The sequence below is a fragment of the Pseudoalteromonas sp. SR44-5 genome, assembly GCF_014163675.1.
Taxonomy (GTDB): Bacteria; Pseudomonadota; Gammaproteobacteria; order Enterobacterales; family Alteromonadaceae; genus Pseudoalteromonas; species Pseudoalteromonas rhizosphaerae.
In genome coordinates this window covers 1-57671 of record NZ_JACJDT010000027.1, presented here as the reverse complement: position 1 = coordinate 57671, position 57671 = coordinate 1, and the positions used below count along the sequence as shown (strand labels likewise).

Genomic DNA, 57671 nt, shown 5'->3' with positions numbered 1-57671 from the left:
AATAAATACAACCGGTAACTTTTGGTTCAAAGTATCTAAGATTATGCTAAATGCGGCGGATGACTTAGATATAAACTTGCACATAAAATACGCGAATCGTAATCATATTTTGATGAAAGAGCTTATCAGGCAGGCAATTAAAGACAAGCCTGACTATTTAGTTGTGGTAGATGAAAAAAGCGTTGTCAGTAAATACTTAGCAAAATTAAATACCAGAAATATCCCTATTTATTTTTTATATAGCCGACCTGCTATCGGAAAATTTATATCATTAAAACGAGCTGGCGTTAATATTATTGGCAGCGTCATACCGGATAATTATGCTGCAGGAAAAGTGCTTGCACAACAGTTACTTATTAAACACTCAACAACATCGACTCAACCTGCTAATATACTCGCCCTTATTGGCGATTATACAACGCCTGCATCGGTAGAACGTGTTGCAGGCCTAACTGAATTTGTTGAGCAACATGAAGATATAAACTTTATAGGAAAAGAGGTTGCCAATTGGTCTGAACAGGAAAGTTACACAAAAACCTTAGCATTTATGGAGTTTGCTCCTGAGATCAATATTATATGGTGCGCCAATGATGCAATTGGGTTTGGTGCAAAAAGAGCATTACAAGTGCACATAAGGTCATTGTTGGTGGGATGAATTGGGACTCTGTACCAAAAGGTATCAAAGCGTTGGATATAACATTGGGTGGCCATGTGTTATTAGGTGCCTATGCACTTATTAATATAGTTGATCATCATAATGAAAATACTCGAGTTCCCCTAAATCATTCATATTTATCCATATTCAGTAACCTTACTACTGAAACCATACCTCTTGTAAAGCACATAAATGAAACTGATTTAGCCGACATTGATTTTGCTCAATTTAGTAAAACAGCCTCAGATCCGAGGCCATTTACAGTAGATAACCTCGTCAAAGCCCTTAATAAATAACACTGTAAAGGGGATTTACAGCCCTTTACAGTAACTCTCCGTTTTCCAGTAAAATAGCTAACTATTGTCGATTCGATAGCCATAGCGGCTGATAAGGCGCAAGTTCAATACTTTGTTGCCCCTGCTCTATTGCCTGAGCAGAAATAAGTTCAAACCACTGCTCAGTATCAATTAAGTTCAGATCAGCTAATAGCAGAGTCTGAGGCTCATCGCTAATGTTATAAACACAAAAAACACTTTGCCTACGGTCTATACTTTGACGCCAAAAACCAAATAAAGCACCGGTTAAATGTAAGGTAAATTGCGTCGCATTAGGGTGAAAAGCATCTTGCTGCTTACGAATAGCCAGTAAATTATTGATTTGAGTAAACACGTGATAATGATGACTTGATTGATCGGCAAGCTTTTCAAGTAGTGCCGACTCTTGCCAACGATGACGGTTAATACAGCGGTTATGCTGGCTATTTTCAAAGCGTTCATAATCATTGGTGGTACCAAGTAAACTATGAATATAAAGCCCAGGAATGCCTTCGAGGGCAAACATAATAGCATGAGCACAGGTAAAACGTTGTAAGCCCCACTTATCCACGCCTTTATGAGTGCCTTGTAAGGCATCAAATAACGCAATATTAAGTTCATAGGGTGAGCTGGTGCCATTATTCGCTGTGCGCATTGACACCTTTGCGCCAAAGCGACTAACCGTATTGACCATTTGCCCTAGTTCATCCTCGTCAAGCAACCCTTCGACAGGACGTAAGCCAATTCCATCGTGAGAAGCTATAAAATTAAAGTAGGCAGTACCATTTTGCGCTGGCGGCATGCTCATCATCCAATGTTTGAGCGCTTTACTGTCACCACTGAGCAAGGTATGTAATAACAAAGGCGGCAATGAAAAGTTATAAATACAATGTGCCTCATTGGCATTACCAAAGTAAGATAAATTTTCACGATTAGGAATGTTTGTTTCAGTGATTATAACTGCACTTGGCTCCACATGCTCTATTAGCGTTCGCAGTAATCTGATCACTTCATGTGTTTGCGGTAAATTAATGCAAGAAGTATTAAGTTCTTTCCATAAAAAAGCCACAGCATCAAGGCGAAATATCTTTATACCATTATCCAAGTAATGGCGAATAATACCTACAAATTCATTAAGCACTAATGGATTAGCAAAATCTAAGTCAACTTGATCTGGGCTAAATGTGCACCAAACATGGCGCTCCCCTAGTGCCGTTTGCACTGTATTAAGTAGCGGTGATGTTCTTGGTCGCACAACGTCAGATAGATCGTCATTTAAGCTAGCTGTTTTAAAGTAGCTTAACCCCGGCTCTTTGCCCTGAATAAAGTTTTCAAACCAACGACTGCGACTAGAGCAGTGGTTGATCACTAAATCAGCCATTAGCTTTACATCTTGAGCTATTCCTTGAATATCATCCCAACTACCAAGAGATTCATTCACTTGTACATAGTTCATTACCGAAAAGCCCTCATCAGAGCTATAAGGATAAAAAGGTAATATATGCAACGCGTTAATCGTTCCCGCACACTGGTTTTTCATAAACCGATGAAGGGTATGTAACGGTGGTTCACTCGGTACCGCAACTGCTTGATCTGCATCGCGATAACGCATAATTGAATCGCCATAAGCAATCAAAATTACATCTTGCTGATCCCAGCGGTTTTTATGCGGCGTAGGGTCTCGAACCGGGTCGTCTCTTAACATGGTAGTGATCAACATGCTTGCAAGCGCATCAATACTCATACATAAGTCAACACCCTCATATATACTCGTCAGGTGCTGTTCAACCCGTTGTTCAAATAACGCTTTACTCATTACCCTACCCCGTTGTTTATACTAATTTTTAATTATTTATCTGTAATTACTTCTCTGCTTAAGTATTATTATGAAAACTCTTTATTATCAAGCTCTACTGCTTCTTCTAAACGCGCAAACACATCTGGCATTGCTGAAGCAACTCGGTTCCAGCTTGGCACAAATGGCGCTTCCATTGGATACTGTAAAAAATGCTCACCTGCGTTCATAATGTTTTGCGCAAACATTTCTACTGCTTTTTCTTCTTGATGAATATCGAGTTTTAAGCCGTTCATCATGGCATCGTTATGATAAGTTTCAATAAAATCCAGTGCGATACGATAATAAGTTGCTTTAAGTGACCGAATGGTTTCCGTGGTAAATGTCACTCCTTGCGTGGCTAACTTACGAAACAGCGCTTTGGTGATATCTATCGACATTTTTGACAAGCCAGCCGCTTGATTATCCAGTGACAGCGCTTGGTGTTTATGATCATAGTTATCTGCAATATCTACTTGGCACAAGCGATTGTGTGAGTAGTTACGGTACATTTCAGACAGTACGCCAATCTCTAAGCCCCAATCGCTAGGAATACGAATATCGTTGAGCACATCACGGCGAAACGAAAATTCCCCCGCCAGCGGATAACGAAATGAATCCATATATTCAAGGTAGTCAGTGCTGCCTAAAATGGTTTTAAATGAACGCAATAAAGGAGTAACGAGTAAACGCGATACACGGCCATTGATCTTGCCATCAGCAGTACGAGGGTAAAAGCCTTTACAAAATTCATAGTTAAAGCGCGGGTGAGCAACTGGATAAATTAATCGCGCTAATAAACTACGGTCATAAGTTAAAATATCACAATCATGCAGTGCTATTGACTCAACTTTTGCCGTTGCCAATTTATAACCCATGCAGTACCACACATTACGGCCTTTGCCGAGTTCACGCGGCGCGACGCCTAACGCTTGCAACTCTTTATCGAGTGCTTGCAAACGTGGCCCTTCGTTCCAAAGCACGCGGTGATGTTGGTCAAGCTCTGCAAAAAATTGTAATGCATGACGATACTGACTCTCATCGGCCCTGTCTAAGCCAATCGTAATTTGCGACAAATAAGGAACATGTTTCAATTCTTGCACAATATTTTGTAATGCAGAGCCCTCAAGTTCACTGTACAAGGAGGGTAAAATCAAGCCCATTGGCCGTTGTTTTGAAAAGCTAACGAGTTCAGCTTCTAGATCAGCCAGCGGACGGTCGGCAATATTATGTAATGTTGTTATGATGCCATTTTGGTAAAAATCAGCCATGTGATTGCTCCTGTTTAGACGCTAATTGCGCTTTGATAACACTTAGATCTGCTACTTCATCGAGCCAACCTTGTGGGGCTGGGTGTTCACTAACACGCCATGGTTTGTGGGATAATTTTGCCTTGGCTTTACTGGCAGGATTATTAATTAAAATCGCGATATCTGCGGCATCCAACATCGCCATATCATTTTGGCTATCACCCAGTGCAATAGTGGTGAAAGCATGACGACAATGTTTTTTAAATTGCTCTACTAACCAGTTTTGCGCTTTACCTTTATTGGTACTGCGATTTAAATGAATAAAACGCCCGCCTATTAACACTTCATAACCAAGCGGTTTTATTGCTTCTAAAAAGTCAAGTAGCTGTTGCTCTGTGCCTTGCCAAAAAAGCGGATCTGAATATTCACGAATACGGGCAAGTTCGCTTTGTGCTAGGCTCAAGTCTGTTATCTGACTGACTTCTTGCGCTGATAATTGACTGAACAAACGGTAATAAGCACTAAACTCGCTACCGTATTCAAGTAATTCACTGTACAACTGTTTATTGGTTGGCGACAGCGCATAACGCCAGTGTTCATCCAGCTCTTCGCAGCCAATTGGTTTTAATGAAAAATAATTTTTTGGAATATATACAGCCCCGCCATTTTCAATAATAAACGGCTGGTTTAACCCAAGTGATTTTTGCAGTGCGATTACCTCTGCAAACGTTTTGCTGGTATTAAAAACTACAGCGATACCTGCGCGACTCAATTGGCTTAAAAACGGAGCAATCTCAGTACATTGGTAATCGTTATGATCAAGTAACGTACCGTCTAAATCAGTGAAAATAAGTGGCATTGCAACATCATCAGCGCGAAGCTTCATGGCACTTATATCACGTACTTTATCTAGGCTCAGTAATGCATCGACTTGCTCTGGTAACTGAGTTAAATTTTCTCGCGTAATACGTTCAAAATGAGAAATAAATCGCACTAATTGTTGCTCATCGAACGTTCCTTGGCCTCGTCCTTTATGCGACAGTAATTTTTGCTCTTGCTCTAATCGCCACCCATATACGTCGGCAAATGACGGTGCTTTTAGCATCACGGTATAATCAATCATTGCAAAAATATCTTGGTATTCATTCGCTAAACAACTGTTTACACAGCGTCGCCAAATACCTTCAGGATCCTCGTATTGTTCTAATTGATTAACTGATTGATGTAATTGATAAGGTTGTTGCGCTATGCTACCAACACACCAACCTTCAAAAAAAATGATATCAACAGGCTGTTTATTAGTAGGCCATAACGCTTGCGTAACTGGATCATCGGTTTGTTTATCAAACTGTGGCAAAGGCACCCCTACTTCACCTGCAAGTAACGCGGTAAAAGTCTGCTGCATAAGTGCTGTATCATGGGTACCTGGCACACCACGCGTTGCAAATAACGGATGTACATCTTTACTTAATTGTTGACGATGCGCGTGGCTGTGATAAAAATCATCAATCGACATCGCAATACTATTAAACGCTGTATTACAGTTGATCCAAGTAACTAAAAAATCTGCTAATGTCGTTTTACCTGAGCCTTGGCAACCATTGATTGCCACCAGCATTGGACCATCAGTTGGTTTGCTGTGGAGAATATCTTCAGCGAGTGGGACGAAATACTGTTCACTCAAATACTGATATTTGAGTGGCAGCTGATGTTTTGCTAAAAATGGGGTGATATCCACAATATTTGTCTCTTGCATTAAACGCTCCTGATCAGTATGACACTGTTAATGAGGTAAATGCAGTTACTAGACCAGTTTTATAACTTTATATTTTTTAGTTAGTTAAAAAAATAGCGCATATTAAATGCGCTATTTTGGTGCAAATCATTAGCTGAATGTGCAAAATATTACGTTGGCTTATCAGCCTTTGGTAACACTAAATTAAGCACTATGCCTAAAATAGCGCATAGGCTCACGCCTTGTAAGCTAAATTCGTTGCCACCGATATGCATACCACCAATGCCACACACTAAAATGAGTGCCACAATACTGAGGTTACGTGGAGCCGTTAAGTCTTCTCCACTTTTCACTAACGAATTTAAACCCACCACAGCAATTGAGCCAAACAGCAAAATCATGATCCCCCCCATCACAGGTACTGGTATGGTTTGCAAACCAGCGCCCATTTTAGCCACAAACGCTAAAATAATGGCGATAATGGCAGTCCACATCATCACTTTAGGATTAAAGTTACGCGTAAGCATCACTGCACCGGTGACCTCTGAATAGGTGGTATTAGGTGGCCCGCCGAATATAGACGCTGCAGTAGTAGCTAATCCATCACCAAACAAGGTGCGATGTAAGCCCGGTTTTTTCAAATAGTCTTTATTGGTGACTTGGCTAATCGCCATCATATCGCCAATATGTTCAATAGCGGGGGCTATTGCCACCGGCACCATAAATAACACCGCTTGCCATTTAAACTCAGGCCAAGTAAAAGCTGGCATTGCAAACCACGGTGCATTAGTAACAGCATCAAATTGCACGATCCCTAAATATAGCGATAAACTGTAACCTGCGATGACTCCAGCTAAGATAGGGATCAGCTTAAATACACCTTTGCCCCATACCGCGAAAATTAGCGTCACTAACAACGAAAATGCCGCCACCCAAATGGCTTGCTCGTACGCAATCAACTGAATTGAACCATCGCCGCTTTTACCCATTGCCATATTAACTGCAACAGGTGCCAGTGCTAAACCAATTACCATGATCACCGGACCGACCACAACTGGTGGTAATATTTTATGCAGGGTAGCTACACCTTTTAATTTCACTAATAGACTTAACAACATATAAGCCCCGCCTGCAGCCATTAAGCCCCCCATTGTGGCAGGCACACCCCATAGCTGCACGCAGGCAATAATAGGGGCGATAAACGCAAATGATGAAGCTAAAAATATCGGCACCTGACCTTTAGTTACCAAATGGAACAGCAAGGTACCAATACCAGCCGTAAAAAGTGCCACATTTGGATCAAGCCCCGTTAATAAAGGAACTAACACCAAGGCACCAAAGGCGACAAATAACATTTGCGCCCCAGTTAAAATTGTTTTGATTGAAAAGGTAGAGTTATCCACTGTTAGACAGTACCAAAAATTTTATCGCCAGCATCACCAAGACCAGGAATTATATAGCCTTTCTCATTTAAGTGGCTGTCTAATGATGCGGTAAAAATCTCTACATCAGGATGAGCTGCAAGGGTTTTTTCAACCCCTTCAGGTGCGGCAACCAATACAATCACTTTAATTTCTTTACAACCCGCTTTTTTCAGCATATCGATAGTCGCAATCATCGAGCCCCCAGTTGCGAGCATTGGATCAATAACGAGGCTCAAGCGCTCATCAATTTTGCCTACTAACTTTTCAAAGTAAGGAATTGGTTCTAATGTTTCTTCATTACGTTGCAGGCCCACAACACTGACTTTTGCAGCAGGCAGTAACTGCATAACACCATCCATCATGCCAAGGCCAGCACGTAAAATTGGCACAACAGTAATTTTTTTACCTTTGATGTGTTCAACATCTAATTGATTACCATCCCAACTGGTAATTGTTACTTTTTCCAGTGGCAGGTTTTTAGTCGCTTCATAGGTTAATAATGTACCCACTTCAGACGAAAGCTCACGGAAACTCTTAGTACTAATGCCATATTCTCGCATAAGGCCAAGTTTATGTTGAACAAGTGGGTGGTTAATTACATGAATAGTCATAATAGCGCCTAAAAGAAAAATAAATTGCGCTTATTTTAGCTTAAAAAATTCCATCAGACTTTAAAAAAGCATGATCAGTGCAATAAAAAAATTATTTTATGTTCCTAATACAGCGCTTTATCTCATTTAATCCGATAATTGTCATTTTCAACGCAACTACACTATAATAATAGCTATGAATAATTTGCTCACATAGGTTTTATGTCAAAGTTTGTTATTGGGCTCTTGATTGGTATTTTAGCAATAATGCCTTCATTAGCGATGGCTAAAAAACCATTAAAGGTGCAAATGATGACCGACTTTGCATCACAGGAAAATGATGATCCATTTAACATAGCCACTCAATTTTTGCTCGATATTGAAAAGCAGCTCAATGGTGCAATCGCGTTAAACTTTATCACAGCGAGTAGATTAAGGGAGTGGCAACAATTGCATGCAATGAAAGATGTGTGTTTGTACAATAAAGTCAAAACACCTGATCGCCTTGAAAATGCATTATTTAGTACCTCCCCAATTATGGCTTTTCCGGCCAACCGCTTAGTGGTGTATAATCATCCAGAACTGCCTGAAAATATTAGTTTAAATGATGCGGTAAATAAATATAATCTCACCATCGGCATTGCTTCAGGGCGTTCATATGGTCACGAAATAGATAATTATATTACCAAGCATCCTAAATCATTTATGAGCTTAGGCGGCACAACAGGTGCTTATCGCCTTAGTCAAATGCTATTTCAAAATAAGTTCGATGCCGTTATTGAATACAGATCGGTGTTTACTTCTCGTCACGGTACAGATCCAAGCACAGAAAATATCCGCTATCTCAGCCTAGACGACACGAATCAAACAGTGTTTGGCTATATTGCATGCTCGCAGTCAGAACAAGGAAAGCAAGTGATTGCATTATTTGATCAAGCATTACAAACGCCTGAAATCCAGAAAATAATCATTAGTAGTCACACACAAATATTTGCACCGCCGGAGCAGGCGCTGATATTACACGCATTACAAGATGCTTTTAACGTAGCAATACCTGCACGCTGATTTAGTTGTTTAAAATTTGCTCCATCACCCAACTAGTATGTGCGGCCGAATGACCTGTTGACGGATGTGTAATATTTTCAAATAATGACGAGGCCATATTTTGCACATGATATTGTTGAACATGAGGCGGGTTTTCAATGCTCAGTTGTTGCTGACCACTTTCGTTAATAACCGTAATTGCTTGCTCATCAAATACGCTAAAGCTGATCTCGCCCTTTTCACCGTATAAAGTAACAACATCAAAACGAGAAAAACCACCAAAGTTCCAACTTCCTGAGCCGGTAATACCGTTTTTATGCTGCCAACACGCAGTGATTGCATCAAAAGCGCCATATAAGTTTTGCTGGTTTGTCGCCAGTCCTTTCACTTGTTCATAATCACCAAATAAGTAACCAAATAAATCGAGACCATGGCTGGCTAAATCATCAAAATAACCTCCTGGTGCGATAGTTTTATCGGTACGCCAATTGTAAACACCTGATCTATCTTGCTCGCTGGAGGCTTTACTTAAGTGCCAATTAATATGTCGCACCTGGCCGATTTCGCCCGTGTCAATCAGGCTTTTTACTTTATTAAAGCGCGGTAAAGAACGTCGATAATACGCGACGAACAAGGGAACATTTTTACTGCTGAAAGCTTCAAGAATAACTTCACTGTGAGCCAATGTAGGCGCCAGTGGTTTTTCAATACAACATGGTTTGCCCGCAGCAGCAACTTTTAGCGCAAGCTCCATATGGCTATCTGGAGGCGTTGCGATATACACGGCATCAATATCAGAACTTACGATCAATTCATCGGCCGTTTTAAATACCATAGGCACGTTATGGCGTTTTGCGTAATCTTCAGCGAGTGCGGTATCTCGTCGAGTAACGCCTTGCAACACAAAACCTTTCGTATTTTTATACGCAGGGCCACTTTTCACCTCGGTTACAGCGCCACAGCCAATCATTCCCCAACGGATCTGTTTCGTCATTCTACGTTACCCCAAAATTTGTTTTTGTAATTTGATATTGCATATAAGCATTAATTTTTACGTGTTCTGGACTCCAGCCCATTAAAAATCGGTAAAAGTCAGCCCATACAACTGGCCATAAGGTTTGCCATTCGTTAATAGCAGCATGGCTATATGCGCTTTTATCAAATATGTGCATGGCGTTGGCAAAATATTTAAAGTAATCGGCTAAGTAATCATCAGCTCTTTGTTGTAATTGCTGTTCATTTAAACAACTACCCAAAAAGTACATAACGTCAATAACACCTACTCCAGCGCCAACATATTGAAAGTCATATCCTAAAACTTCCATAGTCGAACTATTAACAGCGAAGTTCGCAAGTTTTGCATCACCATGAATAAGCGTTTGATACTGACATGCCCGAATAGTTTGATCGATGCTGTGTGCTTGTTGCTTGATAGCACAATCTGCCATTTTTTCATACTCGTCTGGCCGAGTGGCTAAATGCCAATAACTCCCCTGCGGCCATAAGCCATCAGCTTTGACTTGAAAATGAAAAGCATGAAAATACGCCAACCACTTAATAATGGCTGTAACATGTGTATGGATTGGTTTTGCGTTTACAAAGCCACACTCTGTAAAATCAGCAAACACTAAGACTTTGTGCTGCTCATGTTCTATGGCATTAAAACACCTTAAAGCACCTGCTCTAGATGGTAATCGCGTCGCATAATGCTGATACCAATAAAATTCGACTTCATAAGAGTGACGCTTTCGGTTAATTGCAAACTCAGTTTGCGAAATTCGCGGATGATTTATGTGATCGGGCACACTAATCGCTTTAATGACGCAGGCTTTACCGTCTAAACGACAACGCACTATTTCACCACAGCCACTCCATAAAGCAGTGATTGTTTCAGTGATTTTAATATTTTTATAATGAAGACCAATTAATGGCAGATAAAAAGACATACGCACCAATATTCATAAAACACCTAGTATGACATAAACATTTTAAGATTAAAGCGCTTACAGGCAACACAGCTCACTACTTAACTACATGTTAGCAATCATTATCTTTTGCCAGCTTACTATTTCAACATAATGTAAACCAATGCATTGATTGAAACGTATCAATCTGCACCAGTTATTAAACGAGTAATATATGTTTTCATTCTTTAAGAAAGACCCAACTAAAAAGTTACATAAGCAGCTTTCTATAAAACTAGAACAAGCAATGCATGCCCAACGTAATGGCGATATACGCAAATACTCAGAACTTTCCTTTGAAGCAGATCAAATAGACAAACAAATAATAGAAATAGAAAAACAAAACAAGTAAATATAATATTTAGCCCGCAGTCTAAAATTATGAAATGGGGCTTTTTATTGAGCCCCGAGAATCGTGGTTGAGTCAATTCATACAAATCAGCCCTTTACACAAACTCACCCTCACTATTTCAACTACTTATCCTGACACCTAATGGTGCTGGGCTAGATTGAATGACCTGAACACAAAGAGCATCCTAGCGCTTGTTAGGGAAGGAATAATTTTATTAACATAGCGAGAAACGTTGAGGCACTATGAGTAAAAACCGGAGGTATCGTAATACCTCCCATTTTAAAAGGCGTTGTTACTTAATAAAGTTATCTCGGATTAATGAAATCACTTCATCTGAGCGACCATTAAGAACGGCTTTTACTCCAAATAAGGCAGTAGAAGCAACTTGGTTAGCCTCTATTTTAGGAGGCATTACTAATTCCATGCGATTAACTTTAACTTCTAATAATGCAGGTCCTTTATGATCTAACCAAGCTTGCATCGTATCTGGGAGTCGCTCTGGAGTATCGACTTGCCACCCCTGCAGACCAATTTGTTCAGCTAATGAAGCAAAATTTGGGTTATGCAGACTCGTATAGTTATCTAGTAGACCTTCAACCCGTTGTTCCATTTCAACAAATCCAAGGGATTCGTTATTGAAAACCAATAATTTCACTGGGATTTGCTCTTGTACTAGTGTCAGCAAATCCCCCATTAACATTGTTAAACCACCATCACCACACATCGCAATCACTTGACGCTGTGGGTATGCATTTGCAATACCTAGCGCTTGGGGATACGCATTTGCCATTGTTCCATGCAGTAGGCTTGTTAAGAATCGACGCTCGCCTGTAGCCTCTAAATGGCGTAGTAACCAGACCATCGGACTCCCACCATCAGCGGTAAATATGGCATTTCTATCGGCTTTATCACTGAGTAATTGCGTTAGATACTGAGGGTGAATGAGCTCACTCTCATGCCTTGCTTTTCCTGCATACTCTTTTTTGTCCTTGTGCCACTGCTCTAGTGCATTATTTAGATGAGAATCGTCAGAGCGCTGTTCAAGTAAAGGCAGTAATGCCTCAATTGTATTGGCTACATCGCCCACCAACCCCAAATTGATAGGTGTACGTCTTCCTAAATGTTTCGCCTGCGTATCAACTTGAACAATTTGTGCTTTTTTCGAATAAAACTGGGTATAGGCGAAGTCAGAGCCTAAACATAGCAATAGATCACAGTCATCCATTGCTTGCATGCCAGCCAAATTACCTAGTATACCTGTCATACCTACATTAAACGGATTATTAGGTTCAACAAACTCTTTTGAACGAGAGCTGTGTGCAATAGGTGCTTTTATTTTATCAGCAAGCGCAACTAGTTGGTCATGTGATTCACGTGCGCCAATCCCCGCATAAATCGTGATCCGCTTTGCACTATGGACATACCCGCCAAGGTGTTTAAATCTGCGTCATTTGGACGAATTAACGGCTGTGGTTGGTGTACCGACCAAGCGATATCATCTTCAATTTTATTTTTAAATATATCGCCATTCACTACAACCACCACGACACCTTGATGAGTTAACGCAGCTTGGGCCGCTTGGGCAACGATCCGTCTTGCTTGACTAGGATGATTAATACGCTGGCAAAAAACGGAGCACTGATCGTATATCTTAGTTTGGTCTAATTCCTGTGGAAACCCCATGCCTTCTTCAGAGCTATCTACATTTGAAGCAATGAGTACAACTGGCGATCCGTTACGATGGCTTTCAAAAATACCATTAACAAAATGCAAGCTTCCAGGACCACAGGTGCCGGCACACACAGCTAATTGCCTAGTCATATATGCTTCACTGCCAGCAGCGAATGCCCCCACTTCTTCATGTCGAACATTGATCCACTCTAGAGACGTTTTACTGATTGCATTAGTAAAGTGGTTAATTGTATCACCCACAATACCATAACAACGTTTTGCACCCGCTTTTATTAGCGTGTCAGCAATTACTTCGGAAACTGTAATACTCATTAATAATGCCCTCTATTATGTGCTGATAAAGTTTTTCCCATCGCTTGTGTTATGTCTTTAATGGGTTTGAATGTATCCTGACCAATCGCCATAGGCTGTATCTTTAGGTGCGTCAAGCAAGCTATTTGCAGGCAAAAGCGGGTGAATATCAATAATCGACTTAGATTGAGCAGCGTTAACACGGGTAATAATTTGATGCGGGTTAAGCTCGCTTGGGTGAATAACACCACTTGAGCCTACAATTTCAGCCAGTGCTGAGAGAGTTTTGGCATGAAAGCGAGCAGCCCGTTCAGATTGTATATCAATATCTAAGGAGCGTTGACGTTGCGGATCTTGTGTTGCAATGCCTGTAGGACAAGTTCCCTTGTCACAACGCCGCGCCTGAACGCAACCAATCGAAAACATAAATGCACGCGCCGCATTACACTAGTCAGCTCCTAAAGGAATGTGCTTTGCCATTCCCATACCATTATAAATTTTACCGCTGGCACCTAACTTAATATGTTTTCTGAGCCCTGTGCCCACTAACATATTTTGCATCATTACGAGACCATCTTCTAAAGGCATACCAACCCAATCAGACAGTTCACTAGGAGCTGCCCCGGTGCCGCCTTCGGCACCATCTACAACGATAAAATCAGGATAAATCCCTGTACTTAACATTGCTTTGCCTAATGCCATCACTTCATGAGGCATGCCAACACAGAGCTTCAGACCTACGGGTTTATTGCCTGATAACTGACGCATATTTTGCGCAAATTCCAGAAGCTCAATCGGGGTTGAAAATGCAGAATGCCCTGAGGGAGACAAGCAATCTTGATGAATAGGCACTTGTCGCGCGTTGGCTATTTCTTGGGTTACTTTAGAGCCTGGCAACATGCTACCATGACCCGGCTTTGCACCTTGGCTTAGCTTAATTTCAGTCATTTTTACTTGTTCGATTTGCGCTTGGTCAGCAAATTGCTTGGGATCAAAACGACCCTGTTTATCACGACAACCAAAATAGCCAGTGCCGAGTCCCCATACAGTATCGCCACCGTGTTTTTTATGATATTTGCTAAGCCCTCCTTCACCGGTGTCATGATAAAATCCACCAATTGAAGCGCCCTTATTTAAAGCCTCTATCGCTCGCCCAGATAAAGCACCGAAGCTCATGGCCGAAATATTTAATAAAGATGCATTATAGGGTTGGCTAGACTGCTCATTACCAATCGTGACACGTGGTTTTTTATCAGGCTCTGCGCTTGGTGCCATTGAGTGGCACACCCATGTATAACCATCTTCACGGACATTTCGCTCAGTGCCCAGCGGCTGTGTGTCACTTTTACCCTGAGCCCGATTATAAATAAGATTACGCGCAGCAAAACTATATGGCGTCCCTTCTAAATCATCTTCTACAATGTATTGACGCAAAAATGGACGCAAATCATAAAAAATATGGCGCACCCATGCAATTACAGGGTAATTTCTCAAAAGTGTATTACTCTTTTGAAAGCGGTCTCTAACGCCAAGAAAGGATAAAAGTGCAAGTATAATAATTAAACTGAGTGTCCAATAATTATATGAGTCAAAAATGATTAGAAACAAGGCTGTTATCGCCGCGCAAATAGGTAGAAAAGATCGTAGTACTAAATGAAAAAAAGACATGACTTACTTCATGAGACTATAATCCTTTGACTATTTTAATGAAAACAGCAAACACACTATTCCTAGGTGCGAGTACAGCTTACTTAGTAAATAACTTATTTTTACCCTATCATTTACCTTCTGAACACCACCTTAAATAATCAACAAAAAATTTTATCTTACTCGTTTGGCGAGTTTACATATAAAGATTAATCAATAAATCTCATCGCAAAGCGACACGAATAAACTCTGTAGCTAGATGTTGGTGATATTGTAAACGTGTATGCTAGGAGCTGAAGGTACTAAAAAATAGTCGGCTTTGATTTACTTTCATTCGCAAGTTTATGGCTTTTTGCATTACATTGGTGTTTGGCAACAATGACATTGCCCACTCACTTTAAGTACAAAAAGTGATTAGATCTAATCAAGTAAACTACCTAAGAAGGAATAGCTTACCCGCTTTAACTTGCGGGGTAAGCTATGATAAATAGAGAGTGGTTAAAACTGATACCTTACTGAAGCTTCAATATTACGGGGTGCGCCAAAGAAGCCTTGGTTATAAAAATCAATACTGGAGTAGTACTTTTTATCAAATACGTTGTTGATATTCATTTGACCGCTAAACTGATCTGTAAACTTGTAACGCGCCATCATATTAACCAGCCAATAACTTGCCTGCTCTGCACGATAGGCATTATTAGGGCCAACATTTTCATTATAGATTTCATTTTGCCAATGTGCATTTACACCAAATTTGAACGCCTCATTATAATCATACATTCCAGACAGTTTAACTAAGTGCTCTGGGTTATGTGTTGCAAAAGGATCACCATTTTCATCTTCAGATTTGGTATGTGCGTAGCTGAAATTAGCATTAAATGAATCAGTCACTTGTCCTGAAACTTCCACCTCAAAACCTTTACTCTGCGTACCTTTTTTCCCGATATATGGAAAGCTACCATCAGGCAATGGTTCAGTGAATGAAGGGTCTAGTACTGCTACATTATCTTTTTCGACCTTAAATACGGCAGCAGTAACAAGTAATCGTTCATCAAGCCAGGTGCTTTTTACCCCAGCTTCTAAATTACTGCCTTCAACAGGGTCAAGACGTTGATCATTTTTGTCTTTTGCATTTTGTGGCTGGAAAATTTCAGTGTAGCTTGTATAAATTGATACCGTAGGTACAGGTGAGAACACTAGTCCCGCATAAGGAGTGTTAATGCCCGTTTGTTTGTAATTATCAGCACTGTCTATCTCATTTTCATAATCATAGCGACTAAAGCGGTTACCTAGAACAAGGGTTAGTTTATCCGTTATACTCAGTTGTGTAGCAATATACGCCCCAACCTGCTGTTCGTTATTTTTTCCGGTAATAGCGGTATCTGCATAAGTAGGTTCAGATACACTGCCATCCCACTGTAAAAAGTTTCCAACGGGATCACCACTGATAGCATAAAATGAATCAGAAGTGACATGCTGATCACTTAAGTTAGCCCCAACAATCAAGCGGTGCTCTCGAGAAAACAACTCAAAAGGACCATCTGCGTATATGCGCGCACTATCCAAAGTACGATCACTTTGATAAATCATTGACGAACCACTCATACCAAGCCCAGTGTCTCGATCAGGATGCCCGCTTAAGTATAATAGTTTGCCATCCATTTTATCATCTCGGCGCTCATATTCAGCTCTCAACTGCCACCCATTTGTAAAGCTATGCGCTAAATTAACAAAGGCACTGGTATTATCGCGATCCCAATAGGTCCAGTTTGCTGCCGTTGTACTTGATATAGCTAAATCATCAGCAGAGGAGCCATCAGCATAAAATAAAGGCAATGCTCCCCATGTAGAGCCTTTAGGTCTACGTTTCGCATGCTCTATTCCGATATTCATCTCAGTATTCGCGCCTAAATCAAAACCCACCGTTGTATAAAGTTGAAGATTATCTTTTTCAGCTAAATCAACATGGCTTTCACCTTGATCAATACTCGCAGCAACACGGCCACGAATACTGCCATCGCTATTGAGTGGCGTGTTAAAATCACCTTCAAGTCTAACATTTTGCCATGAACCAACTTTCGCAGTAACGTAACCTTGTTGTTCAAAACCTGCTTTTTTACGGATCAAATTGATTGCCGCTGAAGGTTCACCTGCTCCAGAGAGTAAGCCAGTGGCGCCTCTAACTACTTCCACACGCTCAAAAAGAATGGAATCTGATACTGCTTCTGAAAAAAAGCTATTGTAAAAAACCGGTAAGCCATCATACTGAAAATTGGTAACGGGATTACCACGTGCGCTAAAGAAAAAACGGCTGGTTTCTGCTTTTTGAACATTGATCCCCGCAGCCATTCCCACGACATCTGCCACATTATCCAGTGCAAAGTCTTGAATTGCTTGCGCATCAATTACAGAGATAGACTGAGGAGTTTGTTGCACTGAAAGCATTAAGCCTGTAGCGCTGGTATTATATTCTAACCGTTGCCCTAGCACAGAGATTTTTTCGATATTTGCTTCTTCTGTGCCTTGCTCATTTGCAAAAGCTACACTCGACATTGCTAATGTAACTGCCATAGAGATGTAAGAAATAGTTGGATTAAACATGGACCCTCAAGTCAAATAAAAACAATTTGCACTTAGATTAACGTTTTTTAACAACAAATACAATCATAAAGTTTTACAACCTATAGACTTACAATTGAATAACATATTACTGTGCCGGCGGAATAACACTTGTCTTATTAACGAATAAATATGGATTCTAAGTTTTTTTAGCACAAAAAAAGCGCCTATACTGCAGGCGCTTACATTGTTGAATTAAAAAATATTACTGATTAACAACACTTTTCAGTGGGTTTATCGGTTTTGCATTTTCGTCTAATAAGTTCATATCAAAATCAAACTCATCAACACGAATTGCGCGTTCACGTTTTTTGTTGTAATCAATCAGTTTAGCGTATTCTTCTTCAGTGATTACATTTGCTACAAGTGCATTATCAAGAGTAAGTGCAAAACGAATACCTGGTTTGATTGTTTTAGCACGCAAGGCTTTTTTCACTTTTGCGAGTAAATCTAAACAGCCCATTTTCGCTTTATACGCTTGCTCGTTAATGTAATGTCCATCACCTTCAATAGGTTTAACTAAGTGTGTGATTTGCTTTTTAAATGCCGTGTCAAGTTGCGCTTGTGTAGCTAATTCGCGAATTAAGTCATCGCTAATTTTTGGCATTTTAGTCGAATAGTTCATGGTAATAAAACGCATAAACTTACGTGTGCCACTTGCAGGGAAGTTGTCTAAAAACTTATGCAATGCTTGTTCGGCGCTTTGTAATGCAAAACGTGTTGCGTAGTGGAAATATGGCGCTGCTTGCTCGCGTTCACTGCTTGCCACTTTTTGCTCATAATATTTAATTGATGCCATTGCCGCATATAAGAAGCTCATTACATCGCCTAAACGGGCTGATAGCATTTCCGCTTGTTTAAGTTTTCCGCCGAGTACCAGTAACGAAAAATCTGCATATACTGCTAATTTAGCTGATAATTTATGAGCTGCTTTTTCATATTCACGTACTTCTGGAAGTGGTGAATTAGCACCTGCTGTAAATGGTAATACGCCTAAACGAAATGCACGTAAACTGTTTGCTACGCTATAACCGACTGTTTTACGTAGAATGCGGTTAAATTCTTTATCTGCGTTTTTATCTTCGCTGTGGATTGATTCAACCATCGATTGTAAATATGGGTGACAACGCATTACACCTTGACCAAAGATCATCAAGTTACGTGTAAGAATGTTGGCGCCTTCAACCGTGATGGCAATTGGCTGTGCAACATAGCCGCTTGCTAACGTATTTTGCGGGCCGTTCTGAATTGCTTTACCAGCTTGAATATCCATTGCTGAGTCAAGCACGTCGCGACCAATTTCAGTCATATGATATTTTGCAATTGCAGTCACAACCGATGGCTTTAAGCCCATGCCTAAACCTTCGGTTGTAAGTACACGCATTGCTTCTTGCAGGTATGTTTTACCAGCAATATCAGCGAGTTTTTCTTGAATACCTTCAAACTGACCGATTGCTAAGCCAAATTGCTCACGTACCGCAGCGTATTCAGAGGCACCTTTAAATGCTACCTGAGATGAACTAACACCTAATGCAGGTAATGAAATACCTCGGCCAGCACCTAAACAGCTAACCAACATTTGCCAGCCACGGCCGATGTTCTTTTGCCCACCAATAATGAAGTCCATTGGCACAAATACTTTGTTGCCACGCGTAGTACCGTTGTAAAAACGAATCCCCATTGGATCATGGCGATTACCAAGTTCAACACCTGGGTGCTCTTTTGGAATAAGTGCACACGTAATACCGAGGTTTTCTTTACCACCTAGCAAGCCATTTGGATCAACCACTTTAAATGCTAAACCAAGTACGGTGGCAATTGGCGCAAGGGTGATATAACGCTTGTCCCAAGTGATCTCAAGGCCAAGAACTTCTTCGCCGTTATACATGCCTTTAGTCACTGTGCCTAAATCTGGAATGCCACCGGCATCAGAACCAGCCTCTGGGCTAGTGAGTGCAAAACATGGAATGTCACGGCCATTGGCTAGGCGTGGTAAATAATGTGCTTGCTGCTCTTTAGTACCAAAGTGCAGTAGTAACTCACCAGGGCCTAACGAGTTAGGAACCATAACGGTTACTGCAACAGCAGAACTTTTAGTGGCGATTGTGCCAACGATAGTTGAGTTTGCGTAAGGGCTAAACTCTAAACCACCGAATGATTTAGGAATGATCAGTGAAAAGAAACGTTCCTTTTTCAGAAAATCTAAAATGTATTCAGGTAAATGAATGCCATTTTGAATTTCTGTATCGTCGATCATACCCAATAGCTCTTGTAATGGGCCGTCGATAAATGCTTGTTCATCTGCGCTCAATACAGCAGCAGGGACTGCGCGAAGTGCGTTGAAGTCAGGCTTACCTTGGTAAATAGAGCCTTCTAACCACACATCACCCGCATCAAGGGCTTCTTGTTCAGTGATAGAAATACTTGGTAATACTTTTTTTAATTTTGTACGTAAACTCATAATCAACTCATCCGACCAGACAATAATACCTACATTACGTCATAAAAAATGGTTTAGATCAATTACTCTAAGCAATTTTTTAACAGTTTTTTCAATTTATTTATTTTTAGGCTATCTAAGCCATTGAATAAAAAGAGCTAACACTTGTACGCTGAAAAGTATTTAGTTGATTTTTTTTTACTAAAAAACGCTAAAATAATTAAACCTCAATAACAATAGAAAAAAATGAGGGAAAATAAACATATGTTAAAGTTTGTGCAAGGTATTACTGTTAGCTTATCGACTGTTAACTAACACTGTAAATCACCACTAAAAGTCAGCTAATTTGCCATTACACAGTTTTATTAATGTATTGGGATCAAGTGCAATTTCAAGGCCGCGTTTACCAGCGCTTACATAAATAATATCAAACTGCTTTGCGCTACTATGAAGGTAAGTTGCTAAGCGTTTTTTTTGCCCTAATGGACTTACGCCACCAAGAATATATCCGGTGCTATTTTCTACCTTTTGTGCAGCGGCCATATGTACTTTTTTAACACCACATGCTTTTGCTAAGAGCTTTAAGTTAACTTGTTGACTCACAGGCGTAATTGCCACTACTAACTGCAATTCATTGGTTTCAAATACTAAGGTTTTGAAAACCTGCTCAGCGGCTAGATTTAACTTTTCAACAGCTTCTAAACCAAAGCTATGTGTACTTGAGTTATGCTCATAACTGAGCAGCTCAAAAGTGGCCTTGTATTTTTTTAATAATTGTGTGGCTGGCGTCATGACTAACTCCATTGAATTGTTAACTGCTTTAAAATTAACAAAAAAAGAGTACCAAGGTACTCTTTTTTAAACTATATATACTGGCTAAATAATATTAACAACAGGGATTAAACGACTCTTTGCAGCCATTTTATTACCATAAATACGCATAGAGCTTATTGCCAATGCAATAACGACAGCGCACCCGAGTAACCAAAATGCCGAAAACATCGGAGATTGCTTAAAGTTACCCACTTGATACACCACAGAGGCTGTGATGTAAGCAAGCCCTGTTGACCAAATTGCAACAAATAGCATCCATTTCATTCCAGCTTCTCGGTACATAGCGCCCATCACCGCCACACACGGTGTATAAAGCAATACAAAAACTAAGTAACTGAATGCAGCAAGTTGACTGCTAAATAGGTTTTCCATGGTTGCGAAGGTCGATACATTCACTTCTTGATCAATGGCCGCACTACTTTGATCGCTCACATTAGTGACATTTAAACCCAGTGGATCGAGTAAATTACCAAATACGTCTATTAGGTTTGCAGGAATACTCGCGAATGCTTCAGCCACTTTATCGATGACATTAACTGGCTCTTCATTCACAGCCGCTACGCCATCTAAATTTGAATATAAACTATCTAAAGTGCCAACTACTGCCTCTTTAGCAAATACGCCAGTAAAAATACCGACAGTTGCAGGCCAATTATCTTGCTCTACCCCGATAGGAGCAAACACCGGTGTTGCAATTTTTGAAATTTCACTGAGCATCGATTTATCTGTGTTGTCATTGCCAAAAGTAAAATCAGTACCTATGGAGCTTAATATTTTTAAAATAACAAACACCACAATTATAGTTTTACCGGCGCGCATACAAAAGCTTTTTAAGCGCTCCCATGCTTTGTAAAGTACGCCTTTTGCCGTTGGCATATGATACGCAGGTAATTCGAGAATAAACGGGGTAAGCGTTGGACTAAACAAGGTATTTTTAAGTACCAAACCGGTTAATACCGCCATAACAATACCTAAAATATACAGTGCAAATACTAAGTTTTGGCCATTAGTGGTAAAAAAGGCAGCGACAAACAAGGCATACACACTTAAGCGCGCGCCACATGACATAAATGGTGACATGGCAATAGTCAGTAAGCGATCTTTATGGGTTTCTAAAGTACGAGTTGCCATTACTGATGGCACGTTACAGCCAAAGCCAACAATTAAAGGCACAAACGCTTTACCCGGTAAACCAATGGCGCGCATTAATCTATCCATGATAAAAGCAGCACGCGCCATATAACCTGAATCTTCAATAAAGGCTAAACAAAAGTATAAAAAGCCAATCACCGGGATAAAGGTGGCAACAAGCTGAATACCACCACCTATACCGTCCGCAAGCAATGCGCGTAGCCAATCAGGTGCGCCTAATGAAGTTAATATTTCACCAAAGCCATCGACTAAAATCGCACCTACAGCAATATCGAAAAAGTCTATAAATGCGCCGCCTACATTTACCGCAACAGTAAACATTAAATACATGATCCCTAAAAATATTGGGATCCCTAAAAAACGATTGATCACTACCGCATCTATTTTATCACTAATGGTTTCAGAGGCGATGCCTTTAGTATTTTGAGCAAGTACAGCCAGTTGATGGGCAAACTCATAACGACCATTGGCAAAAAGCACATCAAGTTCATGGTGATCGGCAAACTGTTCAAATTCAGCTTTTGCCACTGCCAGTGTTTGTTTATCAGCATAGCCAAAACAGCTTTCATCTTGCTCTAATAACCGCAATGACAACCAATCAGTGTCGATGTTTTCTATCGGTTTATTATTGGCAGTAAAACTGGCTGCAATGTTGTTGGCCGCTTGCGTTATTTTTTGCTCATAACTAGGGATATGCATTGATACTTTTTTAAGTTTAAGCCCTTGTGCAATAAACTCTTTTAAACCAGTAATGTCTGTTTTATTATTTGCACTTAAGGCAATCACAGGGCATCCAAGTCGCTTTTCTAGCGCCTTTGGATCCGTTACTAAACCATTTCGTTTTGCCACATCGACCATATTTAGCACGACGAGTAAAGGTACTTTCATCTCAAGCAGCTGAGCGGTGAGGTATAAATTGCGTTCAAGATTTGATGCATCAAGAATATTGATGATCAGTTGTGATTCACCACTGAGTGCATAATCACGCGCAATTTTTTCATCTAAAGGGGTTTGTGCATTTACATCTAAAGAATAAGTGCCGGGCAAATCAACCAAGTCGACAGTCTGATCAGCCACTTTAAATTGACCAATTTTCTTATCGATGGTCACCCCTGACCAGTTACCTACTTTCTGTTTGCTACCGGTTAACGCGTTGAATAGTGTAGTTTTACCACAGTTTGGGTTACCTATTACGGCAATGTTTGGATTCATACTGCGAGTTCCAAATTAATTGATTTTGCCTCGGATTTACGAAGACTAAGAACGGTACCGCGAACTTTGACAATCATCGGATCGCCAAATGGAGAAAAGCGCAATACGTGGACAGGAGCGCCTGGCGTTAAACCCATTGCAAGTAATTTCTGGCGCAACAAACTCGCATTAGGATCGATGCTTACAACAGAGCCATGTTGGCCAATTACTAATTCGTCTAACGTTAACATGCCATCTCATTTCATTTAATACATCAATGGCGCTGATTTTACGCCGATTATTCAATCATGCAAGTGAGACTAATTATCATATCGATAAGTAATGCAAAATAAAGCAGCAATGGCATTTAATTACCCATATAGGTAGGGGCCGAAATTTCATTTGATAAGATAAAATAGCCGTTAAGTGACAGGTGATTAACGAGCCTAATCGCTCTGTAAAGGTAGCATTATGAATATGTATTACTGCGTGGTTGTCAACAAAGCGCTTATTTTTGTCAGATTAATAAGCTTTTGTTAGCCAATAAAAAATGGCGCTAATTAGCGCCATTTTGTAAGTAATGAGTGATTACTTAGTTAAATCATCAAAGAACTTTTTTACACCATCAAAAAAGCCTTTTTCTTTTGGACGGTTTTTAGAACCATCCTTACCCATGCTTTGCTCAAGCTCTTGCAATAACTCGCGTTGGCGTTCATTTAACTTAACGGGTGTTTCTATTACCACTTTACAGATCAAGTCACCAACTGCGCCACTACGGACAGACTTAACACCTTTACCGCGCATACGGAACATTTTGCCCGTTTGACTCTCAGCTGGGATCTTCAATTTAGCACGACCATCTAAAGTCGGTACTTCAATTTCGCCACCAAGAGCAGCCGTTGTAAACCCAATCGGCACTTCACAATATAGGTTATTACCATCACGCTCAAAGATACGGTGTTCACGTACCGATACCTGCACATACAAGTCACCAGCGGGTGCACCATGTACCCCTGCTTCACCTTCGCCAGATAAACGAATGCGGTCGCCAGTATCAACCCCGGCTGGGATTTTAACCGATAATGTTTTGGTTTTTTCCACACGGCCTTGACCATGACAGCTATTACATGGATCAGAAATTATCTGACCAGTGCCCTGACAGGTTGGACAGGTTTGTTGCACAGCAAAAAAACCTTGGCGCATTTGCACTTGGCCTGCACCATGACAAGTCGTACATGTTTTCGGTTTAGAACCCGCTTTTGCACCGCTGCCGTCACATGGCTCACAGCTCACCCACGTAGGTACTTTAATTTCTACTTCTTTACCACGAACCGCTTCTTCTAAGCTTAAGTCCATGTTGTAACGTAGGTCTGAACCTCGTTGCTGACGCGATTGACGACGGCCACCACCGCCTCCAAAAATATCACCGAACACGTCACCAAATACATCACCAAAGTCACCATGGCCGCCACCAAAGCCGCCATGACCACCACCGCCACCGCCTTGTTCAAACGCAGCATGGCCGTATTGATCATACATTTGACGTTTTTGACTGTCAGTGAGGATCTCGTAAGCTTCTTTTACTTCCTTGAATTTAGTTTCAAGTTCTTTATCGCCTGCGGTACGATCTGGATGATATTTCATCGCTAAGCGTTTATACGCTTTTTTTACGTCTCTTTCGCTGGCGTCTTTTGCCACTCCAAGGACTTCATAATAATCGCGTTTTGACATATCTATCACACTACTCTTTTCTTACTGCAGCATTGCTGCGGATAAATCGATAAATCGTATCGATTTATCATCTAATTTACATGCAAAAGGCGCGTCAAGCTTTAGCCCGCGCGCCTTAGTTGTTCATCCTAACTTAAATTGCGATATCAGTCATCGTGTTTTCAGTTAGGCGAAGCGCTAACAACAATTACTTGTCGTCTTTAACTTCTTCGAACTCAGCATCCACTACGTCGTCATCTTTCTTCGCAGATTGTTGCTGCTCGGCACCGGCGTCACCACCTTGTTGTGCTTTAGCTTGTGCAATTTCCATTAACTTTTGTGACTTTTCAGCAAGCGCTTGAGTTTTTGCTTCAATCTCGTCTTTTTTGTCACTCTTAATCGCAGCTTCTAGCTCAACAACAGCCGCTTCAATTGCGTCTTTGTCTTCGCTTGGCAGTGCATCACCCGCTTCTTCAATTTGCTTACGTGTACCGTGAACAAGTGCATCAGCTTGGTTACGTGCAGCTACTAACTCTTCAAACTTTTTATCGTCTTCTGCGTGTGCTTCGGCATCACGAACCATTTTTTCAACTTCTTCATCGCTTAAGCCTGAAGATGCTTGAATGGTGATTTTTTGCTCTTTACCTGTGTCTTTATCTTTTGCAGATACATGTAAGATACCATCAGCGTCCACATCAAAAGTAACTTCGATTTGTGGTGTACCACGTTGTGCTGGACGAATACCTTCTAGGTTAAATTGACCTAGTGATTTGTTGTCGCTAGCACGTTTACGCTCACCTTGTAAGACATGGATAGTTACTGCGGCTTGATTATCTTCAGCAGTTGAGAATGTTTGCGATTTCTTCGTTGGAATAGTCGTATTTTTCTCAATTAACGCAGTCATTACAGAGCCCATAGTCTCAATACCTAGAGATAATGGCGAAACGTCTAGTAATAGTACATCTTTCACATCACCAGCAAGTACACCACCTTGAATCGCTGCGCCCACGGCTACTGCTTCATCAGGGTTAACGTCTTTACGTGGCTCTTTTCCGAAGAAATCAGCAACTGTTTTTTGTACTAAAGGCATACGTGTTTGACCACCAACAAGGATGATGTCGTCAATGTCGCTTACTGATAAATCAGCATCAGCAAGGGCACGTTTTAATGGCTCTAGTGACTTCATTACTAAATCTTCAACTAGTGACTCAAGCTTAGCGCGTGTTAGTTTCACGTTCATGTGCTTAGGACCAGTTGCATCAGCAGTTACGTACGGAAGATTTACTTCTGTAGATTGTGCAGATGATAATTCAATTTTTGCTTTTTCAGCCGCTTCTTTAACACGTTGCATTGCAAGTGGATCAGTTTTTAAGTCTAAACCTTGATCTTTTTTGAATTCAGCAACTAAATAGTTGATTACGCGGTTATCGAAATCTTCACCACCTAAGTGAGTGTCGCCATTTGTAGCTAGTACTTCAAATGTGTGCTCACCTTCAACTTCATCAATTTCAATGATTGATAAATCGAAAGTACCACCACCTAAGTCATATACTGCAACAACGTTTTCGCCTTTGTTTTTGTCCATGCCATAAGCAAGGGCAGCAGCAGTTGGCTCATTGATGATACGTTTAACTTCAAGACCTGCAATACGCCCAGCATCTTTAGTAGCTTGACGTTGTGAATCATTAAAGTAAGCAGGTACTGTAATAACCGCTTCAGTTACTGCTTCACCTAAGAAGTCTTCAGCTGTTTTTTTCATTTTTTTCAAAACTTCAGCTGAAATTTGTGGTGCAGCGCGTTTTTCGCCGCCCGCTTCAACCCATGCATCACCATTATCTGCTTTGATAATTTTAAAAGGCATGATGCCGATATCACGTTGTACTTCTTCGTCTTCAAAGCGACGACCAATTAAACGCTTAATTGCAAATAATGTGTTTGTCGGGTTAGTAACCGCTTGACGTTTAGCAGATTGACCTACTAAAGTTTCACCGTCTTGCGTATAAGCTATAATAGACGGAGTGGTACGATCGCCTTCCGCGTTTTCAATAACACGTGCTTTGCCACCATCAAGTACTGCAACACAAGAGTTAGTAGTACCTAAGTCGATTCCGATAATTTTACCCATGAAATATCTCCAACTTCAAAATTCATTAATACGTTCGATGACTAGTAGATAGGGATGCCACAAACTTAATTCAACTGTAAAAATGAAAAAAAAGTGCTTTTTTGTAATTTATTTTGCAAATAACCCTAATTAATGTGTGGATTGACGTTTTTTGCATCATTAGGGGCCATTTCACAATCTGGTCTGATGAGTTTTTCTGTGTTATAAAATCACTAATAAATAAAAAATGTCTCAAAGGATCACTATGCATTTTGACCAACTACTACAGCAAGCGGCACTTATAGGTCAGCTTCCCCCTTCAGAGCAAACTTACGCAACAATGCAATTTCCTGCTAACTGGTGCCAAGGTCGAACTGCTTTTGGCGGTTTATCAGCCTCATTACTGTATCAGGCAATGCGTCAACAAATAGAACCAAGTCGTCGTTTGTTATCTATTAGTACAAATTTTGTAGGTCCTTTATTAGCAGATGCTGATTTTTCTCTTTCCGTCGAAATTTTACGGGAAGGAAAAAGTAGCACACAAGTACTGGCTAAAGCGCTGCAGAACGGCCAAGTAAGCGTGGTCGTACAAGCGTGTTTTGCAAAATCGCGAGATTCAGCTATTAAGGTACCAGTGACAAAAACAATGAGCCTAAAACCGGTTAATGAACGTTACACTTTACCATTTCAGTCAGGTGCCATGCCGGAATTCTTCCAACATGTCGCGCTTTGTCCTCAGCAAGGTGCAATGCCGTTTACAGCAGCCCAAACGTCGCATTTAGGCGGCTGGATGAAATTAAAACAGTCGCCAGCAGAACTAAGTGAGGCACATATTATTGCCTTAACGGATGCATGGCCGCCTACTTTATTACAAATGTTTAACCAACCAGCGCCCGCCAGTAGCATGTCGTGGTATTTAGAGTTTGTGAAAACACCGCAGTTGGCAGCCGACGAGTGGCTTGGATTTGAAGCAGTAACTCACCACTGTAAAGATGGTTATGGTTTAGAAGATGGCTGTATTTGGTCACAATCCGGTGAGTTGCTTGCGCTTACCCGCCAAACAGTAGCATTATTTGATTGAGTTTGGTTCTACAGCCTGAGCATAATCGCTGCCATCAAAGGCCATAATTTTACTGTACTGCCCATTTGCAATGATATGGGCAAGTCCCGTATCAAAAATCTCTTGTAGCACTTTACTATTAAAGTAGGCAGGGCGAGGTGCCTCAGGAAATATAGGGTGTATAGTAATAGGCTTAATTGGGTGCGATTCTTTATACTGCTGTAAATAATGTAAAAACACCCGTTTCTCTAGTACCACCACATCAACCCACTCTTTCATTAAATGATCCACCTGCGCCGCTTGGTATACAACTTCTTCATAGGAACTCAGTTTAGTTGTTAATGTTTTAAATGGTGGCGGCAAAAATTCGGTGGCATTTTGAAAGGCGACAACACTCTTACCCGATAAATCATACACAGTGTTAATTTTAAAATGATTTTTCTGCAGGCTCACCGCTACATTTTGATAAGCCAATAGACTTTGACTGGAAAAAATAGCAGGGCTCGTCACGCCCGCATAATTCATCGCAATATCGACCTGCATTTGTTCTAAGGACTGCCCTGCACGCTTATTAGACATGTAAACGATATCTAGGTTGGTTATACCTTGATCTTTAAACGCAGATTTTAAAATCTGCAACTGCAAGCCGGTATCATCCTCACTAAAGACGTAAGGAGGCAAAGAAGGGCTTACCGCAACAGTGATCCTATCGCTAGCTTTAGGCGCAGTTAAGCTCAATGCATAAGAACTGTATAAAATTAAAATAAACGCTGTTAAATACTTCATTTAGCCCCATTGAGTAGATGCTTGTTAGCAACTGTAAAATTGCATGACAACATTCTTATTAGGCTAGCCTAGTTAAACAAATTTCGCATTTGTATTTAACCGTTAATTGATGCAAACTTGAGCTTAAATACTTCTACGTGGTTATTAATTTTGCAAACTGCCTGCCCTAATTGTGACTTGATTATTGATATCCCGCACATAGTTGCAAAACAAATGGCTGTCTGTCCACATTGTCACAGTAAACTATGCGCAGCAAATATAAATTATGACAGCCGTATTGTAGCACTCAGTATTAGTGCTTTACTCATGCTGCTAAGCAGTATGTTTTATCCCTTTATCTCATTTAGTAGTAATGGCATTACACAGACGATTACCTTGCCCGATGCCGCTCGTATTTTGTTTAATTACGACAGCGATTTATTAGGCATTTTTATTGATGTTAGTATTATTGGTTTACCAATGGCATTACTCACTATTTTGATCCCACTGCATTTAGGCTTACTTAAAGTACTTCCACAAACGATTGCCAGACGCTTACTCAAATTCACCTTAGCGCTGGAACCATGGATCATGTCAGAAATATTTTTAATCGGCGTATTGGTCAGCATGGTAAAAATAATGTCGCTAGCGGAAGTCAGCTTTGGCGTTAGTTTTTGGGCCTATGCCGCGTTTGTACTCTTCTATATTGGCTCATTAGCACACTTAAATCGTGCTCGATTATGGGATCAAGTACAGCCTCAGGCTGAAATTGCAGCCGCAAAACTTTCTTATCGTGCCATAGATAGTAACATTCGAGCCTGTCATGTCTGCCATCAACTTAGTGATAGCGAATACTGTTCTCGCTGTAATAGCAAAACCCATATCAGAAACCCCCACAGCGTACAAAAAGCAACGGCATGGTTAATAACTTCAATTGCCTGTTATATTCCGGCAAATTTATTGCCAATAATGTACACCACTAGTTTGGGGGATGAATCCCCCTCAACATTAATTGGTGGGGTAATAACACTGTGGCAAGCTGGCTCATACCCTATTGCATTAATCATTTTTTTAGCGAGTGTAGTAGTACCATTAGCTAAAGCGCTCATTTTAACATTTTTATGCTTTTTGGTTAGCAAACCCGCTAACGGCCAAACAAAGGGCTATACTAAAGTTTATCAATTAACTGAGTTTATTGGTAAATGGTCCATGATCGATGTATTTGTTGTCGCAATTCTAGTAGCCTTAGTGCAACTTGGGAATTTAATGTCGGTAACACCAGGTTTAGGCACTGTATTTTTTACTATCATGGTGATTTGCCAAATGTTGGCAGCACACGCGTTTGATCCTCGGCTATTATGGGATTCGCCAAACAATGATAAAAAGACCATAAATTAGAGAAACAGCATGAGTGAAACGGCTAATATAAAAAAAGAACCTATTATTTCTGCGATTTGGATCATACCGGTTATAGCTTTGCTCGTTGGTGTGTGGATGCTTTACCAATACCAAGCTAATAAAGGCGCAACCATTTATATTTCAATGCCTCATGCTGAGGGTATCGTGGCAGGCAAGACTGAAATAAAAGTACGTAGTGTGAAAATCGGCCAAATTGATCACGTTCGCCTCTCTGATACTAAAAACAGTGTGATTGCTCGAGCTCAAATTGATAAACATTATGATGGCTTACTCACGGAAGACGCCAACATCTGGGTAGTAAAACCACGTATTGATGAAACGGGTATCAGCGGTATGAGCACGTTACTATCGGGTGTATATTTAGAATTTTCACCAGGTGAAAGTAGTAAAACAAAAGAGCATTTTAAATTACAAGAAGAGCCAGCGCTGATTGATAAAGATGTCAAAGGCGGTCGCTTTTCATTACTCAGCTATGATGCTGAGGTTATGGATGTCGGCACCGGTATATTTTTTAAGAATTATAAAATTGGTCAAGTTGAAACAGCGACATTTGATTGGAAGAATCAAGCGATGAAGTATGGTATTTTCATCAACGAACCTTATCAAAACCTGATCACCTTAAATTCTATTTTCTGGGTCAATACGGGTGTTGAAATTGATTTATCTGCCGATGGCATTAATGTAAAAACAGGTTCATTAAGCAGGTTATTAAAAGGAGGGATCTCGGTTGGTTTGCCTAAACAACAGTCACCGGGTAATTTAGCCCAAGAAGGCCATAGCTTTTCGCTTAGTAACAGCTACAAAGATGCTCTTGAGGAGCGTTTTTATAATTTTGACTATTACCTAATTGAGTTTGAACAGTCTATTCGAGGTTTACGTGCCGGAGCCCCGGTTGAATATCGTGGCATGCGCGTCGGTACTGTTGTTAAAGCACCTGCAAATGTGATGATCGATGGCAAACCCGCTCACTTTAGAACTGATAATACCGCTGTGCCAGTACTGATAAAAATAGAGTATGGCCGCATTTACCACGATAATGCCTCAGCCAAACAATTTTGGCAAAACAGTGTTGATGGTTGGATCAAAAATGGCATGCGCGCTTCTTTAAAACCAGGCAACTTACTCACCGGTGCTGTGTATGTCGATTTTGATATCTACCACGATGCCCCAGCTGCGAAGTTAGAAACACTGTCTCAATATCAAGTATTTCCAAGTGTTTCCAGTGGCATTACCGTATTAGCAGATCAAGTGTCTGACGTATTAAATAAGGTAAAAAACTTAAAAATTGAAGACAGCTTAGCGCAAATTGATTCCGCGTTTGCTGATTACCAAGCGCTGGCGAATGAAATGCGCACATTGTTAAGTAAACAAGATACCCAAGATTTACCCGGTGATATTAATCGTAATTTTGCTGAAATGACCAAAAGTATGCAGCAATTTGATGTCACTATGAAACAGTTTGAAAAAACCATGGCCAGTTATCAACAAGGTTCCTCATTACATCAACAATTACAACAAACGCTCTCAGAGTTTAAGCGTTTAAGTGAAGAACTACAGCCACTCTCGCGTGGCTTAAATGAGCAACCAAATATGTTTATTTTTGATAAATCATTGCCTGCCGATCCAACGCCGAGGAAACAATAATGCGGACATTTTTACGTATACAATTTTTTGCTGTTATCGGCGTAGTGTTATTATCAGGATGTAGCCAATCACTTAATGCCCCCGTTAAATACTACCAGTTTGAGCAAAGTATTAAACCAATGCAGCGCAGTAGCACTAACACATCAGCTCAATTACGGATCAATACAGTAAGTTTACGAGGCGCATTAAATAACCGTGGTATTGCAATGAAAATGGATAATAATCAGGTCAATGCTGCTAATTATCACTTATGGAGTGAAGCGCCAGATCAAATGCTAACAGCAAGCGCCCATCAAACATTATTTACCACGCTTGATAACTGGATGGTGGTCAAAGGATTACCTGTTATAACAGATAAAGATCAGCAAAGTTATTATGAATTAGAATATGAACTGCATCATTTTAATGGGGATAGTCATGGAAATGCCGATATTTCTGGATTATGGCGCCTGTATTATACGTCATTTGAAAAGGGCCGTTCATTAAAAGAAATTCATTACTTTAGTGAGGTGAGTCCGTTAATTGATGATGACTATGAAGGCCTTGTCGAAAGTTTAGAATTAAACTGGCACAACATTAATAAACAAGTCGCGACGACTCTCAGTTCGTTGAGTCACGAATAAACACCACCAAAGCAGTGCCATCATTATTGAGCACTGCTTTGCCTATATGCCCAAAACCCAATTTTTTTAATAACCCATGCGAAGCGGTGTTCTCTGCATCGGCAATTGCTGCAATTTGGTTAAACTTATCTTGGTAAACACTTAATAATTTTGCAGCCGCTTCATAGGCGTAGCCTTTACCGGTGTATTGCTCTAAAAATGCAAAACCTATATCTGGCACTGCTAATGCATCGCGTTGGAATAGCCCCAACATGCCCATGGCTGCACCGTGTTTATTTGCCACAATATATGGCCCAAAGCCCTGTTGTTGGTGACCATCAATAAATGTTTGCTGTATATATTGCTCAGCTTGTTGCTCAGTGTAAATGCCTTTATCAGCAATATAACGATAAAAGCTGGGCTGATTTAATAAGCTTAGGATAAATGGCACATCACTTAGCTGGCCATGGCGAAGAACTAAACGTTGTGTATGCATATTTCGTTTTCCAGTGAATGACAGCGAGCGTTCAGGGCAAATTAAAATGCGGCGCTATCAACCGTACCGCTATAATTTAAACAGGCTGCGACTCTATGTTGTTGAACCTTGGAAAGCTCTGACAATTTAAAATAACCCTGCGCTAAATGCTCATCACTTAGGGTGATCACAGCATCTTTTAATAAACTGACTCTAAAAATAAAAGCATGGGAATTAAACGCCTTGTGGTAATAAATACCCGTTAAGTGTTCAATTTTCACCTCACAACCGAGTTCTTCTTGGCATTCGCGTATAAGTGCTTGGTGTACTGTTTCACCCATATCTAACGCGCCACCAGGTAATCCCCACCCTTGTTCACCATAGCTTGCCTTCAGCTGCAAAATCTCCCCGCTTGCATTGGTGATCACCGCATGGGCGCTGAGTCGATAAAAGTCTGTAAATGTCATATTTACTCCCTAAGTTGATACTCTTAAACAATAACAAAAAACCCCGCAATTGCGAGGCTTAATGTTGTTTGGCTATAAATCACTAAATATGGCTAACTTTCACCACCTGCTTACCAGTAAAGCCACCTGCAACTTGCTTATTAAGCGCCTGTGAAATACTGCTGGCGTTAAATTCAACGTCAGTGATCTGCGGAATTTTAATATTGCCACTGGCTAAATTATCGAGTAACAAATTGCCCATAAAACTCATTCTTTGCTGGGCGCATAAACTATTGGCAAGCCAAGCTCCACCTAATGACACAATACCTATATTAGGTGCACGTCTAAACATGAGTTCTTGCTCAAACATAGGCAATGGGTTTAAGCAGGCAATACGACCACAAAAACGCATTAATTCAACATTACGCACAGTGGTTTCACCACCAATCGAATCGAGCACCGCATCAAAGCCTTGTGGACCAAGTTCTTTACGAATTTTATCGCTAAGCTTTTTATCGTTGTAATCAAACACCACATCAGCACCCAATTGTTTAACAAGCTTATGGTTGCGTTTGCTCGCGGTGGTAAATACCGTAGCACCACGTTGTTTGGCAAATTGAATGGCGAACTGACCGACGGCCCCCGCACCAGCTTCAATTAAAAGTGAATCACCTTCGGTTAATTGTAGTTTATCGAGCGCTATTAACGCCGTCATTCCGGCACACGGTAACGTAGATGCATCCTTTAAGCTCACGTCATCAGGCACCTGCGACACTGCAAAATTAGGCACTTTAGCGTATTGTGATAACACGCCTTGTTCACCAATATTGCCATGCCACATTACCCGCGCACCGACATTTGGAAATACACCTTTGCTTGCTTTTACAACCACACCCACAGCATCAAGGCCTAAGATATGAGGGTATTGCCATTTACAAAAACCGTGTTTTGCAAAACATGCATCAACCGGGTTTAACGCAACATACTCAACTTTGATCAGCAGCTCGTTGTCAACGACATCGGGCACCGCAAGTTCAAGCTCAGATAAATGTATCTGTTCATTTGGTTCAAGTAACGCAATCGCACGCATTGTGGCGGGGATTGTTGATAAAAGATCAGTATGTGGCATTAAAAACTCAACTTAGCTTAATTAACTAACGCATAACTCCAACGTCCATTAAATACTTGATAAGTGTTTACTTTAGCAAGTAATGATGAAATCGTTGAGTCAATTGCATTTTCCTGCGCTATTAAAACATCCTGTCGCGCATCTAACAACTCTAAGTAGGGTATTTGCCCTTCTTGATACATTGCCTGCGCTTGTAAAAAGGCATTATTTGCAAATTTATAACGCTGTTCGGCATAGCTTTGTTGTTGACTTTGTTTGACTAATAGCTGCAATGAAAGTTCACTCTGTGCCATTGCATTCAACACTACTTGTTGATATTGGCTGTAAGCGGCTTCACTGAGATATTGCTGAGCATCACGTTGCGCCAATAACGCAGGGTAGCTCAATAATGACCACTGAATGCGTGGGGCAACTTGCCATTGCTGCGTAGTGTCAGAAAGCTGGTTGTTATCTAAGCTCAATACACCTGCAAACGCCGTTAAACTGATATCAGGTAATAATGCTTTACTCGCAGCCACGCTTAATGAATTAGCTTGGCTAAATTCAAATAATGCTTGGCTAATATCAGGACGCAGTGCAATGGCATCACTTGGAGTGGCTAAACTTACAGTAAATGCATGCTCAAACAGCGCTTGCTCATCAACTAAGGTTAGATCAGCAGGTAACTGCCCTGTTAATGTCGCAAGCGTTGCTAGATCACGAAATTGCGCGTATTCAATATCTGGCAACAAAGCTTGCTGCTGCTTCAATTGTGCTAAGGTTCGATTTAAATCAAGCTCATTAGCGACCCCTTCCTCAACGCGAGCCCGCAGAACCGCAATACTTTGCTCTAATGCTTCAATTTGTAGGTTAATGATCTGCTGTTTTTGCTTATTACCTTGAAAACTGACAAACCCTTTTACCACAGAGGTAACAACTTCAATATGCAAAGCACGTAATTGTTCCGCTTGACTCATTGCCCCTGCATTCGCAGCATCAACAAGCGCAGTTATTTTACCAAATAAATCAAGTTGCCAATCAAGGTTAACATTGGCTTCCGATTGACGCGTGTTAACGTTACCAGTACTTGAGCGAGTGGCATCAACTGCCACTGCACCTTGGGGAAGATACTGTGCTTTTTGCCCACCTAAACGAGCAATCGCGCTTTGTAACTGCAACTGACTAGTGTGCAAATCATGATTATTAGCGCGCGCACTGAGCACTAGATTATTTAACTGGGTTGAATTTAATTGCTGCCACCAGTTAAGTTCGTCTTGACCTTGTAACTGTGCAGCGATCTGTGTTTTTGCAACAAATTCTTGTAGCTGATTTTGCTGTTGCTGCTCATCAATTTTACTGGCGCAGCCACTTAATAAACCCGCCACAACAAGAGCGGTTAACTTATACTTACTCATTAATTTGCTCCTGCGTAGTCACTTTACGGGTTTTAGTTACCAAAATATAAAATACAGGGGTAAATAATAAACCAAACACGGTTACACCAATCATACCCGAGAACACTGCGTTGCCCATTGCATGGCGCATTTCTGCTCCAGCTCCCGTTGCTAATACTAAGGGAATAACACCCGCAGTAAAGGCAATTGACGTCATCAGGATAGGACGTAAACGCATCCGACAAGCTTCTAAAATAGCGTCGAAATGACTCAACCCATGATTATTTTTATCGCGTGCAAACTCCACCATTAAAATGGCATTTTTAGAAGCCAAGGCAACCAATACAATCAATGCTATTTGCGTGAAAATATTATTATCAGCGCCAACCAACCATACACCCATTAATGCTGAGAATATTGTCATTGGTACAATAAGAATAATAGCCAGTGGTAGACGTAAGCTTTCATACTGCGCAGCCAATACCATGAACACTAATAACACCACTAATGGGAATACATAGACCATGGTATTACCCGCTAGAATTTGCTGAAAAGTAACTTCGGTCCATTCGTACTCAATACCCGTAGGTAAATTATCAGCCAAGATCAGTTCAATTGCCTGCTGTGCTTGATCTGAACTGTAACCAGGCGCTGGACTACCATTAAGCTCTGCACTTGGGTAACCATTGTAATGCATCACTCGATCAGGGCCTGTTGTAGGCGTTGTCGTTAATACCGAGCCCAATGGCACCATATTCCCTTGATTATTGCGCACTTTTAGATTCAATATTTGTTCTGGATCAAGGCGGAAATCAGCATCAGCTTGGGCATTAACTTGGTACGTACGGCCAAATAAATTAAAGTCATTAACGTACATTGAGCCCAAATACACTTGCAACGCATTAAATACTTCATTCAATGGAATACCTTGAATAAGCGCTTGCTCTCGGTCGATATCAATATCCATTTGTGGTACTTGAATTCTAAAACTTGAATAGAGCCCCATTAACGCAGGATCTTGCTGAGCTTTAGTAATCACCGTTTGCAAACTGTTAAATAGTGTTTCAAAGCCTTTATTACCGCGATCTTCAATTTGCAGTTTAAACCCACCCGTGGTGCCTAAACCTTGGATTGGCGGCGGTGGAAATACAGCCACAAATGCTTCATCAATGGCACTAAAACGCTGGTTTAACTGTGCCGCAATAGCCATCGCCGATTTACTCGGATCGCTTCGCTCACTAAAGGCTTCTAGCGGTGTAAATACAATGGCACTATTAGGGCTGTTAGTAAAACCATTTACCGACAAGCCAGGAAAGGCAACTGTGTTTGCAACACCAGGTACTTGCAGTGCAATTTCTTGCATTTGCCTAACCACATCTTGAGTACGGTCTAAACTCGCTGCATCAGGTAATTGTGCTATCGCAACTAAATACTGCTTATCTTGTGCAGGAATAAAACCACCCGGCACGGCATCAAATAGCTTAATTGTTCCGCCTAATAAAACCACGTATGCAATCACCACTACCACGCTCATGCGCATTAGTTTTTGTACCAGCTTTTGATAGCCTTTGGCGCCACGGTCAAATACTCGATTAAAGGGTGCAAATAACCAGCGACCAAATAAACGATTTAATAAACGCGTCAGCGCATCCGGTTTAGCATCATGGCTTTTAAGTAATAGTGCCGCCAACGCCGGTGATAAAGTTAATGAGTTAAATGCTGAGATAACCGTTGAAATAGTAATAGTTAACGCAAACTGTTTATAAAATTGACCTGATAAACCACTAATAAACGCGGTAGGAATAAACACTGCACACAACACTAACGCAATCGCGATTATAGGCCCTGTCACTTCAGTCATCGCCACGCGCGTTGCTTCCAGAGGTGATAAACCTTGTTCAATGTTACGTTCAACGTTTTCGACCACCACGATAGCATCATCGACCACAATACCTATGGCAAGTACTAAACCAAATAACGACAGCGTATTGATCGAGACCCCTAACCACTGCATCACCGCAAAAGTACCAATCAGTGAAACTGGCACAGCTATAAGTGGAATAATCGAAGCACGCCAGGTTTGTAAAAATAACACCACTACAATTACCACTAACGCGATAGCTTCAAGTAACGTTTTGATCACCGCATCAATCGAACCGCGAACAAATACCGTAGGGTCGTAGACAATGTCGTACTCAACACCAGCTGGAAAATCTTTCGATAAACGCGCCATGGTTTCGCGTACTTGATCTGAAAGCTCAATCGCATTAGAGCCAGGACGTTGAAATATCGGCATCGCCAGTGCTGGTTGATTATCAAGTTCAGCTCTAAGTGAGTAAGTATTTTGGCCTAAATCGACTCGAGCAACATCGCTTAGACGTGTTAATTGACCTTGTTCACCCACTTTAATGATCACTTGCTGAAACTCTTCAATACTGTTTAAGCGCCCTTTTACATTTAACAATATTTGAAATTGACTGTCTGTTGAAGCAGGTTGTGCACCTAAGCTACCCGCTGCAACTTGTTGGTTTTGCGCACGCAATGCGTTGACGACGTCCATTGCGGTTAATTCTCGTGCCGCTAATGCATCGGGGTTAAGCCACACTCGCATTGAATATTGACCACCACCAAATAATTTTACATCGCCTACGCCACTCAAACGTGCAATTTGGTCTTTCACATATAAGTCAGCGTAGTTAGATAGATACGCCGTATCATGTGTTTTTTCCGGTGAGAATAAGTGTACCACCATGGTTAGATCCGGTGATGATTTTTCAGCGACGACGCCTAAGCGCTGCACTTCTTGTGGTAGTCGCGGCAAAGCACTGTTAACCCGATTTTGTACTTGTACTTGCGCACGATCTAAATCCGTTCCCAATGAAAACGTTACCGTCAGTGTCATACGCCCATCACTGGTCGCCTGGGAAAACATATACAACATGTTTTCAGTACCATTGATCTCTTGCTCCAATGGAGTAGCCACAGTTTGTGCTATTACGGTTGGATTTGCTCCTGGGTAGTTCGCAGTTACCACAACTGTCGGCGGAACAACTTCAGGATACTCACTGACCGGCAGTTGAAACAACGAAATACCACCGGCGATTAAAATCACCAATGACAGCATGGCTGCAAATATCGGTCGTTGAATAAAAAAGTGAGAAAATTTCATTATTCGTCCTACTTCTTAGCCATAAGCGTGTGCTGCGCCGTTGGCGATAACGTAAAAGCAACACCAGTTGTGTCTAGGGTCACTGTATTAGGTGAAATCGGCATGCCAGGTCCAACACGCGCAGGACCATTAACCGCAATCACATCGCCAGCTTTTAAGCCCGAGGTAATAGCGCGAAAACTGCCATAGCGCTCACCGGTTGTAACCAGTTTATATTCGAGAATATTGCCTTCACCTACAGTGAGCACAAAGCGATTTTTCAAATCGGTGCCAATTGCTCTATCAGGCACAATAACTTGCTGTGTAACGTCATTGGCCGCTAACTTAATACGTGCAAATGAACCGGCGCGTAAGGCGGTATTTTCATCAAATCGTGCACGCACTCGCAAAGTACCTGTTGCTGCATTGATTTGATTATCAATAAAGTCGATATAACCGGTGTGTGCAAAGCCATTTTGACCCACTTTTTGCATGACTACTTGCTGATGAGCAGCGGCGGTTACTTCATCAAATGAACTATTCCAAGTACGTTCATCAACATCAAAGTAAGCATACATAGTTTGATTTGATACGATTGAAGTCAGTACACTTTGCCCTGCAAGCACATTATTACCTTTGGTAATATTTGCACGCGAGATCACACCATCAATGGGTGAACGTATATCTGTAAATTCTAAATCTAAATTAGCTGCAATTAGCTGGGCTTTTAAGGCAGCAAGTTGTGCTTCACGTTGGCGTAACGTTGAGGTACGTGATTCCGCTTGCTCTGTTGAAATCGCTTTTCGCTCGGTTAATCGCACCGCTCTTTTAGCTTCACTTTGCGCTTGCGATAAAGCGGCTTCAGCACTGACTACTTGTGCCTCTAAACTTGCTACAACCGCAGCATATGGGCGAGCGTCAAGTTTAAACAGTAAGTCACCCTGTTTAACCTCGTCGCCCTCATTAAACGCAATATGCTCAATAACTCCGGCAACACGTGGCATAAGTGATACTTCTTCCGGCGCTTCTAAACGCGTAGTGTAGGTGTGCCAGTTTTGCACTGGCTTAATGATCACCGAGGCAACATCTATTGGTTGAAGATGTGGTTGATTGCTCTGTTGAGCAGGCTCTTCTGCACAACCGGTGAGGGCAAGTGATGCCCCTAAAACTGCAATAGCTATTAAGTGTTTGTTCATGACGACGCTCCATTTAGTGTATTTTTCTATGTTACGGAACATTGTTGTGGACAAAAACCATAGATTTTTAAATTCATTAATGCCAATATGGCATCAATTAAATATTGGTGAGTAATTAATGGATACCACAAGTCGCTTATTGATGTTGTTAGAAGTCGTTGAGCGAGGCTCATTCGCTAAAGCAGCAGAAACCCGTAATATTGATCGTTCAGTGATCTCAAAACAAATAAGTCGTCTCGAAGATGATTTAGGAGTACGTTTACTGAACCGCACCACCCGCTCATTTTCACTGACAGCTGCAGGGGCCGAAATGATTAAAAAGGCCAGTGAGTTGAGGCAACTACTAGGTGAAACTGTACGTTTAGCCGAGAATTATCACCAAGAGCCACGCGGTGTATTAAAAATCACTTCATCAACTATTATCGGCAGGCGTTATCTACAACCTGTGATTAATGATTTTCAAAAACGCTTCCCGCAAGTAGAAGTTGAACTAAGACTCGATGATAAGTTAGTTGATCTGGTATCTGAAGGCTTTGATCTTGCTTTTCGGGTCGGTGAGCCAAAAGACTCATCACTGATCGCACGTAAAATTGCGCGCAATAGATTACTAATATTAGCCGCACCTGAGTTTATTCAAACGTATGGATTGCCAAGTAAAATAGAGGACTTAATTGATTTACCCGCAGCCAGTTATTCCAGCACTTCGTTGCGCGTTGAGGGTATTCGTTATGTAGATCAATATGGTCTACCGCAAGAGCAAAAAATTAAGAGTGTGTTTAGAGCCAATGATGCCGAGGTACTGCTCGATAAAACGCTTTCTGGAACAACCTATGTGCTCGCGCCAGCATTTATTATTAATGATGAAATAAAACAAGGACGTTTAGTGCCCTTATTAACAGACATCAAATTACAAGAATACAGTGCGATGTACGCGGTATATCCACACCGTGATTTACCTGTAAGAACACGGTTATTTTTTGATGCGATACGTGATCACTTAGGTAAAGAAACACCACTTTGGGAAAGTAACATTCCCGGTTTCGAGCACATGTATCAAGGTTAAGAAACCTGTTCTAGTTTTGCTGAGTATTGCTGCGAGTCAGAATAAACGTTATTTCGACCATGTTTTTTTGCATAATAAAGTTGCTCATCTGCTGCTTTAATCGCTTGTTTTAGGCTATCGCCATCACGATAAGCAGCTAAACCGATACTTGCTGTTAAACTTATTTCACGCTCACCAACATTGATAGCCGTACTTTGCAAACCGACTCTGATATTTTCAGCAATTTGATAAGACTCCTGTTGATTCGAATCAGGAATGAACAGCGCAAACTCTTCGCCACCAGTACGAAAAACTCGCCCCTTGTTAAGTGTTTCTCTTAATATAGTGGCAATTTCGACCAGAACTTGATCGCCCACATCATGACCAAATTCATCATTTACTTTTTTAAAGTAATCGAGATCTAGCACCATAATAAATAAATTAATTTTGTCTACCAGCTCAACTTCAAAGTAATGGTTCATTGCTAAACGGTTGCCGGTGTTTGTCAGCGGATCTAACAAGGCAAGGTTTTCTAATCGTTCTGCAAATTGTGCTCGACTCGCTTCAAAAGTATGTGCAATGACCCAAATGCTCAAATAGCTAAAGCTCATATTTAGGTACAGGTTAAGGTCTAAAAATGGTGCTAAAGAGGTTTTACTAGTAAACACAGCGGTTTGTATACACACCAATAATAGCGATAGATAATAGCCGCGTTTACATCCTAATAATAAATAAAATAATACGGGTAAGGTAAAGGTCCAAATGAACAAACCGCTCCTCATCGCAGCTAGGTAAGTTCCCAAGGTTACTAATAGCATAATACAAAGGCACAATAATAACGGCTGCCAAGTCTGAAATTTTCGTGTCCGAGCATAGTTAAAAGTATAAAAACAATAAATAGCAAACACCCCTTCTAAAATCCCTAATGAGTAAAAGTCATTAATAAAAAGATTAAAATAGGTAAAAACACTCGCTAAAATTCCGAAACAGAAACAAATCCATTTCAGTAAATTTTCACGTAATACTTGAGCGCTATCTAAGGCTGCGATATCCATTGATTAACTTTAATTCGAACGAAAAAAAGTCAGTCTAACGGTTAATTGAAAGAGTACAAGCTCTATTTGTTTTTGATATATTCATTTTTATAAAAAATTTTTAAAATTAAGATCTTAGTAACTAACAGCCTATTCATCATTAATTAATTGTTCTATATCTTCTAACATATCGGAGAACTCAGCATTAGCATGTTGGCGCTGTTTTGCTGTCAACGTGGCTCTTAAACTCACAAGTAAACGCGCATAGCGCTTTGAATTTTCAGCATCTAAGCGAATTAATTGGTCACTCATAAACACCTCTCGCTCAGTAATGACAGCTGATAATTGGCTAATAAACTGATCGCGGCTAAGTTGGCTATCAAAAAATACCTGTTTGAGTTTATCCAGCCGAGTTTGCTTGTAAGCTTGCCTTAATAAAAATGTTGCTTGAAATTCGCTGTTCGCTTGGGTGATCAAAGACACTTGTTGTTCACTCAGTTTACCAAGCCACTGTTTATAAGTATCTAACTGACGTTCAAGGCGATCTTGCTCACGCTGTGTTGGGGTTTGCTCATTATACTCGTCACTTTCTGTGGTTATATCCTCTGCAATGGCAGCAACAAATTCTTCTCTTTGCTCCGTGGATAAACCAATAGCAAGTTCAATAAGATCGTCTCTTACATACATAACTAACGATTGCCAATGTGTTTTAAAACCTTGAAAATACGTTAATAATGCTTGCTCTGAAGGGTCTTCATCAAGTAGCTTTTGTAATGCCAACAGATCCTGTCGATACAAAGGTAATTGCGTCTTACGATGCCAATCCCGACTTTGCTTAATTAAGTCTTTAGCTTGTTTGCTTTGCTGCTTCGATAAATCAACGTAGTCATCAATCCAAAACGCCGATAACCAGCCTATATTATTGTAGGTAAATGTAGCTGAGCACCCAGTCAGAGCTAATAGCAACACACCAACTACTGCGAACTTATAATTCAAGCACATGTTTTTTATCGACATTTTTTATTTTTCTTACGATTATTTATAGCACTACGTTAATCAACTTAGCGCATTATGTAAATGAGGGAATTAAAATAAAACCGAACAAATAGAAATAATTATCATTTAGCTATTGACGCACACTCAAATACAAGTAATAATCGATCGCATCAACACCAAGCAGCCCAACACGACAGGTTTGCGCTTCTTGTAAGAATTGAACGTACCGACCTCAGTGCCCTAGGGAAGATCGACCAGTAAGGATGCTGGGCCCCTTTAGTACAAAGTTGTTGATGAAGATGGTGACGCTTCGAGCATATTACTTACTCGACCCAAGTAATATAATTAAAAGATCACACTCACTTGCTACATTGCTCATATCGGTGACGGTTGATATGACCCAAAAAGCCCCATCAGGGGCTTTTTTTATTCCTTTAAATTTTCTGTAATATCTGTATCTTATGTCTAAGTTTTATCATTTATAGTGCGAAGCTGGGCAATTGTGGTTGTTGAGACTAAAATTAAACAGTAACACGCTAATTGGAGGTATTGTCATGTGGCAGCCGAAGTTTAAGATATTGTTGATGGTCGGTGCACTTAGCATCTGTGGTGTTGCTCATGCGGGACTTGAAGAAGGGATCCGCGCAGCCAATGAAGGTCAATTTGAAGATGCACTTAGAGAGTTTAACTACCTTGCAGAAAAAGGCTTTGCACCAGGAATTTACGAGCTAGGGCAGCTATATGAAGGTGGCCACGGCGTAACGCGCGACTATCACAAAGCTGCTGAACTTTACCAGCAAGGCGTTAAAAAGAACCACGTCGACTCAATGTTTGCATTAGCTGTACTTTATCAAGAAGGTAAAGGCGTTAAACTTGATAAACAAATGTCAGTTTCACTCTTTAAGCAAGCCGCGGCAAAAAACTTACCTGCTGCTCAGTTTAACTTGGGTGTGATGTACGCCAACGGCGATGGCGTTGCGCAAGATTATAAAGAAGCTATTAAATGGTATGAAAAAGCCGCTGGTAATAATTATACGCTAGCACAGTTTAATATGGCGCTGATGTATTTCGAAGGCCATGGAGTCGAAAAAAACATCGAAAAATCATACATCTGGAACACTGTTGCTGAGTATAATGGTAATTTAGATGCCAGTCACAGTCGCAAGCTAGATGAGCGCAAGCTGATGCCTGCGCAAATTGCAGAAGCCAAAGAAAAAGCTGATGCATTGTATGAAAAAATCCAAGCTGGGCTGTATGCGGGCGAAGATCGGATGTTTTAACTGCCAGTTAAAACGCTATTGGATTGTACTTAACGCCAATTTATGGCCGCAAGTACAACCATTTAAGTATTTTAATCAATATCTTATTTTGCGCCAGCAACAATCCCAATTTAGGATTAAAACCACCCGTTTTCAATGTATTACGTGCATGGCTAAAAGTTAAAAAGCCTTCTATACCGTGATAGTTTCCCATCCCAGAAGGACCTAAGCCACCAAATGGCGCATCATCAGCAGTCACCTGCATTAAGGTGTCATTTATTGCGAAGGTACCACTTTGTGTTTGCTGTTGAATACCTTCATTGATTTGTTTATCTTGCCCCATTATGTACAAAGCTAACGGCTGAGGACGTTGATTTATGTATGCAATCGCCTGAGGTAAAGCTTGATAACTGACAATCGCAAGAATTGGTCCAAACAGTTCTTCTTGCATCAACTTCATATTGTCATTCACATCAGTCACAATGTGCAAACCAAGACGATGCTTATATTCGTCGCTTTGGTTTTCATCTAACGGCTTAATTATCTGTGCGCCCTGTTGCTGTGCATCTGCCAATAAATCGGTTAAACGCTGAAAATGGTGGTGATTAATAACCGAGGTTAAATTTTTCCCCTCGACACCTAAGTTATAATGTTTTTTATATAAGCTACAGAGACTTCTGACTAACTGATGCTGTAAGTTTTCCGGCACTAAAACATAATCGGGGGCAACACAGATTTGCCCTGCATTGGTCATTTTACCAAATAAAATAGCTTTAGCTGCCTTATCTATATCCGCTTGCGCGGTAATGATAACGGGCGATTTGCCACCTAACTCAAGAGTTACTGGGGTAAGGTTTTTACTCGCAGCGGCCATAACATGGCGCCCTACAGCTGTAGAGCCGGTAAAAAATAAGTGTGCGAATGGCAAACAGCTAAACTGTTGACTTAATTGCGCTTCACCTTCGATCACTGCGCAATGTTCGCTAAGCTCGCCGATAAATAGTTTTTTGATTACTTGATTGGTGTGCGGAGTAAATTCACTGACCTTTAATAATACCCGATTACCTGCGGCAATTGCGGTTATCACCGGCACGATTGATAATTGAATTGGGTAATTCCATGGAGAAATTATTCCCACCACTCCTTTGGGTTGATAGCTCACAGCAACTTTTGATGGCGCTAGGCTCAAACCCGCTTTTCGTGGTGAATTTTTTGCCCATTTAGGTAAATGCTTGATGGTGTGGCTGATCGTTTTGACCGTAGGCAGTATATCACCCAAAATCGTATCAAAAGCAGTGCGAAAGCCAAAGTCTTTCGAGCTTGCAGCTACCAATTCAGCCTCTAATGCCAACAGTTCACGTTTTAAAGATTTTAATAAACGGATCCGCTGTGATAATGCTAAATATGGCTGGGCATCAAAATGCAGCTGCATTTCATCAAATTGCGCTTTTAGCTCAGGGTTACATACAGTGCCAGTGTCAGACAAAAGCATACTCATAAACAAAATAAAGATTTAACCACTATAACTTTGTTTCTTAGCAGGGGCAATATAGAGCGCTATCAACAAACGAATAGCGCTCCGGTTGGGTAACTTTGAATTACTTAAAAATTAAATACCGATGCAGCAAGGGTCATAGTGACAAATGTGATCAGCGCAATTGCAACAATATTTAATGCAAAGCCGGCTTTGATCATATCCCGCATTTGAATTTGCCCAGAACCAAACACAATGGCATTAGGCGGGGTCGCTACAGGCATCATAAACGCACAACTACAGGCTATAGCCGCAGGAATAACCCAGACCAATGGCGAACCTGTGACTGACTCAGCGACAGGGCCAAGAAGTGGTAAAAATCCAGCTGCGGTTGCTGTATTACTGGTGATCTCAGTTAAGAAAGTGATTAAGGTTGCAATTGCTAATACACTCAATACTAATGGAATGGCGCTGACGCCTTCAATCATATGAGCTATGTATTCAGCCAAACCTGATGACTTTATTTGTGCCGCTAGGGTTAAGCCACCACCAAACAACAATAACACTCCCCAAGGAACTCCTGCCGCACTTTGCCAGTCAAGAATACGTTCATCACTGCCTTTATTAGCAGGCAAAACAAATAATAATAATGCAGCAGCAATGGCAATACCGGTATCCGATATTTTTAAACCAGAAAAATCAGCGATCAGAGGTCTAAATATCCAGCACACAGCTGCAAATAAAAACACACATAACACCCCTTTCTCAGCGCGTTGCATGGTGCCAAGACCTTTTAACTGCGAGCTAAATAGTGACTTGGTGTCGACTTTTTTAGATTTTTCATCCGTTTTATCAACTTTGTAAGCAAACTTGGTCAGCCACAACCAACAGATGATCAACATAGTCAGTGACAATGGCACACCCACCATCATCCATTGCGCAAAACCAATTTCAATTTTATAACTATCTGATAAATAAGCGGCCATCAATGCATTCGGTGGCGTACCAATTAATGTTGCAATGCCGCCAATGCTGGCACCATAAGCAATAGAAAGTAACAGTGCTTTACCAAAACCATTATTATTTGGATTAGATTTTTGCACTAAATGGGTGATAGACATAGCAATAGGTAACATCATCACTGCTGTTGCAGTATTTGACATCCACATAGATAAGAATGCCGTTACTAACATCATCGCTAATATCTGCAAACTCGGTTTTGAGCCCGCGTAGAGCATAGTACGTAAAGCAATGCGCTTGTGTAAGCCCCAACGTTCCATCGCAATGGAAATTAAAAAGCCACCTAAAAACAAAAATATTAAGGGGTGCGCATACGGTGCAGCGACACTTTTTATCGCAGCAATGTCAGCCAACGGAGAAAATACCAACGGCAATAGCGCCGTAGCTGGGATAGGAACTACTTCACTCACCCACCATGATGCCATCCAAAATGCTAATCCTGAAGTACGAAGAGCAGCGGTACTCATGCCAGCAGGAGGATCGATCAAACACGTAAGTAACATGACCGCAGGGCCCAATAACAGCAGCAACATCTGTATCATTGGATTTTTTTCAGGTTTATCGTCTAAAGTTTGTGTGCTCATATTCAACCCCTTTAAAATTTATACTTTAAGCCAAGGGCTAAGCTACTATCCGTTTGCTGTTGCAAATCTAAGTCAGTATAGAATAAGTACGCGGTAGTTTGTTTATCAAATAAATAATCCACACCTGCAGTCCACTGGCTGCCCTTTGTACTTTGGCGAATAGTTGAGTCATCACTGGCAAATTGTAGTTTTGGCTGCCATTTGTCAATGGTATAACTGGCACTCAACACATAGCCGTTTCCTGATTTAGTACCATCTACTGACTCACTGTGCTGGTAAATAGCACCTAGTTGTAAATCACTTTTTTGCCACGCGCCAACGATGCGACTGGCGTTGATATTATTGAGTGAATCAATATGGCTGATCGCCACATAATAATTTTTATTTTTTAAACCACGGTCACCATAAATTAACGTAGCGGCATAACCGGCTTCATTATTGGCACTGTCATCCTTCAAAGCATAGGTAAGTGATAGCTGAGCACCCGCATATGATTTTGAACTATACGTTATGGTATCACCAAGGCGATCTTGACCCGGTAGTAATTGAGCAATATCGGCTTGAGTTTCATTGAAGTTATCAACTTTACCTTCTGAATACTTAAAGCGTGTATCGTTTCGACCAACTACAACTTCACCAAAATTTCCCGCTAAACCTAAATATGTATTACGGGCACTAAATGGCTCATCGGTATCATCGTGCTCAAAGCCCTTTACTTGCACTTCGTATTTAAATACCGCTTTTAACGAGTCAGTGAGTACATGTTGCCCTTTCACACCAATGCGTGAAAAAGGCGCATCGATTTGCGTTCCTTTTTTAGCATAGCGCATTACACCGTTGTCAGTATTAGCAATTTGCACTTCTGCTTTACCATAAATGTCATACTCTGCGGCATGAACACTTTGTCCAAAGCAAGCTGCTGCAAAACTCGTTGCTACAAAAACAGGGGTTAGCTTTTTGTCTATTATTATCATTGTGTGCCCTTATTATTAGGATCATTTGTTGTTCCCGCTAATAAAGGCAAGTTTACTGCCAACTGCTTATAAAAAAGTAAAATTCAATATATTCAAATAGTTAAATTTAAAATTAAATTATACTTACAATAAAGTGTGCGGGATCCCACACACTATCAAAACGTCTGTGTCACCGTTTCCACCCATCAAATTAAGCTGAGCAGGTAAATCACTTAAGCAAAGCTCTGGTTAATCAATAAACATGTCACGATTGAGGCCATATTTACTCATTTTGTCATACAAGGTTTTACGGGCAATCTGTAAGGTATTCATAGTTTCTTTAATACTACCTTGGTGGCGCTCAAGGGCTTCTTCGATTAAAGATTGCTCATAAAAGCACACTTTTTCCGCCAAACTCAGATCGGGCGATAACTCACTGCCATTATTATTTTCGGTATTGGCGAACGCTAATTCAGCACCCAGCAGCACCGCTCGTTCAGCTTGGTTTCTAAGCTCTCTGACATTACCTGGCCACTGGTAACTAAGTAAACGCTGTAATATATCGCTACTTAGAGGAGCCGGAGGTTTATGAAAACGAGTCGCGGCAATAGAGCTAAAATGTTTGAATAATAAAGGAATATCAGCTTTCCTATCACGCAATGCCGGAATACTTACCCTCACTAAATTGAGTCGATAATATAAGTCAGCTCTGAAGTCCCCTTTTTCGACCAAGGATAATAAATCAACTTTGGTTGCCGCAACGATACGTATGTCTAAGTCAACGGCGGTATTAGCGCCGACGGGGGTCACTTTTCGCTCTTCTAAAACGCGAAGTAACTTTACTTGTAATGATGCCGGTGTGCTTTCTATCTCATCTAAAAACACCGTACCACCTTGAGCAAACTCAAACTTACCTTGGCGACTGTGTGTTGCCCCTGTAAACGCGCCACTGGCCGCACCAAATAGTTCACTTTCAATCAGTTGCTCTGGTATGGCACCACAGTTAATTGCCACAAAATTACAGTTTGAACGGCTGCTTTGGTCGTGTAAAAAGCGTGCAACTAACTCTTTACCGGTGCCAGTTTCACCTTCAATCATTACATCTGCGGGAGTGTCGATCACCGCATTGAGCAAGTGCATCATTTGCTGCATTTGCACGGTTTCCCCTAAGATCCGTACACCTGGGGCTGACGTTTTTTCTACCGCTAGTTTTAAAGCACGATTTTCCATTACCAAGGCACGCTTATCGCACGCTCTGGCAATGCAATCTAATAACTGCTCAGTGAGAGGTTTTTCAAATAAGTCGTAAGCTCCTAATTGCATTGCTTTAACAGCCACTGATACATCAGCAAATCCAGTCAGAAAGATCACCGGTAATTCGCTATCAAATGCTTGAACTTGTTCTAAAAAAGCCAGTCCATCCATTTTCGGCATATTAATATCACTGAGCACCACCCCGTTAAAACGACGATTAAGTTTTGATAAAGCACTCATTGGATCGCTAAAACACTGTACTTGATAGCCTTCGAGTGTCAGCAATTGGTCAAGTGAATCGCGGATCATCGCTTCGTCATCAATAACAATGACCTGTTTACAATCAGTTGCTAACGTATTCATAACGCTCCTTTAGTACTTGCTAAGGTAATAATGAATTGAGCACCACCGCCAGGGCGATTATGCGCACTTAAACAGCCATTAAATGAATTAATAATTTGCTTAGAAATAGATAGCCCTAAGCCAAGGCCATTAGTCGATTTAGTGCTATAAAAAGGCTCAAAAATAGTCCCAAGCGCATGTAACTCGATACCAGGCCCAGTATCCAAAATAGACAGCTTAACGCGGTCGTCAAACTGCTCTATCTCAAAACTCAGCTCTCGCACAGTACTGTCAGCCATTGCTTGGCTGGCATTGGTGATCACATTCACTAATACTTGCTCAAATTTAATGCCATCAACCCATACTTTTACAGTGTCAGCGATATCAGCGGTGTTAACGTTGACATCATCCTGCTTTAATTGCGCGGAGGCGATCACCATGGCATTTTTAAGTAACTGGTTTAAGCTTTGCTCTCTTAACTGTGTTTGTGCCGGTTTACTAAAGTGCTTTAATTGTCCAACAATTTTATGTACTCGTTCGATCAACGATTGCACAATAACAATATTTTCAGCTGCCTTTGCAATATCACCTTTGGCAATCAAGCGTTTAGCACTAACCAAATACGTACTCATTGCACTCAAGGGTTGGTTAATCTCATGATTAATACCCGCGCTGAGTTGACCTATGGTGGCCAATTTGGCTGTTTGCACCAGCGCTGTTTGTGCTTTTTCGAGTGCATGGGTGCGCTCTATAACTTCTTGCTCAAGGCTATGACGAGAAAAAAGTAATTTTTTATAGCCGGCAAAACGTGCCATTAAACTGTAAAAAAGCATTAACCCCCCAGCATAAATCACACTCAACCAAAACAATCGCCCTAGTTGATTAATATTCACCGACGATATATCAACAAGCACAGTTATTTTTGCATTAAGTCGCTCAATCGGCGCACTTGCAGGCATATATTTACTGCGTTTATTCGCATCATTAACGTATAACAGGGGCATCCCTTGGCTAATAATGTGCTCAGCAGTGATAACTTTTGGTACATACTCTAGGTAGCGTCGGCTTGTCGTAAAGTGTTGATAGTCTGCTGCTGTGAGGCTATGCAACGAATTGAGTCGCCATGAGGGGCTATCGGACATAGCAATAATATTATCGTCTAAGCTTAAATAAAAATGGCTAGCGTGGGACGCATTCAGTAATTGTCGATCAGTTTCAAACTTAGATACATTCACTTTTAAGGTGACCACACCTATTACTTGGCCATCGCGATAAATCGGTTCAGAAAAATAAATACCCCGTTCTTTAGATCGTAAACCAAGAGCAAAATAGGCAATTTTGTTACCCGCCAATGCCTGAGAAAAATACGGACGAAATGCAAAGTTATTACCGATATAACTGTAATCAAGTTGCCAATTGCTCGATGCAATAACATCCCCTTCACGATTAAGGACATAGACGTCTGATGCACCACTGGCTTGTTGGATATCAGCCAAGTAATTATTAATAGGCTGCACGGGCTGATCAGTATCACTGAGAAATGCAGTGAGTAACTGGTTATCAGTAACTAAATGAGGAATAGTTGCAAAACGAGAGAGTTCGGTATCAAGATAATTACGCAATTGACCCACTTGGAGTTCAGCTTGCTGCTTTGCTTGACTTAAATCATAGTGTCGGCCAAATAAAAAACTAAGCAACAATACACTAATTAAAATGGCAACAGCGATTAATATTTTTCGGGGAAAACGCAGCATGATCAACCAAAGGGCACACCTGAGCGTCCCTAAAACTTAAAATTTGATTTGATAGTGTAACGAGTATTCACTGCCGACACCAGCAACAGTGCCATCTGTAACTCTTGGATCGTACACACGGTAGTGCTTATCTAAGAGATTATGGGCTTTAAAACTAATTTCACCGCGTGCAGAAAATTGCCAACTCACAGCCCCGCCGAGCAAAAAGTAAGCCGGTTGAGTAAAGTCGCTTGTCATTGTCGGGCCACTGACGGCATCGCGCCAAACACTATTGAGGCTCAGCACCCATTGCTGATGATGATAATTAGCAATCACACTAGCAAAGCGCTTAAACGTTGGCTTAATTGGCGTATCAAAATACTCGCTGTAAGTCGCTTCCACTGATAAATCACTAGTAATGTGGATCATGCTATCTAATTCAACACCACGATTAATGTCATCTAATTGGTTTTCAAAGGTAAACTGATTATTGGCAGCTGAATTCGGCACTAGATTAATAAAATCAACAAGTTGATTATAAAAAAGCACCGAATTAATATGCCAATCTTGTCCCTCGTAGCGCCAAACAAGCTCTGTGGTTTTAACATATTCAGACTTTAAGTTTGGATTGCCCTTAGTCACATCATCATCTGAATACAATTCATTCGTCACAGGAGTGCGAAACGATTCACCGTATTGTAATTTAAAAGTATGCGCGCGAGTTGGTGAGTAGATTGCGGAAATGCGCGGCGATAATTTACTGTCTATCGCTTTAACATCATCATAACGTGCCCCTAAAAATAAGGTCAATTGCTCAGCAAAAGGCACTTTGATTTGCCCATAAATACTTCGGGTTTCAAAAGTCGATTGCAAACTCTGAAATGGCGCATAATTACTGATTGTAACAATCCCCCCTTGATAAAACGGATCTTCAACAATAATTTCACCGCTGTTAATATCAAAATAATTAACACGTAAGTCCGCTTTATGTTGCTCTGCGCGGCTATATTGCAAGCCTGAGTTGATTGACCAACCATTATTAAATTGCTGACTGGCCTCTACACTGACTGTTAAATCCGTTGTATGCCAATCAGGACCAACAAAAAAATCATAACTAGCGTTAGGTAAAGTTGCTGCAGGTGCGATTAATCCTGCACTTTGTATTTGATGATGTGCATACGCTATTTTTGTAGCCAAAGTACGTGTATCAGTTTCAAGCCAATCATAACCTACAGATAGGAAAGTATTCTCACTACGATGTTGATTACTGTCAGAATAACCACCAAGGTTTAAAAACTCTTTCAGTTCAACATGATTATAACGCGCTCTCACAGCCAGTTTATTGATATCGACACCCGCTTCAAAGTAAACTGATTGCAGTGGATCGTTTACCCCTTGTGGATAACGCTTACCACTTTTTTGGTTATACGCGCCATTAGCAAATAGATGTGTTTGCTGATTAACTTGATGACTAACCGAGAATGCAGCGCTGGTTTGACCTACATTACCCACAGCCAGCGACATTTCATTATTTTGGCTTTTAGTCACTATATTCATCACCCCTAAGAATGCATTACTGCCATATAAAGCAGAGCCAGGGCCACGTATAAATTCAACTTTATCAATAACTTCTACAGGTATATAAGGCATATAAACTGACGCTTTGCCAAATGATGACTCATTTAAACGTTCACCATTGATCATCACTAAGATATTGCCGCTATCAAGGTAAACACCTCTTGCGTGATCTTTTGGTACAGCGCCTACCCAATCACCACGAGTAGATTGCATACCAGGAACAAAATTCATCAATTCAAACGCATTATTCACCCCAAGTAAGGCTATTTTTTTGCGATTAAAAACAGTGATAGTTGAGGGGGCAGAAGCGAGAGTTTCTAAGGTTTTTGAGGCAATATCGACATGAACGTCAAGCAAATCTTCAAAGCTAAGCGCAAATAAATCATCAGCGTCGCTCGCCAGTAAGGGGGCTGTGTTAACACATAAAAAAAGACATGCTGTTAGCTTTAAAATCATTACGCCGCTTTACACCTATATTTTTCATTGGAGTTAGCACATCATAAGTAACGTGCTATTTACAATATTAATACAAATACGCGACGGCGTGAGAGTTTTTCTCTATTAATTTATAAATTTAGGCTACAGCTGAAATCTGCTTAGCTTTTAGGTATTTATATAAACCAATTAATGAGGCTGCGATCCAAAATATTTCAATCACAAAACTTGCTAAATTAAAGTTATAACAAAGACTTATAAGCAACAAAATAGCGCCAGATAAATTCATCATGTTATATAAAAGCCCTGTTGGCGTGGCTTTACCCAGTTGTAGCATAAAAAACGCGCCAACCACTAAAAACGTACCTGTCATACCAACAATATCAAATAAAAGTGCAATCACGGGTGTCCCCTATCCTTTTTAATCATACCCAACAAACTGGCCCATTCCATGGGGAGGGTTGTTTTCAATCATTGAAACAGCAAACCGGGTAAGTTTAGCAGCCTCGCCAAAAGCGCACAGGATAAATGTCCGTATTTGAACTGAATAACCCCATATTTATCAGAGACTCTTGAACTTTAATTCAAATAATTGTGCTATTCATAACGAATCGACTCTAGCAAACGCTCTATTATAGGTAAGCAGTGTGTTTTATCTTTTTCCATAAAGGTAAACGTTAAAACCATAAAATATTTGTCAAATTTTAAAGCGTATACCATGTAAGAAGTGACTTCAGTTTCGCCTTTCCAAACGCCTTGCATCAATTGTTCTTTAACAGTGCCAATGGGGAGGTTTCGTTCATTTTCAACTCCAACCCGTTTATACCATGGCATATGCTTCATACCTCCCTGACGCAAATGAGTCTAATGTATTTTCGTCACTTAGATACACAGTACCGGCACACTCCAAACCTTCATCATGGGTGATTAATGATAAACGTTGTTCACTCTCATTTAGCCAAGCACCATCAAGCGATAGACTTAGTCGAGTTAAGCCAGGGTAAGTGATTGTATTTAATGCCTGCTCTTTTTGTTGAAGCTCTTTTTTAACGCCCTTTTCTTTCGGTAACTGTTCTGGTAGATCAAAAAAACCATAAGGAAAATATTTACCAAAATGAGTGTTTTTTAGGCTTATACCACGCATTTTTGCGACAGCAGCGGCTTCTACTGCCCAGTACCCAAAATAACCTATATGATAATCATCATTGTGGCTATTGTACCAATGTAAGCCTTTATAACGAATGTACCATTTTTTAGAATACTTTTTCAGTTCTTCTAAAAATTCACAATCGTCACTAATATTTGAGATAGTCAAAATTTGACCGATTTTTTTAAGGCGAACATCTTGACCTAGCTGTACATTGTTTGAACGATAACTCAACAGTTTTGCCAATATATAGCCATTACTGCCGCTACTTTGCCATTTTTCAGCCAATAATGCCCACGCTTTATCACTAACATCAACCAAAATAGCCAATGAAATAAGTTTGACTAATGTATATACACTATGTGGATAGCTACTCCACTCATTGTCTGTTTTAAGATAGTAAGTGATAGTCCGCTCGACTGTTTCTCTTATTGTGTCAATACTATGACCGAGTGAAAACTGACAGATTGATAATTCTATCCCAACGTTTATTAAACTATCTGATATTCTTTCCAATTGTTCATATTCAAGCTTTTGCGATCCAAGCATTTTCGATTCAATAACATTTTCACCATGCGCTAACATGCCCATTCTATTCGCATAGAATTGTTTTAATTTTCCTTCACGATTTGGGTAATCCCGCATTACATTAGCCACCATTAATTTGAGTCACTCTGGCAGCCTTACCACGAGGTATTTTTGGTATGCCACCACTAACATGAACAATTTTTGAATAAGTAATTGTTCCATTATCAGTTGTCCTAGCCAACACAGGATATAGTTGGATTTCATTGTTTTTCGGGGGATTACTATTTTTTTAAAGTGTTTATGTAAATACGTTAGGTTAATCACAAAAACTTATTCTTAAGTTGAATGTCTAAATCTCTGAGATAATCTAATCCAAAGTTGTCCTTAGAAAAATTAGTAACGAGCTTATTTGGAAGAGTTTTATCAACACCATCATAACAACTTGCTATTCCGCAGCAAATTGACGCGACACTGTCTGTGTCTCCTCCAAAATCAACAGCTGACTTTATCAAAGCTTCATAGCTAAAATGCTGCATTAGGTTAGACATTACTGCGGCCAAAGTATCTTCTGACACTGCACGAACTCTTCCTTGCCAATTAGCATTAAACTTGTAACCTCGAGATGCAAGATACTCCGGCAATGTTTTAAGAGTCGCTTTGCTGTACAAGCCTGCATGTGGGGCAAGAGCAATGCAAACAGCAGCATCGACTGCAATTTGATGGTCATGAGTAACACGTGCTTGTATTGTGGCGTTGCGTATTACTACATCTTCATCTTTAAAAAAACCAATTGGTACAGCTCGCATCATTGCCCCATTGCCAAAGCTATCCGTTTTAACTAACCTTGCAAAATGGTCTGCATTTCTCGCCTCAGAAAATGCCGTTTGTAGTCGCTTTGCGTAGCCATGCACAGGATCACGTATATAGCATTGAAAAAATGCCTCGGCTATATGGGCTTCAGTCCAGTCAACGTCGTTTAGCATTAACTCAGACAGCGCTAATGACATTTGAGTGTCATCAGTATAACACCCAGCAATGTTAGACAATTGATGCGCACGAAAGGTCTCGAGGTTATTTTCGGCTGATATAATTTCCTGATCTACAAACTCAAAACCCGCACCATATGCATCGGCAATTGCTATTTCTACCAACATAATATTTAACTCATTCTAAATTCGGAAAAAGTGATTATATAATACCCTTTTGGTTGAAAGTAAAAGGAATACTGTTATCCAATCACTTGTTTCTATAAAACTACTTGTTAATGTTTTTAAACATGGCATTAAAAACTTGCTCTGCTGATTGGTTATCTTCACGATGTATGTCATTTGCCGCAATCTTCTTTAAAATTGATATAAAGTCTTCATCAACTCTTAGCTTATTGTACATATCTTGGCTTAAAAACGCATACATAATACCATAGCCGCTTTCACCTACACTTCTGTTATATCGACGAAAACTTCTGGTAAGTATCCCTGTCTTCGTTTCAAAATTTGCAGCAAAATAACGCTCAAAAAAAAGTTTTGAATTAAGCGCCTCATCGATACCAGTTTGTAATAATTCTTTTGCCCTTTTTTGTACTAATTCATATGAAGTATCAAAATTAAAATTGAAGTGATAACCGGGCAGAAGAAACGTGCCTATTTTATCACCTTTTACATCTTTAAGTGCGTATTTTAAAAATTCACAGCCTGTTTCTTTATCAATACTAACTGTCGCTTCTACCACACACCCACAATCAAGCTCATACTTATAAATTTTATTCTTAAGTGAAAGTATTCGCTGTTCAATTGAGACACGTTTTCCGGTAGCACTATCAAAAACATAGAAATTTTTACTTGATGAACCATCTTCGAAATTAACACTTTCTTCCACTACAAAATGAGAGTCATTTTCAATGTAATATACATTAGTTATTTCACCGTACTCTAAGTCAGACCGAAAATCGGCCCGACTTAGAGGGTGAATCAAACTCTGAATATTTGAGTTACCTGTTACCATATCAATCTACCTGTTTCATATATAGCACTATCGGGGTCAGACCTCAGGGAAAGAGCATGAAAAAAGTCTATGATTTCAATACCTTTTCAAGGTAATCTGTACTGCGCATAGCTTTTTTCTGTTTTGCGGGCATGCCTTTATTAAAGCTTGTTTCTGCTTTTAGCTGATTAAATGCGATGTGTCTCAGCCCCG

General features: G+C 40.6%; 46 protein-coding genes and 1 pseudogene (1 of these 47 running past the window's edge). 10 read left to right on the top strand and 37 right to left on the bottom strand.

Going from position 1 to position 57671, the window contains the following annotated elements; genetic code table 11:
• Together H5154_RS14565 and H5154_RS14560 are read left to right on the top strand one after the other, a co-directional pair.
• Nucleotides 1–655 carry the 3' portion of a substrate-binding domain-containing protein gene (locus tag H5154_RS14565; RefSeq protein WP_182718729.1) on the top strand. Its footprint begins 119 nt before the window's first position, so the window shows 655 of its 774 coding nt (coding positions 120–774); its start codon lies off the left edge, out of view; its stop codon occupies nucleotides 653–655.
• Nucleotides 652–951 carry a hypothetical protein gene (locus H5154_RS14560; protein WP_182718728.1) on the top strand — a complete coding sequence of 100 codons (300 nt, stop codon included), beginning with the start codon at nucleotides 652–654 and terminating at the stop codon, nucleotides 949–951. The genes H5154_RS14565 and H5154_RS14560 overlap by 4 nt, the downstream gene beginning before the upstream one ends.
• Before the next feature lie 61 nt (nucleotides 952–1012).
• Here H5154_RS14560 and H5154_RS14555 read toward each other — a convergent pair whose 3' ends face one another.
• The 5 genes from H5154_RS14555 to upp all read right to left on the bottom strand — a co-directional run bounded on the left by H5154_RS14555 (nucleotide 1013) and on the right by upp (nucleotide 7823).
• Complete coding sequence (locus H5154_RS14555) at nucleotides 1013–2785, bottom strand: sugar phosphorylase (protein WP_182718727.1); 1773 nt, start codon at nucleotides 2783–2785, stop codon at nucleotides 1013–1015.
• Between the two features lie 68 nt (nucleotides 2786–2853).
• The gene (locus H5154_RS14550; RefSeq protein WP_149980138.1) at nucleotides 2854–4074 is read right to left on the bottom strand and encodes a glycosyl transferase; all 1221 of its coding nucleotides are present in this window, start codon (nucleotides 4072–4074) and stop codon (nucleotides 2854–2856) included.
• Nucleotides 4067–5809, bottom strand: a complete 1743-nt coding sequence (locus tag H5154_RS14545) for an HAD-IIB family hydrolase (protein WP_182718726.1) — start codon at nucleotides 5807–5809, stop codon at nucleotides 4067–4069. Before H5154_RS14545 ends, H5154_RS14550 begins: the two co-directional genes overlap by 8 nt.
• Nucleotides 5810–5958: 149 nt before the next feature.
• Nucleotides 5959–7191, bottom strand: coding sequence for a uracil-xanthine permease family protein (locus H5154_RS14540; protein WP_182718725.1), 1233 nt, complete (start codon nucleotides 7189–7191; stop codon nucleotides 5959–5961).
• A gap of 2 nt (nucleotides 7192–7193) precedes the next feature.
• On the bottom strand, nucleotides 7194–7823 hold the full coding sequence (gene upp, locus H5154_RS14535; protein WP_145236059.1) for a uracil phosphoribosyltransferase: 630 nt from the start codon (nucleotides 7821–7823) through the stop codon (nucleotides 7194–7196).
• A 201-nt stretch (nucleotides 7824–8024) separates the two neighbouring features.
• Between upp and H5154_RS14530 the strand changes: the two genes are divergently transcribed.
• Nucleotides 8025–8867, top strand: coding sequence for an ABC transporter substrate-binding protein (locus tag H5154_RS14530; RefSeq protein WP_182718724.1), 843 nt, complete (start codon nucleotides 8025–8027; stop codon nucleotides 8865–8867).
• Between the two features lies 1 nt (nucleotide 8868).
• On the opposite strand, the gene H5154_RS14525 is transcribed toward H5154_RS14530, so the two are convergent.
• A complete protein-coding gene (locus H5154_RS14525) occupies nucleotides 8869–9840 on the bottom strand; it encodes a Gfo/Idh/MocA family protein (RefSeq protein ID WP_182718723.1) in 972 nt (323 codons plus the stop codon).
• Nucleotide 9841: 1 nt separating this feature from the next.
• On the bottom strand, nucleotides 9842–10792 hold the full coding sequence (locus H5154_RS14520) for an oxidoreductase family protein (protein ID WP_182718722.1): 951 nt from the start codon (nucleotides 10790–10792) through the stop codon (nucleotides 9842–9844).
• A gap of 193 nt (nucleotides 10793–10985) precedes the next feature.
• On the opposite strand from H5154_RS14520, the gene H5154_RS14515 reads away from it, so the two are divergent.
• Nucleotides 10986–11162 carry a DUF6435 family protein gene (locus H5154_RS14515; protein WP_182718721.1) on the top strand — a complete coding sequence of 59 codons (177 nt, stop codon included), beginning with the start codon at nucleotides 10986–10988 and terminating at the stop codon, nucleotides 11160–11162.
• Between the two features lie 292 nt (nucleotides 11163–11454).
• On the opposite strand, the gene H5154_RS23435 is transcribed toward H5154_RS14515, so the two are convergent.
• The 10 genes and pseudogenes from H5154_RS23435 to dnaK all read right to left on the bottom strand — a co-directional run bounded on the left by H5154_RS23435 (nucleotide 11455) and on the right by dnaK (nucleotide 26863).
• Nucleotides 11455–12546, bottom strand: coding sequence for a thiamine pyrophosphate-dependent enzyme (locus tag H5154_RS23435; RefSeq protein ID WP_310736617.1), 1092 nt, complete (start codon nucleotides 12544–12546; stop codon nucleotides 11455–11457).
• Entirely contained in the window at nucleotides 12516–13166 is a 651-nt protein-coding gene (locus H5154_RS23430) for a thiamine pyrophosphate-binding protein (protein WP_220493401.1), read from the bottom strand. The genes H5154_RS23435 and H5154_RS23430 overlap by 31 nt, the downstream gene beginning before the upstream one ends.
• 57 nt (nucleotides 13167–13223) lie before the next feature.
• Nucleotides 13224–14420, bottom strand: a pseudogene (locus H5154_RS23700) (glutamate synthase-related protein).
• Between the two features lie 870 nt (nucleotides 14421–15290).
• A complete protein-coding gene (locus tag H5154_RS14500; protein ID WP_182718720.1) occupies nucleotides 15291–17393 on the bottom strand; it encodes a TonB-dependent siderophore receptor in 2103 nt (700 codons plus the stop codon).
• Between the two features lie 223 nt (nucleotides 17394–17616).
• Nucleotides 17617–19872 (bottom strand): acyl-CoA dehydrogenase, encoded by a 2256-nt coding sequence (locus H5154_RS14495; protein WP_145236077.1) that lies wholly within the window; start codon nucleotides 19870–19872, stop codon nucleotides 17617–17619.
• 309 nt (nucleotides 19873–20181) lie between these two features.
• Entirely contained in the window at nucleotides 20182–20643 is a 462-nt protein-coding gene (ybaK, locus tag H5154_RS14490) for a Cys-tRNA(Pro) deacylase (protein ID WP_182718719.1), read from the bottom strand.
• 84 nt (nucleotides 20644–20727) lie between these two features.
• Nucleotides 20728–23049, bottom strand: a complete 2322-nt coding sequence (gene feoB, locus H5154_RS14485) for a Fe(2+) transporter permease subunit FeoB (protein ID WP_182718718.1) — start codon at nucleotides 23047–23049, stop codon at nucleotides 20728–20730.
• Nucleotides 23046–23279 (bottom strand): FeoA family protein, encoded by a 234-nt coding sequence (locus H5154_RS14480; RefSeq protein WP_149980124.1) that lies wholly within the window; start codon nucleotides 23277–23279, stop codon nucleotides 23046–23048. The genes feoB and H5154_RS14480 overlap by 4 nt, the downstream gene beginning before the upstream one ends.
• A gap of 337 nt (nucleotides 23280–23616) precedes the next feature.
• Nucleotides 23617–24759 carry a molecular chaperone DnaJ gene (dnaJ, locus tag H5154_RS14475; protein WP_145236090.1) on the bottom strand — a complete coding sequence of 381 codons (1143 nt, stop codon included), beginning with the start codon at nucleotides 24757–24759 and terminating at the stop codon, nucleotides 23617–23619.
• 187 nt (nucleotides 24760–24946) lie between these two features.
• Nucleotides 24947–26863 carry a molecular chaperone DnaK gene (gene dnaK, locus H5154_RS14470; protein ID WP_182718717.1) on the bottom strand — a complete coding sequence of 639 codons (1917 nt, stop codon included), beginning with the start codon at nucleotides 26861–26863 and terminating at the stop codon, nucleotides 24947–24949.
• Between the two features lie 244 nt (nucleotides 26864–27107).
• On the opposite strand from dnaK, the gene H5154_RS14465 reads away from it, so the two are divergent.
• On the top strand, nucleotides 27108–27923 hold the full coding sequence (locus tag H5154_RS14465; RefSeq protein ID WP_149980122.1) for an acyl-CoA thioesterase II: 816 nt from the start codon (nucleotides 27108–27110) through the stop codon (nucleotides 27921–27923).
• On the opposite strand, the gene H5154_RS14460 is transcribed toward H5154_RS14465, so the two are convergent.
• A complete protein-coding gene (locus H5154_RS14460) occupies nucleotides 27912–28688 on the bottom strand; it encodes an ABC transporter substrate-binding protein (RefSeq protein WP_182718716.1) in 777 nt (258 codons plus the stop codon). The two genes, H5154_RS14465 and H5154_RS14460, sit on opposite strands and share 12 nt — an antisense overlap.
• Nucleotides 28689–28838: 150 nt before the next feature.
• Between H5154_RS14460 and H5154_RS14455 the strand changes: the two genes are divergently transcribed.
• Genes H5154_RS14455 through H5154_RS14445 form a run of 3 tightly spaced genes read left to right on the top strand, consistent with a single transcriptional unit; the run spans nucleotide 28839 to nucleotide 32353 of the window.
• The gene (locus H5154_RS14455) at nucleotides 28839–30065 is read left to right on the top strand and encodes a paraquat-inducible protein A (protein WP_149980384.1); all 1227 of its coding nucleotides are present in this window, start codon (nucleotides 28839–28841) and stop codon (nucleotides 30063–30065) included.
• A gap of 9 nt (nucleotides 30066–30074) precedes the next feature.
• Nucleotides 30075–31730: an intermembrane transport protein PqiB gene (pqiB, locus tag H5154_RS14450; RefSeq protein WP_182718715.1), complete on the top strand. Its 1656-nt coding sequence runs from the start codon at nucleotides 30075–30077 to the stop codon at nucleotides 31728–31730.
• The gene (locus H5154_RS14445; protein WP_182718714.1) at nucleotides 31730–32353 is read left to right on the top strand and encodes a membrane integrity-associated transporter subunit PqiC; all 624 of its coding nucleotides are present in this window, start codon (nucleotides 31730–31732) and stop codon (nucleotides 32351–32353) included. Before pqiB ends, H5154_RS14445 begins: the two co-directional genes overlap by 1 nt.
• Here the strand turns inward: H5154_RS14445 and H5154_RS14440 are convergent.
• The 6 genes from H5154_RS14440 to H5154_RS14415 all read right to left on the bottom strand — a co-directional run bounded on the left by H5154_RS14440 (nucleotide 32331) and on the right by H5154_RS14415 (nucleotide 40099).
• On the bottom strand, nucleotides 32331–32828 hold the full coding sequence (locus H5154_RS14440; protein ID WP_182718713.1) for a GNAT family N-acetyltransferase: 498 nt from the start codon (nucleotides 32826–32828) through the stop codon (nucleotides 32331–32333). The two genes, H5154_RS14445 and H5154_RS14440, sit on opposite strands and share 23 nt — an antisense overlap.
• A 41-nt stretch (nucleotides 32829–32869) precedes the next feature.
• Nucleotides 32870–33274 carry an NUDIX hydrolase gene (locus H5154_RS14435; RefSeq protein WP_182718712.1) on the bottom strand — a complete coding sequence of 135 codons (405 nt, stop codon included), beginning with the start codon at nucleotides 33272–33274 and terminating at the stop codon, nucleotides 32870–32872.
• A gap of 82 nt (nucleotides 33275–33356) precedes the next feature.
• The gene (locus tag H5154_RS14430) at nucleotides 33357–34382 is read right to left on the bottom strand and encodes a zinc-binding dehydrogenase (protein WP_182718711.1); all 1026 of its coding nucleotides are present in this window, start codon (nucleotides 34380–34382) and stop codon (nucleotides 33357–33359) included.
• Between the two features lie 17 nt (nucleotides 34383–34399).
• On the bottom strand, nucleotides 34400–35776 hold the full coding sequence (locus H5154_RS14425; protein ID WP_182718710.1) for a TolC family protein: 1377 nt from the start codon (nucleotides 35774–35776) through the stop codon (nucleotides 34400–34402).
• Nucleotides 35769–38924, bottom strand: a complete 3156-nt coding sequence (locus H5154_RS14420; RefSeq protein ID WP_182718709.1) for an efflux RND transporter permease subunit — start codon at nucleotides 38922–38924, stop codon at nucleotides 35769–35771. The genes H5154_RS14425 and H5154_RS14420 overlap by 8 nt, the downstream gene beginning before the upstream one ends.
• 8 nt (nucleotides 38925–38932) lie before the next feature.
• Nucleotides 38933–40099 carry an efflux RND transporter periplasmic adaptor subunit gene (locus H5154_RS14415; RefSeq protein ID WP_182718708.1) on the bottom strand — a complete coding sequence of 389 codons (1167 nt, stop codon included), beginning with the start codon at nucleotides 40097–40099 and terminating at the stop codon, nucleotides 38933–38935.
• 118 nt (nucleotides 40100–40217) lie between these two features.
• Between H5154_RS14415 and H5154_RS14410 the strand changes: the two genes are divergently transcribed.
• Complete coding sequence (locus H5154_RS14410) at nucleotides 40218–41162, top strand: LysR family transcriptional regulator (protein WP_182718707.1); 945 nt, start codon at nucleotides 40218–40220, stop codon at nucleotides 41160–41162.
• On the opposite strand, the gene H5154_RS14405 is transcribed toward H5154_RS14410, so the two are convergent.
• A complete protein-coding gene (locus H5154_RS14405; protein ID WP_182718706.1) occupies nucleotides 41159–42196 on the bottom strand; it encodes a GGDEF domain-containing protein in 1038 nt (345 codons plus the stop codon). The genes H5154_RS14410 and H5154_RS14405 overlap by 4 nt on opposite strands.
• Nucleotides 42197–42325: 129 nt before the next feature.
• Entirely contained in the window at nucleotides 42326–43192 is an 867-nt protein-coding gene (locus tag H5154_RS14400) for a DUF6279 family lipoprotein (protein ID WP_182718705.1), read from the bottom strand.
• A gap of 533 nt (nucleotides 43193–43725) precedes the next feature.
• On the opposite strand from H5154_RS14400, the gene H5154_RS14395 reads away from it, so the two are divergent.
• Nucleotides 43726–44451, top strand: coding sequence for a tetratricopeptide repeat protein (locus H5154_RS14395; RefSeq protein WP_145236141.1), 726 nt, complete (start codon nucleotides 43726–43728; stop codon nucleotides 44449–44451).
• Nucleotides 44452–44491: 40 nt separating this feature from the next.
• Here the strand turns inward: H5154_RS14395 and H5154_RS14390 are convergent, their stop codons facing one another.
• The 11 genes from H5154_RS14390 to H5154_RS14340 all read right to left on the bottom strand — a co-directional run bounded on the left by H5154_RS14390 (nucleotide 44492) and on the right by H5154_RS14340 (nucleotide 57479).
• Nucleotides 44492–45922, bottom strand: a complete 1431-nt coding sequence (locus H5154_RS14390) for a coniferyl aldehyde dehydrogenase (RefSeq protein ID WP_259398515.1) — start codon at nucleotides 45920–45922, stop codon at nucleotides 44492–44494.
• 110 nt (nucleotides 45923–46032) lie between these two features.
• Nucleotides 46033–47508 carry a DASS family sodium-coupled anion symporter gene (locus tag H5154_RS14385; protein WP_149980112.1) on the bottom strand — a complete coding sequence of 492 codons (1476 nt, stop codon included), beginning with the start codon at nucleotides 47506–47508 and terminating at the stop codon, nucleotides 46033–46035.
• Nucleotides 47509–47519: 11 nt separating this feature from the next.
• Nucleotides 47520–48482 (bottom strand): porin, encoded by a 963-nt coding sequence (locus tag H5154_RS14380; protein ID WP_182718703.1) that lies wholly within the window; start codon nucleotides 48480–48482, stop codon nucleotides 47520–47522.
• 228 nt (nucleotides 48483–48710) lie between these two features.
• Complete coding sequence (locus H5154_RS14375) at nucleotides 48711–50078, bottom strand: sigma-54 dependent transcriptional regulator (RefSeq protein WP_145236154.1); 1368 nt, start codon at nucleotides 50076–50078, stop codon at nucleotides 48711–48713.
• On the bottom strand, nucleotides 50075–51811 hold the full coding sequence (locus tag H5154_RS14370; RefSeq protein WP_182718702.1) for a cache domain-containing protein: 1737 nt from the start codon (nucleotides 51809–51811) through the stop codon (nucleotides 50075–50077). The genes H5154_RS14375 and H5154_RS14370 overlap by 4 nt, the downstream gene beginning before the upstream one ends.
• A 36-nt stretch (nucleotides 51812–51847) precedes the next feature.
• A complete protein-coding gene (locus H5154_RS14365) occupies nucleotides 51848–53824 on the bottom strand; it encodes a TonB-dependent receptor (protein ID WP_182718701.1) in 1977 nt (658 codons plus the stop codon).
• A 118-nt stretch (nucleotides 53825–53942) separates the two neighbouring features.
• On the bottom strand, nucleotides 53943–54206 hold the full coding sequence (locus H5154_RS14360) for a CBU_0592 family membrane protein (protein WP_145236163.1): 264 nt from the start codon (nucleotides 54204–54206) through the stop codon (nucleotides 53943–53945).
• Between the two features lie 194 nt (nucleotides 54207–54400).
• A complete protein-coding gene (locus tag H5154_RS14355; protein WP_182718700.1) occupies nucleotides 54401–54637 on the bottom strand; it encodes a hypothetical protein in 237 nt (78 codons plus the stop codon).
• Complete coding sequence (locus tag H5154_RS14350) at nucleotides 54624–55595, bottom strand: PoNe immunity protein domain-containing protein (RefSeq protein WP_182740071.1); 972 nt, start codon at nucleotides 55593–55595, stop codon at nucleotides 54624–54626. Before H5154_RS14350 ends, H5154_RS14355 begins: the two co-directional genes overlap by 14 nt.
• Before the next feature lie 203 nt (nucleotides 55596–55798).
• Nucleotides 55799–56632, bottom strand: a complete 834-nt coding sequence (locus tag H5154_RS14345) for an ADP-ribosylglycohydrolase family protein (RefSeq protein WP_182718698.1) — start codon at nucleotides 56630–56632, stop codon at nucleotides 55799–55801.
• A 100-nt stretch (nucleotides 56633–56732) separates the two neighbouring features.
• A complete protein-coding gene (locus tag H5154_RS14340; RefSeq protein WP_182718697.1) occupies nucleotides 56733–57479 on the bottom strand; it encodes a hypothetical protein in 747 nt (248 codons plus the stop codon).
• Between the last annotated feature and the right edge of the window lie 192 nt (nucleotides 57480–57671).

Bases quoted from the DNA above. Each gene is read 5' to 3' on its own strand.
- H5154_RS14430 (WP_182718711.1), bottom strand. From the start codon at position 34,382: ATGCCACATACTGATCTTTTATCAACAATCCCCGCCACAATGCGTGCG.
- H5154_RS14545 (WP_182718726.1), bottom strand. From the start codon at position 5,809: ATGCAAGAGACAAATATTGTGGATATCACCCCATTTTTAGCAAAACAT.
- dnaJ (WP_145236090.1), bottom strand. From the start codon at position 24,759: ATGTCAAAACGCGATTATTATGAAGTCCTTGGAGTGGCAAAAGACGCC.
- H5154_RS14355 (WP_182718700.1), bottom strand. From the start codon at position 54,637: ATGCCATGGTATAAACGGGTTGGAGTTGAAAATGAACGAAACCTCCCC.
- feoB (WP_182718718.1), bottom strand. From the start codon at position 23,049: ATGAATCCAAACATTGCCGTAATAGGTAACCCAAACTGTGGTAAAACT.
- H5154_RS14445 (WP_182718714.1), top strand. From the start codon at position 31,730: ATGCGGACATTTTTACGTATACAATTTTTTGCTGTTATCGGCGTAGTG.
- H5154_RS14530 (WP_182718724.1), top strand. From the start codon at position 8,025: ATGTCAAAGTTTGTTATTGGGCTCTTGATTGGTATTTTAGCAATAATG.
- pqiB (WP_182718715.1), top strand. From the start codon at position 30,075: ATGAGTGAAACGGCTAATATAAAAAAAGAACCTATTATTTCTGCGATT.
- H5154_RS14465 (WP_149980122.1), top strand. From the start codon at position 27,108: ATGCATTTTGACCAACTACTACAGCAAGCGGCACTTATAGGTCAGCTT.
- H5154_RS14555 (WP_182718727.1), bottom strand. From the start codon at position 2,785: ATGAGTAAAGCGTTATTTGAACAACGGGTTGAACAGCACCTGACGAGT.
- H5154_RS14370 (WP_182718702.1), bottom strand. From the start codon at position 51,811: ATGCTGCGTTTTCCCCGAAAAATATTAATCGCTGTTGCCATTTTAATT.
- upp (WP_145236059.1), bottom strand. From the start codon at position 7,823: ATGACTATTCATGTAATTAACCACCCACTTGTTCAACATAAACTTGGC.
- dnaK (WP_182718717.1), bottom strand. From the start codon at position 26,863: ATGGGTAAAATTATCGGAATCGACTTAGGTACTACTAACTCTTGTGTT.
- H5154_RS14525 (WP_182718723.1), bottom strand. From the start codon at position 9,840: ATGACGAAACAGATCCGTTGGGGAATGATTGGCTGTGGCGCTGTAACC.
- H5154_RS14415 (WP_182718708.1), bottom strand. From the start codon at position 40,099: ATGAACAAACACTTAATAGCTATTGCAGTTTTAGGGGCATCACTTGCC.
- ybaK (WP_182718719.1), bottom strand. From the start codon at position 20,643: ATGACGCCAGCCACACAATTATTAAAAAAATACAAGGCCACTTTTGAG.
- H5154_RS14390 (WP_259398515.1), bottom strand. From the start codon at position 45,922: ATGCTTTTGTCTGACACTGGCACTGTATGTAACCCTGAGCTAAAAGCG.
- H5154_RS14400 (WP_182718705.1), bottom strand. From the start codon at position 43,192: ATGTCGATAAAAAACATGTGCTTGAATTATAAGTTCGCAGTAGTTGGT.
- H5154_RS14420 (WP_182718709.1), bottom strand. From the start codon at position 38,924: ATGAAATTTTCTCACTTTTTTATTCAACGACCGATATTTGCAGCCATG.
- H5154_RS14350 (WP_182740071.1), bottom strand. From the start codon at position 55,595: ATGCGGGATTACCCAAATCGTGAAGGAAAATTAAAACAATTCTATGCG.
- H5154_RS14550 (WP_149980138.1), bottom strand. From the start codon at position 4,074: ATGGCTGATTTTTACCAAAATGGCATCATAACAACATTACATAATATT.
- H5154_RS14435 (WP_182718712.1), bottom strand. From the start codon at position 33,274: ATGACATTTACAGACTTTTATCGACTCAGCGCCCATGCGGTGATCACC.
- H5154_RS14410 (WP_182718707.1), top strand. From the start codon at position 40,218: ATGGATACCACAAGTCGCTTATTGATGTTGTTAGAAGTCGTTGAGCGA.
- H5154_RS14460 (WP_182718716.1), bottom strand. From the start codon at position 28,688: ATGAAGTATTTAACAGCGTTTATTTTAATTTTATACAGTTCTTATGCA.
- H5154_RS14375 (WP_145236154.1), bottom strand. From the start codon at position 50,078: ATGAATACGTTAGCAACTGATTGTAAACAGGTCATTGTTATTGATGAC.
- H5154_RS14345 (WP_182718698.1), bottom strand. From the start codon at position 56,632: ATGTTGGTAGAAATAGCAATTGCCGATGCATATGGTGCGGGTTTTGAG.
- H5154_RS14380 (WP_182718703.1), bottom strand. From the start codon at position 48,482: ATGATAATAATAGACAAAAAGCTAACCCCTGTTTTTGTAGCAACGAGT.
- H5154_RS14395 (WP_145236141.1), top strand. From the start codon at position 43,726: ATGTGGCAGCCGAAGTTTAAGATATTGTTGATGGTCGGTGCACTTAGC.
- H5154_RS14425 (WP_182718710.1), bottom strand. From the start codon at position 35,776: ATGAGTAAGTATAAGTTAACCGCTCTTGTTGTGGCGGGTTTATTAAGT.
- H5154_RS14520 (WP_182718722.1), bottom strand. From the start codon at position 10,792: ATGTCTTTTTATCTGCCATTAATTGGTCTTCATTATAAAAATATTAAA.
- H5154_RS14515 (WP_182718721.1), top strand. From the start codon at position 10,986: ATGTTTTCATTCTTTAAGAAAGACCCAACTAAAAAGTTACATAAGCAG.
- H5154_RS23430 (WP_220493401.1), bottom strand. From the start codon at position 13,166: ATGAGTATTACAGTTTCCGAAGTAATTGCTGACACGCTAATAAAAGCG.
- H5154_RS14440 (WP_182718713.1), bottom strand. From the start codon at position 32,828: ATGCATACACAACGTTTAGTTCTTCGCCATGGCCAGCTAAGTGATGTG.
- H5154_RS14340 (WP_182718697.1), bottom strand. From the start codon at position 57,479: ATGGTAACAGGTAACTCAAATATTCAGAGTTTGATTCACCCTCTAAGT.
- H5154_RS14495 (WP_145236077.1), bottom strand. From the start codon at position 19,872: ATGAGTTTACGTACAAAATTAAAAAAAGTATTACCAAGTATTTCTATC.
- H5154_RS14560 (WP_182718728.1), top strand. From the start codon at position 652: ATGAATTGGGACTCTGTACCAAAAGGTATCAAAGCGTTGGATATAACA.
- H5154_RS14405 (WP_182718706.1), bottom strand. From the start codon at position 42,196: ATGGATATCGCAGCCTTAGATAGCGCTCAAGTATTACGTGAAAATTTA.
- H5154_RS14500 (WP_182718720.1), bottom strand. From the start codon at position 17,393: ATGTTTAATCCAACTATTTCTTACATCTCTATGGCAGTTACATTAGCA.
- H5154_RS14480 (WP_149980124.1), bottom strand. From the start codon at position 23,279: ATGTTAACGTTAGACGAATTAGTAATTGGCCAACATGGCTCTGTTGTA.
- H5154_RS14365 (WP_182718701.1), bottom strand. From the start codon at position 53,824: ATGATTTTAAAGCTAACAGCATGTCTTTTTTTATGTGTTAACACAGCC.
- H5154_RS14385 (WP_149980112.1), bottom strand. From the start codon at position 47,508: ATGAGCACACAAACTTTAGACGATAAACCTGAAAAAAATCCAATGATA.